Here is a 57,671-nt window from a genome sequence, read left to right on the forward strand (position 1 = left end):
AGACCACCATGAAGTTGATTTTTAAAGAATTTGTTTTAAGTGCTGCTTTCATTTCCTTATTTATAGGGAAATTGTTCTCTAGTACGGAAGCAATTCTTATTAATGAATACTGAATCATTTTTCTAGTATATGTTTATTGTGAGGTCGACTGCTATTTTGTAACGTCCTAGGTATTTAGTTGTTTTTGCCACATTCTTGATATATGTAATGAAGAATAAGAGAGACAAATTTTACATATTAAGAAAAGAAGAGACAGCTAGTATGTTGGGTTTGTGAAGAATTATAAGAAAGCACTAAGGGGTGTAGGTCATGTCATTAAGAGATGAAGCATTAAATATGCATAAGGTTCATAAAGGTAAATTAGAATCTAAATCAAAAGTAGCTGTTACAAATGCGAAAGAGTTAAGCTTAGCTTATTCTCCCGGCGTTGCAGAGCCATGTAAAGAAATTTATGATAAACCAGAAACAGTTTATGATTATACAATGAAAGGCAATATGGTAGCTGTGGTTTCTGATGGAACAGCCGTTCTTGGACTTGGCAATATCGGACCAGAAGCAGCATTACCAGTAATGGAAGGGAAAGCTGTGTTATTTAAAAGTTTTGCAGGTGTTGATGCTTTTCCTATTTGCTTGAATACCAATGATATTGATAAAATCGTTGATACGGTGAAGTTAATGGAGCCGACTTTTGGCGGTGTGAACTTAGAGGATATTGCAGCACCGAATTGCTTCTATATTGAAGAACGTTTGAAAAAAGAGACAAATATACCAGTGTTCCATGATGATCAACACGGCACGGCCATTGTAACTGTTGCTGGACTCGTCAATGCCCTTAAACTTGCTGGTAAAAAGATGAGCGAGATAAAAGTGGTTGCAAACGGTGCTGGTGCAGCAGGTATTGCTATTATTAAATTACTATACCGTTATGGTGTAAGAGATATTATTATGTGTGATACAAAGGGTGCTATCTATGAAGGGCGTCCAAACGGGATGAATGATATTAAGAGTGAAGTTGCCCGGTTCACAAATCGTAACCAAGTTAAAGGCAGTTTAACAGATGCAATTAAAGATGCAGATGTATTTATTGGTGTATCAGTGGCGGGTGCTCTGACAGCTGATATGGTACAATCAATGAACGACAAGGCAATCATTTTTGCTATGGCTAATCCAACACCAGAAATCATGCCAGAAGAAGCAAAAGCTGCTGGAGCGCTTGTTGTTGGTACAGGTCGTTCAGATTTCCCTAACCAAGTAAATAATGTTCTTGCCTTCCCAGGAATCTTTAGGGGTGCTTTAGATGTTCGTGCAACTCATATTAATGAGCATATGAAAATTGCTGCGGTTGAAGCAATTGCTGAATTGATTGCTGAAGAAGACTTACATTCTGATTATGTCATTCCAGCTCCATTTGACCCACGAGTGGCACCAGCAGTAGCATCTGCAGTAGCTAAATCAGCTATGGAAACTGGCGTAGCTAGAATTAAAGTTGACCCAGAAGAAGTGAAGCAAAGAACAGCACAGCTTGCAGCTATCGGAAAAGATAAATAACGATAGGCGGTGAGTTCGCTGGACAATTCAACGAAATTATATATAGAAATCGTGAAACAGCTGCGAAATATTATTCAAGAAGAAGGTTATCAAACAGGTGATAAACTACCTTCAGAACGTGAAATGTCAGAACGCCTAAATGTTGGGCGTTCTTCCGTTCGTGAAGCTTTTCGTGCGTTAGAGCTACTAGGTTTAATAGAGACGAGAAGAGGCGAAGGAACCTTTATTAAAGATTTTCGCGGTCATAATCTGGTACAATTACTGAGTACATTTATTCTGCAAGACAAACAAGCAAAAACTGATATTAAAGAAACGAAATATTTGGTAGAATGGGATTGTATATGGTTAGCGATGAGAAAAGCAACGCCAAAAGAACTTGAAGCTTTTAGAAATTGGGTCACTTCTGAGGTGTTTCAAGAGAATGAATTTTTTTATCGCATCGTTCTCATAGCAGATAACCATTTATTTAAGCGTCTCTGGACGATTTTAACCGATTATTATAATTCGTTAGACTTTGGTTCAGCGATTGTTGATCAAAAAACCTATCTGTCATTAATAGATGCGATGATAGAGAAAGATGAACAAACAGCAAAAATTCAATATTGTTTAATAAGAAATTTGTCGAGCATTTAACGACAATGTTTTCCATCTTTTTTAAGCCTATTATTGTATAGTGATGAGACAAGCTATATTCTCGCACTTACGTCGATAGGCAATTGTTTTTTTTCTAAGTGGTCTGGCCACCTAGGGAATTGGTAATGATTACTAAAGTAGGAAAGGTAAATTTCACTTTTGTTATTTACTTTGTAATTACAAGGAGGTTTCACCTTGCTAAAAGACATCTTTACAAAATCAAAGAAGAAAAAATATGCAACTATTCCTTCTGAGGCAGCGAAGCAAGATGTCCCAGAAGGAATCATGACTAAATGCCCTGAATGTAAGAAGATAATGTATACGAAAGAACTAATGAAAAACATGAAGGTATGTATTAATTGTGGTCATCATCACCCAATGAACGCAGCAGAACGTTTTGAGAGCTTTCTAGATAAGGGGACATTTCAAGAGCTAGATCGTGAAATGATATCAGAAAACCCGCTTGCTTTTCCAGATTACCTTGAAAAAGTTGAAAAAGACCGTAAGAAAACAGGCATGAATGAAGCGGTAATGACAGGGATTGGAGAATTGGATGGTTTTCAAATTGTTCTGGCCGTAATGGATTCGACTTTTAGAATGGGAAGCATGGGCTCTGTGGTCGGAGAGAAAATCACAAGGGCAATCGAAAAGGCGGATGAATTGAAAGTGCCATTCATTATCTTTACTGCTTCTGGTGGTGCAAGAATGCAAGAAGGTGTATTGAGTTTGATGCAGATGGCGAAGACGAGTGTGGCGCTTAAGCGATTCAGTGATAATGGTGGCTTAATTATCTCGATAATGACACACCCGACTACTGGTGGTGTTTCTGCTAGTTTCGCTTCATTAGGAGATTTTAATTTTGCTGAGCCAAAAGCGTTAATTGGTTTTGCCGGGCGTCGTATTATTGAACAGACAATTCGTGAAGAGTTGCCAGAGGACTTCCAAACAGCAGAATTCTTATTGAAGCATGGGCAGCTTGATGCCGTTATTCATCGTTCTAAGCTGCGAGAGGAGATTGCTAACATTCTTTCCATTCATCAGCCAGGAGGTGAGCTTAAATGGTAACTGAATTAACGTTTGAAAAACCGATTATTGAACTAAGAAAAAGAATAGCTGAATTAAAAGAATTTACGAAGACAGCAGATGTTGATTTAGGATCTGAAATTAATAAGCTCGAGACAAGATTAGCCAAGTTAGAAAAAGATATATATGAAAATCTAGGACCATGGGATCGAGTGCAAATTGCTCGTCATCCTAATCGTCCTACTACATTAGATTATATAGAGTATTTGTTTGATGACTTTTTTGAATGTCATGGCGATCGTGTATTCGGAGATGATGAAGCGATTGTTAGTGGGATTGCTAAGTTTAGAGGACATCCTGTTACAGTGATCGGCCATCAACGTGGAAAAGATACAAAAGAAAATATCCGTAGAAACTTCGGTATGCCGCATCCTGAAGGTTATCGAAAAGCGTTGCGTTTAATGAAGCAAGCGGAAAAGTTTCGCCGACCAATTGTTTGTTTTATAGATACGAAAGGTGCTTACCCAGGCAAGGCAGCTGAAGAAAGAGGGCAAAGTGAAGCGATAGCTAAAAACCTTTTTGAAATGGCTAGTTTGAAAGTACCGGTTGTGTGTATAGTAATTGGAGAAGGGGGAAGTGGCGGCGCTTTGGCGTTGGGCATTGGTAACTATATTCATATGCTAGAAAATGCTACTTACTCTGTTATTTCACCAGAGGGAGCAGCTTCTATTCTTTGGAAAGATGCGGCGAAAGCGCAAACAGCAGCTGAGTCGATGCGTATTACTGCTCCAGATTTAAAGGAGCTTGGAGTTATCGATGAAATCATACCTGAAGTAAAAGGTGGAGCTCATAAGGATGTTGAGCAGCAAGCACTAGCAATTGAAGATATTCTTTATCAATCATTAAAAGATTTATCTCAACTAGATGAAAAGCAATTAGTAGATCATCGTTATGAGAAATATAAATCAATTGGGAAATATTCGTTTTTAAGAGATTATATTGGGGTAAAATAAAAACGTGCGAACTGCACGTTTTTCCTATTATTCACGTTATTTAAAAAAGAATATAATAATTTGTACCAAACGAGAGCAACTATAAAGTAATTTATACTCTGATATGCTTCATAATAGAATGTATACCTTTGTTCATATTTGGCTTGAATATGCTTTTAGTAACAATTCTTTAACGAAACTTAATAAATTATAATTGTGATGTTTATTTTTTCGTGCTATTTTAACAGTAGAAGAAGCTTATTAACCTTTTGTAGGTCCTCTTTTCCCTTTCCCCTAGGTTCGTTCATATTAATAGAATACAAATTGTTTTCCCATAATAGAGGTGATAGAGAAGATGAAAAGAATTGGTGTATTAACGAGTGGAGGAGATTCACCTGGAATGAATGCGGCCGTTCGTGCAGTTGTTAGAAAAGCCATTCATGATGGGATCGAGGTATATGGTATTTATGGCGGTTATACTGGTCTAATTCATGGTAATATAGAAAAGCTAGAATTAGGATCTGTTGGTGATATTATTCATCGTGGCGGTACGATTCTTTATTCTGCAAGATGTGAAGAGTTTAAAACAGAAGAAGGAAGACAAAAGGGAATAGAGAACTTAAAGGCACATCAAATAGAAGGTCTAGTTGTGATTGGCGGAGACGGATCTTATCGAGGAGCGCTTGCCCTCACTGAAGCAGGTTTTCCATGTGTAGGTGTACCAGGAACGATTGATAATGACATTGCAGGTACACAATATACTATTGGATTTGATACAGCATTAAATACAGTCATTGATGCCATAGATAAAATCAGGGATACAGCGAGCTCACACGAAAGAACCTTTATTATAGAAGTAATGGGTAGAGATGCAGGAGATATTGCCTTATGGGCAGGCTTAGCTGGTGGAGCAGAAACCATTCTTATTCCTGAAGTAAATTACGATATAGATGAAATTGCAACAAAACTCAAAAGTGGACTTGATAGAGGAAAAAGGCATAGTATTATCATTGTGGCTGAAGGTGTTTGTAGTGGTATAGAATTCGCAAAACAAGTTGAGAGCGCAACCTCACTTGAAACGAGGGTGTCTGTTCTTGGTCATATCCAACGAGGCGGATCTCCAACGGCATTTGATCGTGTTTTAGCTAGTCGTTTAGGTGCTCATGCAGTGGAATTACTTGCCAAAGAAAAAGGTGGACAAGCAGTTGGTTTGAATAATAACCAAGTCGTAGCAAATAGCTTGCGTGATGTCTTAAGTCAACATAATAGGTTAGATTTAGACCTATACGAGTTATCAAGAGAGCTTTCAATTTAAGCGTACATAATTAGGAGGTATATATTAATATGCGTAAAACGAAAATTGTTTGTACAATTGGACCAGCTAGTGAAAGTATTGAAAAAATTATTGAATTAATAAATGCTGGCATGAATGTAGCAAGATTAAATTTTTCACACGGGAATTTTGCAGAACATGGTGAGCGAATTGCTAATATCCGCGAAGCATCCAAGCAAACTGGAAAGACAGTTGCAATTTTATTAGATACAAAAGGTCCGGAAATACGTACAAATGATATGAAAGACGGTGCGATTGAATTAGAAGCGGGTAACAATATCATTGTGAGTATGAATGAAGTGGAAGGGACAACAGACAAATTCTCTGTTACATATAGTGGCCTCATTGATGATGTTCACATTGGCTCTAGTATTCTTTTAGATGATGGGTTGATTGCTTTGGAAGTCGATGCTATCAATAAAGAGAAAGAAGAAATTCATGCGAAAATCTTAAATAGCGGTACGTTAAAGAATAAAAAAGGTGTGAATGTACCAGGTGTTTCAGTTAACCTCCCTGGCATCACAGAAAAGGATGCCAAGGATATTCTTTTTGGAATTGAGCAAGAAGTTGACTTTATTGCCGCTTCCTTTGTGAGACGACCATCAGACGTTTTAGAAATTCGTCAATTACTAGAAGAAAATAATGCAGAATATATTCATATTATCCCCAAAATCGAAAACCAAGAAGGCGTAGATAATATTGAAGGTATTCTAGAAGTGTCAGATGGTTTAATGGTAGCGCGTGGAGATTTAGGTGTTGAAATTCCAGCGGAGGAAGTACCGCTTGTACAAAAGCAATTAATTAAAAAATGCAACGAACTTGGAAAGCCGGTTATTACAGCAACACAAATGTTAGATTCCATGCAAAGAAACCCTCGCCCAACTCGTGCGGAAGCAAGTGATGTTGCTAATGCCATTTTTGATGGTACGGATGCAATCATGTTATCAGGTGAAACAGCAGCGGGTTCTTACCCTGTAGAAGCAGTTAAAACGATGCATAATATCGCTTCTCGTGCAGAAACAGCCTTAAATCATAGAGAAATTTTATCTCAAAGAAGTAAAAATAATAAACATAATGTGACCGATGCCATCGGCCAATCTGTTGCACATACAGCACTAAACTTAGGAGTCAGCGCCATTATCACACCTACAGAGAGTGGACATACAGCTAGAATGATTGCTAAATTCAGACCGGTGAATCCAATCGTAGCTGTCACTTCACATGAATACGTTTCTCGTCGCTTATCACTTGTATGGGGAGTATATTCGCAAGTTGGCCAAAAGGCTAAGACAACCGATGATATGCTAGATATAGCTGTAGAAGAAAGTCTACAAACAGGAATCGTTCATTCGGGGGATCTTGTTGTTATAACAGCTGGAGTTCCGGTTGGAGAAGCAGGAACAACAAACTTAATGAAAATTCATGTAGTTGGCGATATCATTGCAAAAGCTCAAGGAATTGGCAGAAAGTCAGCATTTGGTAAAGCAGTTATTGCCCGCAATGCGAAAGAAGCGATGGAAAAGGTTACAGAAGGCTCAATACTCGTAACAATTGGGTCTGATCGTGAAATGGTCCCAGCTATTGAAAAATGTAGTGCTTTAATTACTGAAGAAGGTGGTCTAACGAGCCATGGTGCTGTAATTGGTTTAAACCTTGGTATTCCGGTTATTGTCGGTTTAGATATGGCTACAAAATTAATTAAGGACGGTCAAGACATTACAGTAGACTCACAAAGAGGTGTCATTTATAACGGCCATGCGAGTGTCTTATAAACATAGAAGAACTGTCGGATACTATTAATCGGCAGTTCTTTTTTTTATATATGATTGAAAAATAAGGTTGAGGAGATATTTAGACAACCTAATTAAATTTTTAACTCAAAATAGAATATAATTGTTGCCAATATCGTTATATTAGTATAACATAATATTGAATATAATATATCACAATTATAATGATAACATATCTCTTAAATTATTTTGAATAGAAATATTGAAAAAAATAAATAAATACATAATTAAAGGGAGTGGTGAGGATATGCTGAATTATATGCAAGGATTTTGGATGGAAATGTGGAGGTTGCATGATCAAATAAAGGACTTATTACGGTTATTCTCTGTGAAGAACGAGTCTGATAAGAACCAATCAAATGAATTGAAGCAATCAGATGAAAATAATGGAGAGAATCCGAAACAGAGAAAAAGAACGAAAAAACAGAATATAGGTTTATTATTAGGGCCCATTCTTTTTGCTTTAACCCTCCTATTTGTTTCACCTGAAGGAATGTCAAGAGAAGCCCAAGCAGTGCTAGCAAGTACTCTTTGGGTTGCTGTCTGGTGGATTACTGAGGCCATACCAATACCAGTAACTTCACTATTGCCGATCATTCTCTTTCCCGTTACTGGTGCAGTGACTGAAGGAATTACGAGTTCATATGCGGATAATACAATATTCTTATTTTTAGGTGGCTTTATTATCGCCATTGCGATGGAAAAGTGGAATCTCCATTTAAGAATTGCACTTGGTATCATTACTGTGGTTGGTACTAGTACATCTAGGCTTGTTCTTGGGTTTATGGTGGCTACAGGTTTCCTTTCAATGTGGATATCGAATACTGCAACCGCCATGATGATGATGCCGATTGCCATTGCTGTTATTACACATGTAAACGATTCCATGAAGTCGGAAAGAGAATCTGCTAACCGGTTTGGTAAGTCACTAATGCTAGGGATTGCCTATGCAGCTTCAATAGGTGGTTTAGGTACTTTAATTGGGACACCTCCAAATATGATTTTTGCAGGTGTTGTAAAAGAAATTTATGGGATTGATATTTCTTTTGCTACATGGATGCTATTTGGGGTTCCTTTCGCAGCTATTTTATTACTTGTAGCCTGGTTTTACTTAATTAAAATTGCTTTCCCTATGAGAATCAAGGAGCTTCCAGGTGGAAAAGAAATCATTTCTTCTGAAAGAAAACGTTTAGGAAATATATCTTTTGAGGAAAAATTAGTATTAGTAGTGTTTCTTGCTACTGCGGTTGCGTGGATTACAAGATCGTTTATTCCTTTTGATTTTATGAGCCGAATCGACGACACGATTATAGCGATTGCTGCAGCGATTATTCTATTTCTTTTACCATCGAAAAGTAGTAAGGATTCTCAGCTCTTAAATTGGAAAGATGCATTGAATATTCCTTGGGGGATATTATTACTATTTGGTGGGGGATTAGCAATCGCCAAAGGATTTAAGGATTCAGGCTTAGCCACATGGATTGGAGAGCAGTTAACTGTTTTAGAGGGTGTGCATCTTGTTATTGTCATTCTATGCGTAACAGCACTTGTGACATTCTTAACTGAGATTACATCAAATACGGCAACAGCTACAATGATGTTCCCTATTATGGCATCTTTAGCATTAGCGTTAGACCTTCATCCGTATGCGCTTATGGTAGCTGCTGCAATTGCTGCTTCATGTGCGTTTATGCTCCCTGTGGCCACACCGCCTAATGCTATTGTCTTTGGATCTGGCTATTTAAAAATAGGAGATATGGCTAAATCCGGATTTTGGTTAAGTATTTTTACAATTATCTTTGTTGGTGTAATGATTTATTTCTATATGCCAATTGCATGGGGTATCGATATAGGTACTTTCCCGAATTCGTTTAAGTAGCATTTTGTTCTTAAATTTATAAAGTGGGAATTTCCAATGATGGAAATGTGTTATGTTTCTCGGGAGCCCATAATTTTGATATCATTATATATATAAAATATAATGAGGTGGCTAAATGCGCTATATATTATTACCGCTAATTTTAATCCCGGCGATTGAAATTGTTGTACTGCTTCTTGCCGGTAAGGCTTTAGGTGTGGCCGTGACATTTCTTCTAATTATATTGACTGGCGTTTTTGGCGTTTATATAGCAAAAAGGCAAGGGATGGAAGTAATGAAAAAGGTACAGATGGAAACGCGCCGAGGGGAAATGCCGGGTGATTCCATGCTAGATGGTCTTTGTATATTCATAGCAGGTGTTTTCCTTGTGTTACCAGGGTTTATTTCAGATTTCATAGGTGTTCTTTTATTAATTCCTTTTATAAGAAATAAATTAAAAATTATTTTGTATCACTTCCTTAGAAGACGTATTAATCATGGCAACATCAAAGTGATAAAATGGTGAGCATTTAGACAAAGGTGATCCCATATATTAAAAAAAGAATAGACAAAAAAAGATCCGAACATATCCAATTCATTTATGTTCGGATTTTTACATTGGCGAGAAGTTGGTTTATAGTCGAGGTTCAAAAAAGGAGTCCCTCAAATTTAGCATCTATTATAATGGCTGTCTTCTATTTCTCCTCTCTTCCATTTTTTATATAAAGCCAAATATCTGTGAATACTTTTGCTCTGTACAAAGTAGAAAGGATGACAAGAATAATTGGACCAATTATGAGTCCGAGGAATCCAAATAGTTTAAAGCCAATAAACAAAGCGATTAAAGTCGCCAATGGATCTAAACCAATATTGGAAGATAAAATCTTTGGTTCCATTACTTGTCTTTGGACAATAATAATAACGTACAGGATAGAGAGTCCAACTGCAATGGTCGTTTCACCAATAAAAAAGGAATAAATAATCCATGGAATAAAGATGATACCTGTTCCTAAATAAGGAAGAATATCAACCATACCGGCGATAATGGCGATTGTCATCGCATAATCTATGTTTAATATTAATAAGCCCAACAAGATGATAAGAGTAGTAATTGAAATTAAAGTTGCTTGTGCCTTTATAAAGCCAAAAAGGGCAGATTTCAGGTCAGTGAAGACGGTAATGCTACTGCGTCTTACATATTCAGGTGCCAGATTAAGAAAAAATAGTTTTATTTTTTCCCAGTCTTTACTAATGAAAAATGAAGCCAAAAGAGAAAAAATAATGACAGTTGCTGCATTAGGTATCCATGAGAATAATGCAGGAAGCTTTTCGAAAAAAGATTGCAGAAAAAGTCCTAATGATTGTCCAATATTCTTACCTATTTCTTCTATATTGGCCATAACGCTTGCTTGTTGTTCTGTTCCTAGATGGTTAAATAAACTGGTTAGTTTATTTAACACAGGCATAAATTGATTGGCGATCCAGTGTTCTATATGTGTAATAAACACTTGTACATGTGCTGGCACAACTTTTGATAGGTGAGCTGCCCCAGAGACCAATTCAGTGATCAAAATAACTGCGCCGCCCAGAATAACACCTATTAGTAATGTTAAAGAAATGAAAACAGAAAAAGATCGTGGTATTTTACATGTATATTGAAAAAAATTGACCGTCCTATTAATGATGTATGCGATACCCAACCCTATTAGAAAAGGATAAGCAATGGATGACAAGTAAAAACTAGCAGATAATAAAGTAAAGATGATGATTAAGACAAAAAAGAATCTCATGATTTGGTAATGTAGGGCACTTGTCATTGTTCGGCGCTCCTCCTTAATGGATTTTAAGTGAAAAAGGTTGAATAATCTGACATTGTTTTCTAGACGCTAATTTTAATCTTTTAACCTAAAATATGCTCTTTTGTCCTTATTATCTTTAGTGGCGTAATGAGCGAAATAGAAATTAATTTTATCTTTTTTCGAAATTATGTTAAAATAACATCATTAGCAGGAAGGTGAGATAGAATATGGAGTCATTCCTGTTTTTACTACTGCTTTTAGCTATCAGTATTGTGGCTAAAAATCAATCTCTTATATTTGCGATTGCTGTCCTCCTATTGTTAAAATTAGTCGGAACAGAGTTAAAAGTGTTTTCATTTATCCAAAGTAAGGGTATTAATTGGGGTGTAACGATTATTACGATTGCTGTTTTAGCCCCTATTGCAAGTGGAGCAATCGGGTTCAAAGATCTAGCAGATGCGTTTAAATCACCTTATGCTTGGGTTGCTTGTATATCAGGCATTATCGTTGCTTTATTAGCAAAGGGTGGGCTTACCCTCCTATCAGAAGATCCACATATTACGACTGCTCTTGTTCTAGGAACAATTCTAGCTATTACACTATTTAAAGGAGTAGCAGTCGGTCCGCTAATTGGAGCGGGTATCGCCTATTTATTCATGAAGATATTTGAGTATATTCAATAATTGGTAGAAAGCTATCAATCACTTGTATTTTTATGAATTTTTCGTTTCACAAAAGTCAGATAATTGTTTATAATATACATGTACAAATAGGTTTGATAGTTGAGTCTATGAAAATAGTAGATACTTTATACCAAAAAGAAAATGTAAGCATTTTCTTTCATTATTGTTTGTACATGTTTGTACTGAGCATACGTTCAGAGATTGTTCTGTCAGATGGAAATCTGACTAAGAATGTCATTTAGTCTGTCTCCCAGCTTAATACATATTGGCTGGATTAAATCGGCTACAATAGCCAATAGAGCTATCAGGTTTATCTGATAACAACTTAATGAATAAGTTTCATGCAGACAGAGGGTTTGGGGAAAATATTTCAAAGAAGGAGATGGTTTGTTATGACAGCGACACGCGGTCTGGAGGGTGTAGTAGCTACTACATCTGCTATCAGTTCAATCATTGATGATACTTTAACATATGTAGGCTATAACATTGATGATTTGGCAGAGAATGCTAGTTTTGAGGAAGTCATCTATTTATTATGGCATGGTAAATTACCTACACAATCACAACTAGATGAATTAAAAGCACAATTGGCAGAAAATATGAATTTGCCACAAGAGGTACTTGCTCATTTTAAGACTTATCCAATTGATCAAGTTCATCCAATGGCAGCTCTTCGCGCCGCTGTATCACTTCTTGGTCTTTATGATGAAGAAGCTGATGTAATGGAAGAGGATGCGAACTATAGAAAAGCCATCCGTTTACAAGCAAAAATGCCAGCTATTGTTGCTGCATTTGCGCGTGTGAGAAAAGGCTTAGAGCCAATTGCTCCTAAAAAGGAATTAAGTTTTGCTGCTAACTTCTTGTTTATGTTAAATGGGGAAGAACCAGAAGATGTAGCAGTTGAAGCAATGAATAAAGCACTTGTTCTACATGCTGATCATGAATTAAATGCTTCTACTTTTACAGCTCGCGTTTGTGTTGCGACATTATCTGATATGTACTCAGGTATTACAGCAGCTATTGGTGCATTAAAAGGACCTCTACACGGTGGTGCTAACGAAGCTGTAATGAAAATGCTTAAAGAAATCGGGACATTAGATAATGTTGAACCTGCTATTCGTGAAAAATTAACAAATAAAGATAAAATAATGGGCTTCGGTCATCGTGTATATAGAAAAGGCGACCCAAGAGCGAAACATTTAAGAGAAATGTCTAAGAGATTAACAGAATTGACAGGCGAACCACATTGGTATGAAATGTCTACGAAAATTGAAGGAATTGTGACTGGAGAGAAAGACCTTCCTCCTAATGTTGATTTTTATTCGGCATCTGTATACCACAGCTTAGGTATCGATCACGATCTCTTTACACCAATCTTCGCAGTTAGCCGTGTATCTGGTTGGTTAGCTCATATTTTAGAACAATACTCTAATAATCGTTTAATCCGTCCTCGTGCTGATTATACAGGTCCAGGAATGCAAGCTTACGTTCCTGTTGAACAAAGAGGGTAAACTTTTTTATTGAGTTTTTTCAAAACAGATGATAATAATAAATAAAGATAAACAAGCTACCAGTAAAAGGTTAGAGGGTTTGCCTTCTAGCCTTTGATTCTGATAAGTTTGTGATGTGTTACTTTTAACACAAGGAAATTGGAGGGAGAAATTATTATGGCAGCAGAAAAAATTACAGTAAATAATGGTGTTTTAAATGTACCAAACGAACCAATCGTTCCTTTTATCGAAGGTGACGGGACTGGGCCGGATATTTGGGCATCTGCTTCTCGTGTATTAGATGCAGCGGTTGAAAAAGCATATAAAGGTGAGCGTAAAATTGCTTGGAAAGAAGTTTTAGCTGGTGAAAAAGCATTTAACCAAACAGGCGAATGGTTACCAAAAGAAACTTTAGATGTAATTAATGAATACTTAATCGCCATTAAAGGACCACTTACAACACCAATTGGTGGAGGAATTCGTTCTTTAAATGTTGCATTGCGTCAAGAGTTAGATCTTTTCGTATGCTTGCGTCCAGTACGCTGGTTTGAAGGTGTTCCTTCACCAGTTAAGCGTCCACAAGATACTGACATGGTCATTTTCCGTGAAAATACTGAAGATATCTATGCAGGTATTGAATATGCTAAAGGTACAGATGAAGTAAACAAATTAATCTCTTTCTTAAAAGATGAAATGGGTGTCAATAAAATTCGTTTCCCAGAAACATCTGGAATCGGTATTAAACCTGTTTCTCAAGAGGGAACAACTCGTCTAGTTCGCTCTGCAATTGACTATGCAATCAACGAAGGTCGTAAATCAGTAACACTTGTACACAAAGGTAATATCATGAAATTTACTGAAGGTGCATTTAAAAACTGGGGTTACGAACTAGCTGAAAAAGAATACGGCGATAAAGTATTCACATGGGCTGAATATGACCGCATTAAAGATGAAAGTGGCGTAGATGCAGCAAACAAAGCACAAGCTGATGCTGAAGCTGCTGGTAAAATCATCGTTAAAGATGCAATTGCTGATATCTTCTTACAACAAATCTTAACTCGTCCAGCGGAATTTGATGTAGTAGCAACAATGAACCTTAACGGTGACTACATTTCTGATGCGTTAGCAGCACAAGTTGGTGGAATCGGTATTGCTCCAGGAGCAAATATCAACTACGAAACTGGACATGCGATTTTCGAAGCTACACACGGAACAGCTCCTAAATATGCAGGGTTAGACAAAGTAAACCCTTCATCTGTTATTCTTTCAGGTGTGCTTTTACTTAAACATTTAGGCTGGAATGAAGCGGCTGATTTAATTGAAAAATCTATGGAAAAATCTATTGCTTCTAAAGTTGTAACTTATGACTTTGCTCGTCTAATGGACGGAGCTACTGAAGTGAAATGTTCTGAATTCGGTGATGTCCTAATTAAAAACATGGACTAATTAACTTGATCTAGCAGGTTCAATTTAAAAATTGAGCCTGCTTTTCTTTTTATTCAAAAACCTCATCCTTATTGATTGCGATGCAAAATTCAGTAGAAGATAATTTCCATCATATCTGAAATTAAGTTGTTTCCTCATGTTTTAATCTCATAAGAAGCGGTTATAAATTGAATAGTTGTAAATGTATATATAAGGAGATGTTGCAAGTGTCTACACTCAAGCGTAAGAAAGTTTCTGTTATCGGAGCCGGTTTTACTGGAGCGACGACTGCATTTTTATTGGCACAAAAGGAATTAGCAGATGTTGTATTAGTTGATATTCCCCAAATGGAAAATCCGACAAAGGGAAAAGCTTTAGACATGTTAGAAGCAAGTCCAGTTCAAGGATTTGATGCAAATATCTTAGGTACAGCAAACTATGAAGATACGAAAGATTCAGATATTGTTGTGGTTACTGCTGGAATTGCACGAAAGCCAGGAATGAGTCGAGAAGATTTAGTTCAAACAAATGAAACGATTATGAAGAATGTAGCGAAGGAAATTGCAAAGTATTCTCCCGATTCACTTATTATTGTGTTATCAAATCCAGTGGATGCGATGACTTATACAATATTTAAAGAAACAGGCTTTCCTAAAAACCGAGTTATTGGCCAGTCGGGCGTGCTCGATAGTGCCAGGTTCCGTACGTTTGTGGCTCAAGAGTTACAGATCTCTATAAAAGATATAACAGGATTTGTGCTCGGCGGTCATGGAGATGATATGGTTCCACTTGTTAGGTATTCATATGCAGGCGGTGTCCCTTTAGAAAAATTAATCTCCAAAGATCGTTTAGAACAAATTGTCGATCGAACGCGAAAGGGTGGGGGAGAAATCGTTAGTTTATTAGGGAATGGTAGTGCCTACTATGCACCTGCAGCAGCCTTAGTAGAAATGGCAGAGGCTATGATTAAGAACCAAAAAAGAATACTTCCTGCAATCGCTTATTTAGAAGGAGAGTTTGGTTATCAGGGCATTTATTTAGGTGTGCCAACAATCCTTGGTGCAAATGGGATTGAAAAAGTCATCGAATTAGATTTAACAAAAGAAGAAAAGGATGCACTAGATCAGTCAGCTGAGTCGGTGCGTCAGGTGATATCGATATTGTCGTAAACCTAATATATAAAGAAAGTACTTGTTGGCGAAGTTCAGTCTTTTACCTGAGCTTCGCTTATTTTTTGTTAACTTTATAATAGAAAGAAAATTATTATTACTATTTTTCTTTTAGTTATTAAAATAAAATGTTAATATAATTATAAATAAACAGAAAAATTAGTTTATATTTTCATTTTTTGCAAGCGGTTACAAAAATCGGAGGTGCATCCATGTTAGGGAAGAAGAGAAAAATAGGTAGAAGACTTGAGGAAATTTCGGTTGGAGAGAAGCTGACCTTTACGGAAAAAATAGAAGATAGGGATTTATTATTATATCTAGGGTTAACAGATGATGCCAATCCCATATACTTACAGCATGACTATGCTTCGCAAACACCTTATAAAAAACCAATTGTACCCAATATTATGCTGAATGGTATGGTCTCATCTAGTGTTTCAAAATATCTCCCTGGACCGGGTAGCCACATACTTAAGCAAGAGTTAGAATATGTTAAACCTGTTTATCACTATTCTACAATTGAATTCTTGATGGAAGTAATTCATGTAGATGAAGAGAAGCATAGTATTGAAATGAAGGTACAAGCAACGAATGAAGAAAATGAAACGGTTTTATATGGCCGAATGAAAGTATGTCCACCCTATCCACTTGAGAGTCTCAACAGTAAAGTGCTAGAAAACTTCTAATCATGAATGGTAAGGCATAGATAACCAAAAAAACTAAGCAAAAGTAATTTATACTGCTTAGTTTTTTGTCGTGGGCACGCTTTTTTTTCTTTTTTATATTATAATACATTTATATAAGGGGTTTTACTAAAGTAATTGGTTTATACTAATGGGGAATCTATTTATCGGAGGCTTTTATGGATAAAAAAGTTCTAGTGGTTGATGATGAGCAGTCAATTGTAACGTTACTACAATATAATTTGCAACAAGCAGGTTATGAAGTACTAACAGCATCTGATGGAGAAGAAGGCAAAAATCTTGCTTTAAGTGAACAGCTAGATTTAATAGTGTTAGATCTGATGTTACCTAAGCTAGATGGAATTGAAGTGTGTAAACAAATTAGACAAAAGAAAGTGAATACACCAATACTCATGTTAACTGCAAAAGACGATGAGTTCGATAAAGTTCTTGGCTTAGAGCTAGGTGCAGATGATTATATGACAAAGCCATTTAGTCCGAGAGAAGTCGTTGCGCGGGTAAAGGCCATTTTAAGAAGGTCACAAGCTCAATTTGACGAACCTGTTTCAGAAGATGAGGATGATAGTATACGTATAGCTGGAGTGAAAATCTATCCAGATAGATATGAGGTCTATTATCAAGACGAATTACTTGAGCTGACACCAAAAGAGTTTGAACTACTATTATATCTTGCCAAAAATAAAGGTAGAGTATTAACACGCGATCAATTACTGAGTGCTGTGTGGAATTATGATTTTGCGGGTGATACGAGGATTGTAGATGTTCATATTAGTCACTTAAGAGATAAAATCGAGCAAAATTCAAAAAAACCAACATATATTAAAACGATTCGTGGGCTTGGTTATAAGCTAGAGGAGCCTAAGCCTGAATGAAAACTTTTCGTTCAAAACTATTTTTTGCTATCATTACGTTGATTATCGCTGTTTTACTTTGTTTAGGCTTGTTATTAGGTCAGTTATTTAAATCCTATTATATAAATGTTATAGATGAACGCTTATCTAAAGAGATTCAGCTAGTAGCAGGCCAGATTGAGGAAATAGGTGGAATTGAACAACTCACTCAAGAGAAGGTCGACCAGTTTGCTAACTGGTTAGGTGTTAATGTTACTATTGCCAATGCAAATGATCGAGTGATATTTGATAGCGTGAATAAAGAAATTCAAATGAAAAACCGTAAGACAATAAATGAAATATTAGGTGCAGCTGACTCTGATGAGCAGGCTGGTAAAGTGGTAGGCGACGATTATCATTACTTTTGGAAGGAATTAAATGAAGGTACGAATTCCTATTATTTATTTTTAAGTGCCGAAATAGATGAAGTAAAAAGTGGTTACTCGCAAATCTGGTGGATCCTAATTATCTGTCTTAGCCTAGCATTAATTTTAATTATATTCTTAGGAGCTGCTATTACGAATAGATATACAAGACCGATTGATTCTGCAACGAGAGTGGCTATTGAATTAGCGAAAGGAAATTATCGGGCAAGAACCTATGATAATGATGTCGGTGAAGCAGGTAAGTTAAATAGCTCAATTAATATTCTTGCACGTAATTTGCAAGATATGGAGAAATCGAGAGAGATGCATCAAGATAGACTCAGTACACTCATTGAAAACATGGGTAGTGGGCTAATTTTAATAGATAGTAAAGGTTATATTAACCTTGTGAATCGTACATATAGAGAAGTTTTTCATGCTGATGTGACAGAATACATGGACGAACTGTATTATAATGTCATTGAATATAAAGAAATCACTGAGCTTATTGAAGAATTATTTATGACAGAGCAAAAGGTAAGAAAGCAAATACAAATCCTTATTGGCATTCATCGAAAACATTTTGAAGTCTACGGTGTTCCGATTATCGGCACGAATGATGTATGGAAAGGTGTACTTTTGGTTTTCCATGATATTACTGAGATAAAGAAATTAGAGCAGGTGCGAAGAGATTTCGTTGCGAATGTTTCACATGAATTAAAAACACCTATAACTTCTATTAAAGGGTTCTCAGAAACGCTTTTAGATGGTGCAATGGATGATCAAGATGCCCTTAATCAATTCTTAACGATTATTCTCCAAGAAAGTGAACGATTACAAACACTCATTCAAGATTTGCTTGATTTATCAAAAATTGAGCAACAAGGATTTCACCTTTCTATACAAGAAGTGAATATTATTGGTGTCTTAAATGAAGTAGTAATGATGGTTAAAAGACGTGCGGAGGAAAAAGAAATTACCATAGATTATAAATGTGAAGATGAAATAATCGAAATGGAAGCTGATGTTAACAGAATCAAGCAAATATTCCTTAATATTGTTTCCAATGCTATTTCTTACACGCCAAATGAAGGTAAAGTGTCTATTCGTGTAACAGAAGATCAACAAAAAGTGTATATAAAAATAATTGATACGGGGATAGGCATTAAAGAAAGTGAGATTCCGCGGATCTTTGAAAGGTTTTATCGAGTAGATAAAGCAAGGAGTAGAAATTCAGGTGGTACAGGTCTGGGTCTGGCAATTGTGAAGCATCTACTAGAAGCACATAAGGGATTGATTTCTGTTGAAAGCAAGAGTGGAAAGGGCACGGCCTTTTTACTTACGTTTTATAAGAAGTTACCTGATAGCGAATAAAGAGTTTTACAAAAAGTTTACATTGTTTTTTTATGTCATTAACAATAGGGGGTTACAATTAGTATTGTAAAACCCCTTCATCACATGATGTGAAGAAGAGAGAGCTACCCCGCTCTCTCTTTTTTTAAAAAGAAGTTCTCGTCTGTGATAAACATGAAATAAAAGGATGGATATTAAACATCTGCTATTTATAATATTGTAATTTGTGCTGTTATGCGCTAAAAAAGTGACCATCACCTAAAAATTTCTACAGTTTCCACCTCCACAAATACTCTATACTTCCTCGAAATTTGTAAATCTCTTACGTTAAAGAACAATAGCCCCATGAATTTCTATTCCTAATTTTTCTTTATTCTTTTAGACATGATAAAATATAGAATAGATAATGGCTTTTTTCGAAGTATATTCAATGAAATGACTTTGTGAGAAGCGAAGGAGGTTGGTGGCGAGATGACAAAGAAAAAACTCGTTTTAATAGATGGAAATAGTATTGCTTATCGAGCTTTTTTTGCTCTTCCATTATTAAATAACGATAAAGGCATACATACGAATGCAGTCTATGGATTTACGATGATGCTTATGCGCATTTTGGAAGATGAAAAACCTACTCATATTCTTGTTGCATTTGATGCCGGTAAAACTACGTTTAGACATAAAACGTTTACTGAATATAAAGGTGGAAGGCAAAAAACGCCGCCAGAACTTTCAGAACAGTTCCCGGTGATTAGAGAGTTACTAGATGCTTATCAAATTGCTCGTTATGAGCTAGAGAATTATGAAGCGGATGATATTATTGGTACGCTATCTTTAAAAGCTGAACAAGATGATTTTGAAGTAAAGGTCATTTCAGGGGACAAAGACTTAACACAGCTAAGTTCGGAAAAGACAACAGTAGGAATTACGAAAAAGGGGATTACTGATATAGAAGAGTACACCCCTCAGCATATCGAGGAAAAGTATGGTATCTCACCTGAACGTATCATTGATATGAAAGGGCTAATGGGAGATAGCTCCGATAATATCCCGGGTGTGCCAGGTGTCGGGGAGAAAACCGCACTAAAATTATTAAAGGAGTTTGGGACATTAGAACAATTAGTTCAATCGATAGATCAAGTGAGTGGCAACAAATTAAAAGAGAAGTTAGAGGAATTTCAAGACCAAGCTTTAATGAGTAAAGAATTAGCAACAATTTTAAGAGAAGCGCCGATTGAAGTAGAGCTAGATAAAATAGCCTATGAAGGATGGAATGAAGATAAGCTATATCATTTATTTAAAGACCTCGGTTTTAATTCTCTATTAGAAAAAATAAGCTTTGATTTAGCAGAAGACGAAACGGCCGAGCTTGAAGAAATTAATTTTGAGATTGTTACTGATTTTACAGAGGAACAGTTGGATGGAGATAGTGCATTATATATCGAGGTGTTAGAGGATAATTATCATTACGCAGATATTCTTGGAATAGCAGTCACAAACAAAAATGGACACTTCTTTATTTCAACAAAAAACGCTTGTCAATCGAATGTGTTTAAAAAATGGGCAGAAGATGACGCCTCTCCAAAGGTCGTATATGATGCGAAAAGGTCTGAAGTCTCACTAAGACATCATGGTATTCATTTAAAAGGTATCCACTTTGATATCCTTTTAGCAGCTTATATTATCAACCCTTCTGAAACAATTGAAGATTTAGCTTCTATTGCGCGTAATCACGGATACTCTGCAGTTCAATCTGACCAAGCTTTTTATGGGAAAGGAGCAAAAAGGAGTATTCCAAAGGAAGAAGAGCTTGCTCCTCATATTATAAGGAAAGCAGTGGCAATGGATTCGCTTTATGAAAAATTGGATACGTCGCTGCAAACGAACCAGCAGTCTGCTCTTTTTTACGAATTAGAATTACCCTTATCATTGATCCTTGCTGATATGGAATCGGCAGGTATTAAAGTGGATTTGAAACGCCTGCGTTCAATGGGAACAGAGCTATTAGAGAAACTTGCGGCCGTTGAGAATCGAATTCACGCCTATGCTGGAGAAGCATTTAATATTAATTCTCCGAAACAATTAGGGGTAATCTTATTTGATAAGCTGCGTTTGCCAGTTATGAAGAAAACAAAAACGGGCTATTCTACCTCAGCAGATGTATTAGAAAAATTAGAATCCAAACATGAGATTATCAAAGAAATCCTTGAATATCGACAATTAGCGAAACTACAATCCACCTATATTGAAGGTTTACTAAAGGTGGTCAATAAAGAAACAGATAAAGTGCATACCCGTTTTAATCAAGCGTTAACGCAAACGGGTAGATTAAGTTCTACAGACCCTAACTTACAAAATATCCCGATTCGCTTAGAAGAAGGTAGAAAGATTAGACAAGCATTTATTCCTTCAAAGAAAGATTGGGTTATTTTTGCAGCAGATTATTCACAGATTGAATTAAGGGTTCTCGCTCATATTGCAGGTGACGAAAAGCTAATCTCTGCATTCAAGGAAGATTTAGATATCCATACGAAGACAGCTATGGAAGTTTTTCATGTTTCTAAGGAAGAAGTGACGGCAAATATGCGGCGTCATGCAAAGGCAGTTAACTTTGGGATTGTTTACGGGATAAGTGATTACGGCCTTTCACAAAGTCTATCTATTACAAGAAAAGAAGCTGGAGAATTTATTGATCGTTATTTAACAAGCTACCCTGCAGTTAAACAATATATGGAAGATATTGTGCAAGAAGCAAAACAAAAAGGGTTTGTAGAAACTTTACTTCACCGTCGTAGATATTTACCGGAAATCACAAGTCGAAATTTTAATCTTCGCAGCTTTGCGGAAAGAACGGCTATGAATACACCTATTCAAGGAAGTGCCGCAGATATTATTAAAAAAGCGATGATTGACATGGCTGATCGCTTAGAGAATGAACAATTACAATCCAAGCTTTTATTACAAGTGCATGATGAACTGATATTTGAAGCACCGGTTGAAGAAATAGAAAAGCTGAAAGAAATTGTTCCAGATGTAATGGAGCATGCCGTAGAGTTAAAAGTACCGTTAAAAGTAGATTATTCATACGGTCCAACATGGTTTGATGCGAAGTAAGTGAGTTCACAATCGGATTGAAAAAAGGAGTCATTATGAATGCCTGAATTACCTGAGGTAGAAACAGTAAGAAGAACTTTAGAAGAGTTGATTATCGGAAAGACGATTGACCAAGTATTGGTACACTGGCCGAAAATGGTGAAAGAACCAGACGATGTCGTTCGATTTACAAAGGCGTTAGAAGGGGAGACATTTAAAGCGGTTGCCCGTCGCGGAAAATTTTTGATTCTTTATACGGATGATCTAGCCCTTGTTTCTCATTTACGAATGGAAGGGAGATATGGGGTTTATCCGAAATCAGAAACGATTGATAAACATACACATGTGATTTTCTCCTTTACGGATGGAACAGAGTTAAGGTATAAAGATGTGCGCAAATTTGGCACCATGCATTTATTTAAGCGCGGAGATGAGCTTGGTCAACTACCACTTTCACAATTAGGTGTAGAACCTTTATCAGATGCCTTTTCGCCAAATATATTACAAAATGTATTGAATAAGACAGCACGGCCCATTAAGGCGGCTCTCTTGGATCAAAAACTAATTGTAGGCTTGGGCAATATATATGTCGATGAATCTTTGTTTAAAGCAGGTATTCACCCAGAGCGCTCTGCTAAAACATTAACAAAACAGGAAGTAGAAAAGCTTTATACGGAAATTAAAGCAACACTGTCCGAAGCGGTGGAACGAGGCGGCAGTACGATACGTTCTTATGTGAACTCCCAAGGCCAAATAGGATTATTTCAGTTAGAGCTATTTGTGTATGGGCGGCGTGGAGAGGAATGTAAAGTTTGTGCTACACCGCTTGAGAGAATCATTGCTGGAGGACGTGGGACTGTTTATTGTCCACAATGTCAGCCGAAAATAAAATAACCACATTTTTCTTTTGTCATCTTAGCCTAGATTATAGATAACATTGGATGGGCTTCTTCCATATAATATGTTAGCCATTTCATGGAAGGAGCTCTTTTAAATGACGCAGATGATGACACTTATCATACTAGCTATAGCTGTTAGCTTAGATAGTTTTAGTGTAGGTTTAACGTATGGATTAAGAAAAATGAAGATTCCAATTAAATCGATTTTAATTATTGCTTGTTGTTCAGCTTTTACTCTTCTCATTTCAATGGGGATTGGTCATACAATAGCAAAGTTTATCTCACCTGCTTTTGCAAACAGTATTGGAGGTATCATCCTTATTGTATTAGGTGCTTGGGTACTGTATCAGTTTTTCCGCCCTGAAAAGGAAAAGGATAAGGATGCTCTTCCACATGAGAAAATTCTTTTGAATTTTGAAATCAAGTCTTTGGGTGTAGTTATTAACATTTTAAGAAAACCGATGGTAGCCGATATTGATAAGTCAGGTACAATTACTGGTATTGAAGCCTTTTTATTAGGATTTGCTTTGTCACTGGATGCGTTTGGTGCAGGCATTGGAGCGGCTATGCTGGGGTATTCACCATATTATTTAGCTATATGTGTTGCGGTTATGAGTTCCTTGTTTGTTTTTGGTGGGATGAGTATTGGCTCGATATTTTCTAAATCTCAATGGATGCAACGATGTTCGTTTATACCAGGATTAATTTTAATTATACTTGGAATCTGGAAAATTTAATTTGAGAAAAAGGTGTGAAAGTAAGAATGACAGTTATTATCGGACTCACTGGTGGAATTGCAAGTGGTAAAAGCACGGTTTCCACCATGTTTAAAGAAAGAGCGATTACAGTAATAGATGCAGATGTTGAAGCGAAACGAGCAGTTGAAAAAGGTGCGACTGCTTATGATGAAATTGTCTCTCATTTTGGCCAAGAGATTCTTCTTGAAAATGGGGAGATTAACCGTCAAAAATTGGGTTCCATTGTTTTTTATAGTGAAGAGGAAAGAATGAAGCTCAACAGTATTGTCCACCCGGCTGTAAGGAGGAGAATGAACGAGCAAAAGGACGAAGCAGTTGCTAATGGTGAAAAAATGGTCGTTCTAGATATTCCGCTCTTATTTGAAAGTAAACTCACATATATGGTGGATTACACCGTTTTAGTGTATGTTAATAAAGAAAATCAGCTTCAGCGGTTGATGGAGAGAAATGGTTTTGATGCAGAAGAAGCGAATGCACGTATTCGATCACAAATGCTATTGGAAGAAAAAGTACAGCTAGCGGATTTTTTAATTGATAATAATGGCGATCTCGCAAGTACAGAGAAGCAACTAGATGATTTACTGTTACAATTAAAAGATAAACAGTAAAACACAATTACTACTTAGACTTCTACGTTTCATTAGTAATATTTCCACCCTTTTCGTCCACAATAATAAGTGGATTATTTTTTTCCGCTAAAGAAATAGGGCGTAACGATGCATTTTTCACGTAATGTCACGCGTTTTATGGTTTCTTTACATGCACAATATTTCTGAATAGTGGAACTTTAAAATATCCGCAATTTGCTCATCACATTTTGTGGTTAATATGTTATACTATTAGCATGAAAATGGTTAAAAAAGTATAACATTTATACGGAAGGGGCCGTAAGATGAAGGCGAAAATAGCGATTAATGGGTTTGGGAGAATAGGACGAATGGTGTTTAGAAAGGCCATTCTTGATGATACATTGGAAGTAGTAGCAATAAATGCTAGTTATCCACCAGAAACGTTAGCACATTTAATTAAATATGATTCTACTCATGGTGCATTCCAAGGTGAAGTGATTCCCGAAGATGATGCGCTTGTAGTGAACGGAAAAAGAGTTCAATTACTAAGCAATCGTAACCCTGAGGAACTTCCTTGGAAACAAATGGAGATTGATATCGTTGTTGAAGCTACAGGTAAGTTCAACTCGAAAGATAAAGCGATGCTTCATTTAAATGCAGGTGCCAAGAAAGTGGTTTTAACGGCTCCAGGGAAAAATGAAGATGTAACCATTGTGATGGGCGTAAATGATGAAGCGCTTAACATTGCTGAACATGATGTCATTTCTAATGCTTCTTGTACAACAAACTGCTTAGCGCCAGTTGCAAAAGTATTAGAAGATAAGTTCGGCATTGAAAACGGTTTAATGACGACTGTACATGCGTATACAAATGACCAAAAGAACCTTGATAATCCACATAAGGATCTTCGCCGTGCTAGAGCTTGCGCGCAGTCAATTATTCCTACTTCAACAGGAGCAGCGAAAGCATTGTCTCTTGTGTTACCACAATTAAAAGGCAAGTTACATGGTATGGCTCTTCGTGTGCCGACGCCAGATGTATCACTTGTTGATTTAGTTGTTGATTTAAAGAGGGATGTAACAATTGATGAGGTAAATGCTGCGTTTGAAGATGCGGCACAAAATGAATTAAAAGGTATATTAGATATAACAGAAGAACCACTTGTTTCAATTGATTTCACAACAAATCCACACTCTGCTATTATTGATGGGCTTTCCACAATGATGATTGGTGAGAATAAAGTAAAAGTTTTAGCTTGGTATGATAACGAGTGGGGTTATTCTTGTCGTGTAGTTGACTTGGTGAAATACGTAGCTGAAGAACTAAATAAATCTGCAGTGAACGCATAATTTTATGTAGGCAATCCTTTAATGGGATTGCCTATTTTTTGCATTTTTACTATGTAGATAAAATGAAATGTTAAACTGATTACTACATAGATGATCACAGGTTGGGGCAATCTTTTAAATAAAAAAGCTTTTTGATTGTCTTTTCGTTACGTATTACTGAATGATGTCTATGAAAAATTTGAATAAATTGTGACATTTCCCTTGCTTAATGGAGGGGATGAACACTGATGATAACAATGTTTAGTCACCTTTCTTTATGTGAAAATGTAATTATTATTGAAATTCACTTAAATAAATTTTCTAGGATTTATTGCAAAAGAACATTAAACAAAGTATACTAAAAATCGTGAACTTCTCAACGAGTAAGGCGCTAAATGGCTACTTAAAGGGTTAGGACCTCTTTGGACTAACTTTCCCCCGTGGTAGTTATATGCTTTGCCCAGTAGAAATTCATGTCAATTAGTAAAGGGGGAAATTTGAATATGGAAACAATGGGTCGTCACGTCATCTCAGAGCTTTGGGGATGCGATTTTGAAAAATTGAATGATATGTCATTTATTGAGCAAACATTTGTAGCAGCTGCACTAAAATCAGGGGCAGAAGTGCGAGAGGTGGCATTCCATAAATTTGCACCACAAGGTGTAAGTGGGGTTGTCATTATTTCAGAGTCGCATTTAACTATACACAGTTTTCCGGAGCATGGCTATGCAAGCATCGATGTTTATACTTGCGGTGATCTTAATCCTCATATCGCGGCTGACTATATAGCAGAAGCTTTAGGTGCTGATACACGTGAGAATATAGAAATTCCTCGTGGAATGGGTCCTGTTCAAGTTAAGAACGCAACAAAAGCCAATGTGTTATAATAAAGAAGAAGTCTTCAAGAGTGCAAGCGAATAATTGCACTCTTTTTATTATGAAAAAAACATATCTACTTGTACTAACAACTCCTTTTTTATATGATAGTAAGTAAAGATACATTTTAGGAATGTAAAGATGAGACGGAGTTGATTGTATGAAATGTCCTTCATGCCAACATAATAATACTCGTGTGCTAGACTCTCGTCCTGTTGATGAAGGTAAATCGATACGAAGACGAAGAGAGTGTGAAAAATGTGGTTATCGGTTTACAACTTTTGAAAAGGTAGAGGAAATTCCTTTGATTGTTGTGAAAAAAGAAGGAACAAGAGAAGAGTTTAGCAGAGAGAAAATATTGCGTGGACTAATAAAAGCTTGTGAAAAACGACCGGTTGCATTAAAAGAACTAGAAGATATCACTTTTCAAGTTGAAAAGGAATTAAGAAGCAACGGAGTATCAGAAGTGAAAAGTGATGATGTTGGCGAAATGGTTATGGACAGGCTAGTGAAAGTTGACGATGTCGCCTATGTTCGCTTTGCTTCTGTTTATCGTCAATTCAAAGATATTAATGTATTTATAGAAGAGCTAAAAGAGTTAATGAAGAAGGAACAAGCGTAAAGGTGAGCAAATAGGCTAAAGTGAATTTAGCTTCTTTGCTCATTTTTTTCAAGATATGAAAGAAAGAAGGTATTTTTCATGGCCCAGCATTGGACTGAAGTCATCCCTAGTGATCATTATACAGTGGCTTTAAATGGGCTGTTACATGACTATGATCGAAAAATCTTAGTATTTCTTTATCAGCCACTTATTGGGACCATTGCGTACAGTTTATATATGACCTTATGGATGGAAGTGGAGGAAAACCGTATTTGGTCTTCATCTTCGCGTAACCATCATGGTCTGATGAGTATGATGGACTTAAGTTTAAAAGAAATTTATGAAGCAAGAAAAAAACTTGAAGGAATTGGCTTGCTAAAAGTTTATGTGAAAGAAGGGGAAAATCGTGAATTTATTTATCAATTACAGCCCCCCCTTTCTCCAAGTACATTTTTCTTAGATGGTATGCTCAATATCTTTCTTTATAAAAAAATCGGTAAAACTCAATATACAAGACTAAAGCGTTTTTTTAGTGATGAGGAGTATTCAAACCTTCCTCTTGATTATAAGGATGTAACAACAGCCTTTCATGAGGTTTATACATCTGGACACCAGCTTGCTAAAGAGTATAATGATGACTTATCTGTTTCTCCAAAAGGTGAATGGGTAGATAGAATGGAAGCGAATAAAATTCAAATCCCATGGCAAACATTTAATTTCTCGTTATTGGAAGCGGGCCTTAGTGAATCACTTGTTCCCCGAAAAGCACTTACGCAAACAGTAAAGGATGCCATTAGTAATTTGGCATTTTTATATGATATTGATGTTATGGAAATGAAGAATATTATGATAAGCGCGATGAACGAAGATGATGAAGTTGAGATGGATGAATTGCGGAAATCGGCAAGGGATTGGTATCAAATGAATCATCGTGACGAATTGCCATCACTAATTACGCAAACTCAGCCTGTTCATAGTCTCTCAATAACTGAAAAGCCCAAAAGTAAAGAAGAAGAGCTTATTCAATACTTTGATACAACTTCCCCTATTCAATTTTTGAAAGATTTATCTGGGGGGGCGGAACCTTCAAAAGCGGAATTGAAAATACTTGAAGATGTGATGTTTCACCAAAAGTTGCCTCCCGGTGTGATGAATGTTTTGATTGATTATGTGATGCGTAAAACAGATAAAAAGCTGACAAAGGCATATGTGGAAACGATCGCTAGTCATTGGGCGAGAAAGAGCATTCAAACTACGGCTAATGCCATGGCTCTGGCGAAGAAAGAGCACCAACAATATTTGAAATGGGCAGAGAATAAAAAAGTAGGGAAACGTTCATCCAAATCTAATACGAAAAAAGCTGTCACGAGGACAGAGCTTTTACCTGATTGGTTTGACGAGGAAACAAGTAAAAATGAGACTGTCGACCAACAGAAGCAGGATAAGAAAGATGATCATGTAGATCTTAATATGAAGGAATTTCAAGAACTAATGAAAAGAAGAAACGGGGGTGGACAATAGATGGAAAGAATCAATGATACGCTTAAAAAGCTTGCAGGAAATCAAGATTTTAAAACGAGATATGAAAAGCAACGAGCAGAGACTTTAAATGATCCAGATGTCCGTGCCTTTTTGACGGCACATAAGGATGAATTGTCAGCAGATATGGTTGAAAGAAGCTTAATTAAATTGTATGAATATAGCAAGCTAAGTAAAGAATGTAATCGCTGTCCGAGCCTAGATAGTTGTATCAATTTTATGCAAGGCTACCACCCAGAGCTCGTCATTGAACGTGGCCTGATTGATATTAAATATGATAAATGCCCACGAAAGCAAATCCATGATGAAAAAAGAAAAAATGAGAAGTTGATTCAAAGTTTATATGTCCCTAAAGACATACTAAATGCAACTTTTGATACGGTGTACAACGATGATGGAAAAAGAATGGAAGCGGTCAATAAAGCTCTTAGCTATTGTATGAATTTTAAAAAGGGCGATGGTCAGAAGGCGTTATATTTATACGGCCAATTTGGTGTCGGTAAATCTTATTTATTAGGTGCGATTGCCAATGAACTTGCCTTGAAGCAAGTTTCATCAATGATTGTCTATGTGCCTGAATTATTTAGGGAACTGAAAAGCTCAATTAGTGATTCGACTTTAAATGATAAACTTGAAGCTATTCGATCATCTTCTGTACTTATGTTTGATGATATGGGTGCAGAAACGATGTCAAGTTGGACAAGAGATGAAATTTTGTCGCCGATTCTACAATATCGTATGCTTGAAAAGTTACCGACTTTTTTTACCTCAAACTTTGATTATAAAGGACTTGAACATCACCTGACCTATAGTCAGCGAGGGGAAGAGGAGCGGATGAAGGCAAGAAGAGTAATGGAAAGAATTAAATATTTAACCGATCCTGTGCTTGTCGAAGGACCGAATCGAAGGGTTTAGGCAAGATAATTTTCAATAGTTTTTCTTCATGACTTCTATTTTGGCCAAGTCTCCCATATATATGAATCAGATAGATGTTAAGGGGGGATTTGGTTGATAGAGATCATTTTCCGGAATAAGCATGAAGCTGAGGAGCTGTTTCAGCACGCAATCCGGATTCAGAACTATACGGAAGGCGAAACGACAATTCTTCATAATGAAGGTCAATATATAGTAAGAATGTATCCTGAACAATGCAGTGGACGATCTATTGAAGAAGTAAAACGAACATTTTCTGCTTTTTTAATGGAGAGTAAATGCGATAGTTGGTTTAGAAAGATAATGGCCGAGAAGTTTTATTATCAAGATTCGGAAGAACAACAACAAATTCTTGAAATCATTCATTCCATATTAGAAGGGCAAAGAGAAGATTTATCTACTTTTTTACAGAGAGTGGATATACACGAGCAATTACGAGCGGCTATAGATCGCCTAGTGCATGATGATATCTCTTTTTCTTATGATGCTTTTATAAAGTTTCGTCTTAAACCGCTTTTAGATGATATGACAAAGTATGTTGAGTTGTCTATTGATGAATATAAAATGGAACAGGAATATCAAATGTTTATTCAAACCTTAAGAGACTTTATTAAGGATAGAGAAAGTAAGTTACCCACGATTCATTTATATTTAGGTGAAGAAGTCCGCTTTTTTAATCAGCATTTCGAGGAGCTTTCTCGAATGGATCTAACGGCAATGATAGATCGAAGGCTATTAATTAATCACCCTGTCTATGTAGATTCAGTTACAATCGCACCATTACTCTCAATCGCTCCTCAGGAAATATGTTTATATAGTGAAAGTGAAGAACAACCTTTAGTTCGTACAATTAAAAATATTTTTGAAGAGAGATTGAAAACCCTTCATATAAGTGAATTTAATATGCGTAAACAGCATGCGTGTAAAAATATAAGTGAACCCTCTTGATTTTCCGTAAATTAAAAACTATAATACTTACATATTGAAATTATCAATGAACAGTAATGATAAGGATATGGGTATTCTTTTACGGTTTATAGAGAGGGAAGACAAGGCTGCAATCTTCCTAACACGAATGGAATGCTTACCACCTTTGAACTCCAATACATAAAGATGTCTATGGCGTCGATTAAGTATTGGCGGCAACAAGACCGTTAACTTGCTACGAGTCACTTTTTAAAAGTGAGAAGTAGGGTGGAACCACGTGTATATGATACTCGTCCCTTTTTTTAGGGACGAGTTTTTTATTTTTCAAAAACAAGGAGGAAGTTATGATGTCAGAAATGATTAAAGTTTCGTTTCCAGATGGAGCAGTAAAGGAGTTCTCCAAAGGAACAACAACGGAAGAAATCGCATCATCAATCAGCCCTGGCTTAAAAAAGAAAGCCATAGCCGGTAAAGTGAATAATGAATTATTCGACCTTCGTCGTCCAATTGAAGAGGATGCGGCTGTGGAGATCATTACCCAAGGCAGTGATGAGGCGCTTGAAATTATGCGTCACAGTTCAGCTCATTTAATGGCGCAAGCGATTAAACGTTTATATAAAAACGTTAAATTAGGTGTAGGTCCTGTTATTGAGAGTGGCTTCTACTACGATATCGATATGGAGGAGTCATTAACACCTGAAGATCTACCGAAAATCGAGAAAGAAATGAAGAAAATCATCAATGAAAATATTGAGATTGTGCGTAAAGAAGTGAGTAGAGACGAAGCTTTAAAAATCTATGAAGAGATTGGCGACGAATATAAGGTTGAACTGATTGGCGCCATTCCAGAAGGTGAAACAGTTACCCTTTATGAACAAGGCGAATTCTTTGATCTTTGTCGAGGGGTTCATGTTCCTTCTACAGGGAAAATTAAAGAATTTAAGCTTTTAAGTATTGCTGGCGCATATTGGCGTGGAGATAGCGACAATAAGATGCTACAACGTATATATGGTACTGCTTTCTTTACAAAAGATGACTTAAAAGAACACTTGCGTTTGCTTGAAGAAGCAAAAGAGCGTGATCACCGTAAAATTGGTAAGGAATTAAGCCTCTTTACGAACTCCCAAAAGGTTGGACAAGGGTTACCGCTATGGTTACCAAAAGGTGCAACAATTCGCCGTAATATTGAACGTTATATCGTGGATAAAGAAGTGCGTTTAGGCTATGACCATGTATATACACCAATTATGGCAAATGTGGAACTTTACAAAACTTCAGGACACTGGGATCACTATCAAGAAGATATGTTCCCTGTAATGAAAATGGATAATGAGGAGCTTGTTCTTCGTCCAATGAACTGTCCTCATCATATGATGATTTATAAACAAGGAATCCATAGTTATAGAGAATTACCAATCCGTATCGCTGAATTAGGTACAATGCATCGCTATGAGATGTCTGGAGCATTATCAGGATTGCAACGTGTGCGTGGTATGACATTAAATGATGCCCATCTATTCGTTCGTCCAGATCAAATTAAAGAAGAATTTATACGCGTTGTTAATTTAATTCTCGAAGTATACAAAGACTTTGACATTAATGATTATTCGTTCCGCTTATCTTATCGCGATCCTGAGGATACTGAAAAGTATTTTGATGATAATCAAATGTGGGAAAAGGCACAATCGATGTTAAAAGAAGCAATGGATGAGATTGGCTTGCCTTACTATGAAGCAGAAGGGGAGGCCGCATTCTACGGTCCTAAGCTTGATGTACAAGTAAAAACAGCTCTAGGTAAAGAAGAAACGTTATCAACTGTTCAGTTAGACTTCTTGCTTCCTGAACGTTTTGACTTATCTTATGTTGGGGAAGATGGCAAGCCGCATCGCCCTGTTGTTATTCACCGTGGTGTTGTTTCAACGATGGAACGTTTTGTTGCTTTCCTTATCGAAGAATACAAAGGTGCATTCCCAACATGGCTAGCTCCTGTTCAAGTTCAGGTTATTCCAGTTTCAAATGATATCCATTTTGATTATGCGAAAAAAGTAAAAGAAGATTTACAGCTTGCAGGAATGCGCGTTGAAATCGATGATCGTAATGAAAAAATGGGTTATAAAATTCGTGAAGCACAAATGCAGAAAATCCCATATATGCTCGTTGTCGGCGATAATGAAGTAAGTGAACAGGCGGTTAATGTACGTAAATATGGAGAACAAAAATCAGAAACTATCTCCTTTAATGAATTTAAACAATTGATTGAGAAGGAAGTTCAAAGAGGATAAAAATATTACAGACCAAGTATTTGATTGTTCAAAGGATCTTCATCCATGTCTTAACTCAAACATCATTTTATGCATGTTGTTAAGCTGGATAAAGGTGGGTACAAAAAAATTTCAAAAGTTGTTGCCAAACACCGCAACTTTTGATATCATTTTCTATGTTGTGAAAAAACAATACCATTTGACAAATATTATGCTTTGTGATATATTTTCTAAGGTAATTTGAATACAGTTTGAGTAAAGAAGAAGCGCCCGCTTCTCACCTGATTGACGCTTTTAGGCAGTTAGCAGGTTTACGTGAATTTTAACATTGTACGTAATGTGTGGGTGTCTTCACCCGCACTTTTTTATTTGCCTCGATTGTATCACTCGGTGCAGCTGGAAGCTTCTTTTAGAAAAGTGACCCAAACATTGTGTTCATATAAAACCATGGAGGTGTCTAACTATTAGCAAAGATATGTTGTTAAACGAGGGTATCCGTGCCCGTGAAGTTCGTCTTATTGACCAGAATGGCGAGCAACTAGGAATCAAATCTAAAAATGAAGCGCTAGAAATAGCCGCACGTGTAAATCTTGATCTTGTTCTTGTAGCACCGAATGCAAAGCCTCCTGTAGGCCGTATCATGGACTACGGTAAGTTTAAGTTCGAGCAACAGAAGAAAGACAAAGAAGCACGTAAAAATCAAAAAATTATCAGTGTTAAAGAAGTTCGCCTTAGTCCAACGATAGAGGAACATGACTTTAATACAAAGCTTCGTAACGCAATCAAATTCCTTGAAAAAGGCGATAAAGTAAAAGCTTCCATTCGTTTTAAAGGTCGTGCGATTACGCATAAGGAAATTGGACAGCGTGTTCTTGTTCGATTTGCAGAGGCTTGCTCTGAAGTCGCAACAGTTGAATCTCATCCAAAAATGGATGGCCGAAGCATGTTTATGATACTTGCACCTAAAAACGAAAAGTAAGAGGAGGAATTCCACATGCCAAAAATGAAAACTCACCGTGGTTCTGCTAAGCGTTTTAAAAGAACAGGATCTGGAAAATTAAAACGTTCTCACGCTTACAGAAGCCATATGTTCGCGAATAAATCTCAAAAACAAAAACGTAAGCTTCGTAAAGGTACTCTTGTATCTACAGGTGATTTCAAGCGTATCCGCAATATGTTAGTAGGACTTAAGTAAACTTGCAAAATAGGAGGGAAATATTATGCCACGTGTAAAAGGCGGTACAGTTACTCGCAAACGTCGTAAAAAGGTATTAAAATTAGCTAAAGGTTATTATGGTTCTAAACATACTTTATATAAAGTTGCTAACCAACAAGTAATGAAATCTTACAACTATGCTTATCGTGATCGTCGTCAGAAAAAACGCGACTTCCGTAAGTTATGGGTTACTCGTATTAACGCAGCTGCTCGTATGAACGGTCTTTCTTATAGCCGTTTAATGCACGGTTTAAAACTAGCTGGTATCGAAGTAAACCGCAAAATGCTTGCAGAATTAGCTGTTTCTGATGCAAATGCATTTGCAGAATTAGCAACTGTTGCAAAACAAAACCTTTCTAAATAAGAAAGTTTAAGAGTCGCTCTTTCGGGGGTGGCTTTTTTTGTTATATTTTTAGTCTATTGAAATTAAAGGAGACGAAATAAACACCTGCAAAGTTCAAGTATATACGTTAGTGAGCATCTCACGCGTATGAAACTAAAAGACCTTTGGCACCGAGTTTGAACTTATAAATACGATTAATCTACTTTATCAGCTATAATTTCGATAACGACATGAGAATAGGGGTGTAAGGAATGATTTTTGCTATCATAATCGTCTTTTTTATACTGAATGGCATTGCGGCAATTATGATGAAAATAGATAAAAGAAAAGCGCAAAGGGGAGAATACCGCATTAGTGAGCAAAATCTATGGCTGGTGGCTCTTTTGTTTGGAGCTATAGGAATGACTTGGGGAATGAGGCGTTATAGACATAAGACGAAGCATTTTTCTTTTAAACTTGGTCTTCCTATCTTATCCGTGTTACAGTTGATATTCCTCGTTTATCTCATCATGGAGTGGGCATAATTTTAGGGCCGTTGCCATATGATGTACTAACATCCAAGAATCTTATAGTTCATGGAAGGTGGGCGTTTATCAGGTGAATGAACATCTTGCTCTTGCAAAGGGGATTATTGAGACAGCAGGTATTCTCGCTCCATTCGCATTTATTTTATTTCATATTTTGCGGCAGTTCCTTTTTATCCCTGTGCCACTTGTTTGTATTGCTGGTGGTGTATTGTTTGGCAGTTTATTTGGTAGTATTTTATCTCTAGTAGGGTTAATGTTATCTTGTTTATTTTTTTATATATTAATTTATCAGCTTCCTACCTTTCATGAAAAACTATCTCATTTAAAAAAGAAATGGTTTGGAGAATATCGTAATTTAACCATTGGTCAAATTTCCATTCTTCGTTTGATTCCATTTATTCATTTTCATTTACTTAACTTTTGCTTGCTAGAAAAAAACCCGAAATTTCGTGATTTCTGCAAAGGTGCTTTGTTAACAAATATACCATTAGCAATCTTTTATACTGTTTTTGGTGAATTTATCAGTAGATTTACACCAACAATGATTGTTATGATTCTACTGTCTTTGTCCATTCTTCTCTATCTAATTAGAGAGAAAGTGACTGTGATAAAATGGCAAGAATTTTTTAAAACAACAAAGGTGAAAAAAGTTTCATAAATGAAAGGTTAGGGTCGTGTATCCTGGCTTTTTTTGTTTATTGGCTTTGAGAGGGGAATTATTTGATTGCAGAAAAGAGGAATATACCGACTGTAGTAAAAATCTAGCAAATGCTACTGAGAGATATAAATATAGCCCTAACAAAATTTATAAAATTTTGTTAGGGCTTAAAGTTTGGGCTCATCTTTCACTGGTTACGCTTTTTATCCATTAGCTCTTTCACAGGGCTCTTCCAGTCGATTTTTGCATTCGTATAATGACTTTTTAATTTGCTTTCGATAAACATAAAGTCCTCACCAACAAGTCCTTGTAACTCTGATGGCTGATGAGGCCAAATAAAAATTGAAACCACATCAAAGGAGTTATCTGTTGTACCTAGATATTTTTCACCTTCAAACATAACCCCTTTATAAGTAATGAAGAAATTTTTCTGAGCGTTATTTGCGTCGTCATAAAAAAAGTATTTTTTTTGTTTATGGGCTTTTTCTAATTTACGCATCGGATTTGTAACATACTTAATGGCGCTATATATGAGCAAAATAATCAAAATGATTAGTAATAGGCGAATGATCAATAACATAAAGAATACCCCTTTGTACATTTTTTAAGTGTTTACGAATAAAAACGAAAAAGGTTTCAACTTTGTTTAAATTTGTTATAATTTTTTTGTTATGTAAAAAATAATTGGCTCTTCAATCGAAAAAAACTGAGGGACATTTACGGTTTATATACCCATTAGTAAGTAATTTTATGCAACAAGATAATAACATCATTCTATAATAAGATGAGGGATAAACAATGACGAATATATTAAACATTAAATTGATTCACAATGATGCTAAAATGCCTTACCGTGCAAATGAGGGGGACGCTGGGCTAGATTTATTTTCAGTTGAAGATGTAATCATACCATCAGGACAGTCAGCTTTAATTAGCACCGGTATTCAGATGGAGTTACCAAAAGGAACGGAAGCGCAAGTAAGGCCAAGAAGTGGTTTAGCTCTTAAACATAGTGTAACGGTTTTAAATAGTCCAGGGACGATTGATGAGGGCTATAGAGGCGAAGTGAAGATCATCTTGATTAATCATGGAAAAGAAGAATTCCGCGTAGAAAAACAGATGAGGATTGCCCAAATGGTAATAGCACCAGTTTTTCAAGTTGAACTTGCGCAAGTAAGTGATTTAACACAATCAGAAAGAAACAGCGGAGGGTTTGGTTCATCCGGAAAATAAGTGAGCGTCTAAACCTCAAAGGTACCTTCAAGTCATCCCGCTTGTTAACACATATGTATAAGTTCTATAGAAATGAAGTACAGTAAGAAGTAGTTTAAGTTTTTACAAAAGAAGGACTAACCATGTATAATAGGCTTAAATAATATTAAGGGAGTCGAAATATGTCTAAGCTTGATGAAACATTAACGATGCTAAAAGAACTAACTGATGCAAGAGGGGTTCCAGGTAACGAACGAGAAGTGCGTGAAGTGATGAAAAAATACATAGAACCCTTAGCAGATGAATTATCCACTGATGGACTTGGTAGTTTAATCGCTAAAAAAATTGGTCAAGCAGATGGGCCAAAGATTATGGTTGCTGGTCATTTAGATGAAGTAGGTTTTATGGTGACAAGTATTGATAATAAAGGTTTTTTGCGGTTTCAAACAGTTGGAGGCTGGTGGTCACAAGTGATGTTAGCCCAACGTGTGTCGATTGTAACATCTAAAGGAGATGTAACTGGGGTAATTGGTTCGAAGCCGCCACATATTTTGCCAGCAGAAGCGCGTAAGAAAACAATTGAAATCAAGGATATGTTCATTGATATCGGTGCTTCTAGCCGTGAAGAGGCGTTAGGTTGGGGTGTAAAACCAGGAGATATGGTTGTTCCATATTTTGAATTCACTGTGATGAACAATGAGAAAATGTTACTTGCGAAGGCTTGGGACAACAGAATCGGGTTGGCGATTGCAATTAAAGTGCTAGAAGGGTTGAAAAATGAGAACCATCCAAATACAGTATATGCGGTTGGAACGGTACAAGAAGAAGTTGGCTTGCGTGGGGCAAAAACAGCTGCACAAATGATTGAGCCTGATATCGGTATCGCTGTTGATGTTGGTATACCAGGAGATACACCAGGTGTAACAGAAAAGGATGCGTTAAGTAAATTAGGTGACGGTCCTCAAATTATTCTCTATGACGCTTCTATGGTGTCACATAAGGGCTTAAGAGATTTTGTAACAGATACAGCAGATGAGCTCAATATTCCATATCAGTTTGATTCTGTACCAGGTGGTGGAACGGATGCAGGATCCATACATTTAACCTATAAAGGTGTGCCAGCGCTTTCAATTACAATTGCAACAAGATATATTCATTCACATGCGGGTATTCTTCATCGTGATGATTTTGAAAACGCAGTAAAACTGATTACAGCTGTTATTAAAAGACTAGATAACGATACCGTTGCAAAAATAACTTTTGAATAGAAAAAAACAGCCTGATGAAAGGCTGTTTTTTTCTTATTGTAAGCCGTTTTCTAACGTCTCTAGCATTTCTTTTTTTTCAGTTTCAGATGAATTTTGCCAAATGACTTCAAATAATACGCCAAGGCCAGGGAGCATTTTCTCTTCGCCTGTTTGTATAGCATCAACAATAGTATCTTTTAATTCATCTTGTGAATTACCTGAAACATTGTGTAAGATGGCATTACGTAAATTTAAGTTCATAAAAGTAAACACATCCTTCGTTAGAATTCGTTACGATTATAGGGTTTCTCATTTAAGATTTATTATGTATGCGTTTTTCGGTATAATGAAATATTAATGGCACGTGTTTTATTGAAGGAGCGAAAAAATGAAGTACTTACAATCCGCAAAAAATCCACAGGTGAAGCAGTGGAAAAAGCTTCTCAAAAGGAAAGAAAGAGATGTAACAGGTACTTTTCTTGTTGAAGGATTTCACCTTGTTGAAGAAGCATTAAAAGAAAATCGTGTAAAAGAGTTAATGATTAGTGAGGAAAAGGATATACCAAAAAGCTGGAATGTAGGAGACTGTTCGATTTATATCCTACCGCCACATGTGATTGGAGACTTAACTGATACACAATCACCGCAAGGAATTGTGGCCGTATGTTATCAAGAAGAAGAGAGATCTTTCGATTCGCTTGGTACGAAGAAATTATTACTATTAGATGAAGTGCAAGATCCCGGAAACTTAGGAACAATGATTCGTACAGCTGATGCGGCTGGCATGGATGCGGTTATCATCGGTCAGGGCACAGTGGACCCTTATAATCCAAAGGTTTTACGTTCCGCTCAAGGTAGTCACTTCCATTTACCAATTATCCATGGCAAGTTGGATGTATGGATGAAGGAGTTAAAGGAAAATAATATTCCTGTATACGGTACAGCATTAGAAGGAGGCAAAGAATATCAAAGCTTTGCTCCACTGGATGAATTTGCATTGCTCGTTGGTAATGAAGGGAACGGTGTAAATAAAGATTTACTTACACAAACAACAGCCAATCTGTATATTCCTTTATACGGTAAGAGTGAGTCCTTAAATGTAGCTGTAGCAGCAGGTATATTGCTATATTATTTGCGAAACGAATAATGAGTAAAAAAATCGTGAGAACAATTTGAATGTCGACTCATAATGTAATATAATAAATAGCAAAATGAAATAATTAAAAGCTATGATAGAGACAAAGTAAAGTATGTTTTGTTCATAATAGGGAGAAAATGCCTGAGACTGAAAGCATTTTTATGAGCGACTTACTCGAAATTTCAGCTCTTGAGCAGACATCGGGACCATCGAATATTTTCGATGTAAAGATGCACCGGCTTTTTGCCGTTATCGAAATGAAGCGAATATAACATGTTTTTTATTGTTGTATTAAAAAGGGTGGTACCGCGATTCCAAACCTCGTCCCTTTCATGGGATAAGGTTTTTTATTTTGTCAAAAAAGTATTAAAAGGAGGAGTTTCAAGATGCAAGAGCGTTTAAAAGAATTGCAAGCAGAAGCGTTAGAGAAGGTTTCTGCGGCAATAGATTTAAAAGAATTAAATGATATCCGCGTTGCTTATTTAGGTAAGAAAGGCCCGATCACAGAAGTACTAAAAGGAATGGGGAAACTTTCTGCAGAAGAACGTCCAAAAATGGGTGCATTAGCAAATGAAGTACGTGATCAAATTACGCAAGGAATAACGGCAAAACAAGTGCAGTTAGAAGAAGCGCAAATTCAAGCTAAGCTTGCTGCAGAAACGATTGATGTGACATTACCAGGTCGTCCTGTACATACCGGTAATCATCATTCATTAACAAGGGTTGTTGAAGAAATTGAGGACTTATTCATTGGAATGGGCTATACCGTAGCGGAAGGACCTGAAGTGGAGAAGGATTATTATAATTTTGAAGCATTAAACTTACCAAAAGGTCACCCTGCACGTGATATGCAAGATTCATTCTATATTACAGAGGATATTTTATTACGCACACATACTTCGCCTGTGCAAGCTAGAACGATGGAAAAGCATGAGGGGAAAGGTCCAGTGAAAATCATTTGTCCAGGAAAAGTATTCCGTCGTGATAATGATGATGCGACTCATTCTCATCAATTTATGCAAATTGAAGGACTTGTGATAGATGAAAATATTCGCATGACAGACTTAAAGGGTACCCTAGAAGTATTTGCGAAAAAAATGTTTGGTGAAGAGAGAGAAATTCGCCTTCGTCCAAGTTTCTTCCCATTTACTGAGCCATCTGTAGAAATGGATATTTCTTGTATGATTTGCTCTGGAAAAGGCTGTAATGTATGTAAAACAACCGGTTGGATTGAGATTTTAGGTGCAGGAATGGTACACCCAAATGTACTTGAAATGGCAGGTTTTGATTCTAAAAAATATACAGGTTTTGCCTTTGGAATGGGCGCTGAGCGTATTGCAATGTTGAAATACGGTGTCGATGATATTCGTCATTTCTATACAAATGATAGTAGATTCTTAAAGCAATTCTCAATTCATGAATAAAGGGGGAGGACAACGATATGTATGTTTCATATAAATGGTTACAAGAATATGTTGACTTATCTGGGATTACACCAGAAGAATTAGCAGAGAAAATTACAAAGAGCGGGATTGAAGTTGAAGGTGTAGAGACACTTGATGAAGGAATTAAGGGTGTTGTCGTCGGCTATGTAGCTGAAAAAGAGAAACATCCAAGTGCTGATAAATTAAATATTTGTCAAGTAGACCTTGGCGATGGCGAACTTGTGCAAATCATTTGTGGGGCTCCTAATGTTGATAAAGGACAAAAGGTGGCAGTTGCAACTGTAGGTGCAGTATTACCGGGGAATTTTAAAATTAAAAAAGCAAAATTACGTGGCGAAGCTTCGAATGGTATGATTTGTTCTCTTCAAGAACTAGGCTTTGAAAGTAAGCTAGTCGCTAAAGATTATAGTGAAGGTATCTATGTGTTTCCAGCAGATACAGAGCTTGGAACCAATGCATTAGAGCAATTGCACAGAGATGATCAAGTATTAGAATTAGGGTTAACACCGAACCGTGCAGATTGCCAAAGTATGCTAGGTGTTGCCTATGAAGTCGCTGCTATTTTAGGGAAAGATGTGAAATTACCGCAGCCAAGGGTAGAGACTGTTTCTGAGAGGGCCGCTGATTACATCACTGTAAATGTAGAAGCAGCAGATGATAATCCATTATATGTCGCTAAAGTAATCAAAAATGTAAAAATCGCTCCGTCACCACTATGGTTACAAGCTCGTTTAACAGCAGCTGGTATTCGTCCACATAATAATGTTGTTGATATTACGAACTATATTTTGCTTGAATACGGTCAGCCTTTACACGCGTTTGATTATGATCGCCTAGGTTCGAAAGAGATTCTTGTTCGCCGTGCCAACCAAGGTGAAAAAATCACTACGCTTGATGATGCTGAAAGAGAATTAACAACTGATCACCTAGTTATCACAAATGGGGAAGTACCAGTTGCTTTAGCTGGTGTAATGGGTGGAGCGAATTCAGAAGTTGGTAATGAAACAACGACCGTACTACTTGAATCAGCTTACTTCACTGGCGGTGCGATTAGAAAGTCCTCGAAAGATCACGGATTAAGAAGTGAAGCGAGTGCGCGTTATGAAAAAGGTGTTGATCCACAGCGTGTTCGTCCAGCAGCAGAAAGAGCAGCGCAGTTACTCACGCAATACGCAGGCGGAGAAGTATTAGAGGGATCAGTGGAGGTTGACACGTTAAAAGTAGAACCCGCGGTTATCACCATTACCATTGATAAAATCAATCGTGTCCTTGGAACATCGTTACTAGTGAGTGAAGCAAAAGATATTTTAGAAAGACTGCAATTCACGACAGTGGTTGAAGAGAATGAAATGACAGTAACAGTGCCAACAAGACGTGGGGATATTACAATAGAAGAGGATCTTGTAGAAGAAGTGGGTCGCCTATACGGATACGATAATCTTGCTTCAACATTGCCTGGTGGAACGGCTTCAGCAGGTAGTTTAACGCCTTATCAAAAGAAACGACGTATCGTTCGTCAATATTTGGAAGGCGCGGGATTATATCAAGCCATCACTTATTCTTTAACGAGTGAAGATAAAGCGCAAAACTATTCCTTAGAAGCTAGAGACCCAATCAAGCTTGCGATGCCGATGAGTGAAGAGCGGAGTGTGTTACGTCTAAGCTTAACTCCGCATTTACTAGAAGTCCTTAAATATAATAGTGCAAGACAAATTGACGCTACTGCTATTTACGAAACAGGCTCTATTTTCTTACGTACAGCTGAGAATGAGTTGCCTGAGGAAAAAGAACATTTAGCTGCGGCCATTACAGGTTTATGGGAGTTACATCAATGGCAAGGGGAGAAAAAGCCAGTTGATTTCTTTGTTCTGAAAGGAATTCTAGAAGGGTTATTTAGTAAACTTGGCTTGTTAGAACAAATCACGTTTACCAAATTTGAGAAAGATGGGCTACATCCAGGTCGCTCAGCAGAAGTATTTCTAAATGAAACGAGTATAGGGTTTATTGGTCAAGTTCATCCAAATGTTGAAAAAGAATTAGACTTAAAAGAAACGTATGTTTTTGAATTGTCATTAGAGAAATTATTACATGCTGAAATTAAACCTTTACGCTATGAAGCTATTCCTCGTTATCCATCTATTACGAGAGATATTGCTTTAGTGGTCGATCAAACAACGACGGCTCAAGCATTAAGCACTGTCATTCGTGAAGCAGGCGGCAAATTACTAAAAGACGTTCATGTATTTGATTTATATGAAGGCGATCGAATGGAAGAAGGTAAAAAATCAATTGCCTATTCACTGAAATATTTTGATCCAGAACGGACTCTTACAGATGAAGATGTTGTAAAAGCCCATGACAAAGTGTTAAAAGCATTAGAAGAAAAAACTGGTGCTGTCCTTCGTGGATAAATAATCATCAAAGTGATACTCACCGTTATTTTTCGGTAGTATCACTTTTTTTGTACAGTGTAGTTGAAAAGAACAATTAGCTACTTAAGAGACTATAGATATAGGAAGAAATAAGAGCAAGAAAGTGGTAATACGAAGAAACACTGGTCCCAGAAGAAGCGTCATGCTGAGAACGCAGTATAAGGGAAAAATATTGTATCAGAAGCAGCACACAAGCTGAGAGATTGAGAGCCGCCAGCAAAAGAAAAAATCCGCTCTTCATAAAAGAGCGGCGCCCGATTGCCTTATGCTTTATACTTCTTTCTATAAAGAGCTTTTGCTTTATCGGTGTTAGCAAAATGGAGTTTCACAAAGTGCGTTAGAGAATCTTCACCATGGATATGTATTAATTTCGCACCGCATTCGTCAACCTTAGGACCGGCACCTTTTGTTAGTGGAAAGCCAGCCTTTTTACTTAATTCCTCGAACCGAAGGAGAAACGCATAGCGTGCAAGGATTGATGCGGCTGCCACAGCGATATGTACAGATTCACCTTTCGTACTGAAATATACATTTTCTCTTTGTATATTGGCTTGAGATTTTAAATAATTATAATATACTCCTTCTTGAGCAAATTGATCGATTAAGACGGCGTCTGGCTTCTCTGGAGACATTTTTTCAAGCACACTATTAATAGCTTGGTTATGAAGGAGAGCTTTTAGTTTTCCTTGAGACATTCCTTTTTGTTGCATGTTGTTATATTTATCATTATGTAGTGTAAGTAAACTAAAGGGAATGACATCTTTAATTTGTTTAGCGATTTGGATAATTCTCTGATCATTTAAATTCTTAGAGTCTTGCACGCCAAGCTCTTTTAATAGCGGAATCTTTGTTGCACTTACATAAGCTGCTACTACTGTCATTGGTCCAAAGTAATCTCCTGTCCCAACTTCATCTGAGCCAACAACGGATAAAGATGCAAAATGATCCGGTAATTTGGATCCTTTTGGCAAGCTGGCTTTCTTTTTCGGTGCGACTTCGCTATTGGAGCCCCCCCATTTATCTGCTTCTGATTGACAGCCTGCTCCTTGAAATAATACTTTACCTGATTTGTAGGCAGTAATTGTACAGTTGTTTGTTTTGGCCGTGAAAATACTACCGGGAGGCTGTTTCGGTGATAGTAGAGCTTGGTAATGTGTTTTCATTTGTTGCAGTTCTGCTGTAGACTTTTTTAATACTATTTGACTCATAATTGATTCCTCCTATTTTGACAATTCCTCTGTCTTTTTGACAAGCTTTGACTTCCCTCAAAAAATGGTTCGTGTTATGATAATGTTTAGGATTCTTCAGAATGGGGGCTTGTATGTTGTCAAATACTGATAAAAACCGAACAAGGGTTGATATATATGGTATCCCGTATACAATTGTCGGCACGGAGAGCTCCAGCCACATCCGTTTAGTTGCATCCATGGTGGATGAAACAATGAGAGATATTAGTGCAAAGAATCCTTCGCTCGATATTAGTAAACTTGCTGTTTTAACAGCTGTGAACACAATGAACGATTATTTGAAACTTAAAGACGAAGTAGAACGTCTTAAAGAAGAATTAAATAGAGTAAAGGACTGACACGAATTATGCTTGATCTTGCCATTATTATCATGTTAATCTTCGGGTTTTTCATAGGTCTACGAAGAGGATTAATTCTTCAAGCTATCCATCTATTAGGCTTTATTGTCGCCTTCGTTGTGGCAAGACTATACTATGAGCCTTTAGCTCCTAAATTAACCTTATGGATTCCATATCCGAACTTCGGGAATTCACAGCTTGAAACGATTTTAGGTAACACAGACTTAGAGACAGCTTATTATCGCGCAATTGCGTTTGCAATCATTTTCTTTGCAGTTAAGATTGTATTACAAATTATCGGCAGTATGCTAGATTTTCTCGCAAGTTTTCCGATATTAAAACAATTAAACAGTTGGGCTGGAAGTATTTTAGGATTTATAGAAGTTTATCTTATCATGTTTATCTTATTATACATAGCAGCATTATTGCCAATAGATAGTGTGCAGTCAACTCTAGACGGCTCGTTTATGGCAAACTTTATTATTGAGCATACACCAGTGTTTTCCCAGCAGATAAAAGAGTTATGGATTGATTATGTAGCTTCTTAACTTCTCTACCTTAGGAAGAGAAGTTTTCTTTATTTAAAGCCAATCTTTTTTTGATAGGTCTACCATTAAGGGGCGAGACTGTCTGGAACGGTGGAAATATTGTATGATTTTATAGGTAGTAAGAAAACGGGAAAGACTAAGAAAATATGAAGGTAAATGAGGCGATACACTTATGACAATTAATAAAAAGGATGTTGTTCATTTATTAGAAACGATTGCTATTTATATGGAGTTAAAGGGCGAGAACCCTTTTAAAACAGCTGCCTTTCGTAAAGCAGCAACGGCGTTAGAGACAAGTGATTTAACGTTGGATGAAATAGAGGATTATACGAAGTTACCTGGTATCGGTAAGGGTACTTCTGCTGTTATCACAGAGTTTGTAGAAGAAGGCACAACGAGTGCACTTGATGAATTAAAGAAAGAGGTACCAGCAGGTTTGATTCCACTTTTGCAATTGCCGGGTTTAGGTGGTAAAAAAATTGCTAAATTGTATAAAGAGCTTGGGGTTAAGAATGCTGAAGATTTAAGAACGGCTTGTAATGATCATCAAGTACAAGCTTTAGCCGGATTTGGGAAGAAAACAGAAGAAAAAATTCTCGAAGCATTAGCTAATGTGGGAACTAGACCGGAACGCTTGCCTCTTGCTTTTATGCTACCGATTGCTGAGAAAATTGAAGGATTTTTATCTTCATTTATAGATATCGACCGTTTTTCTCGAGCAGGTAGTATTAGAAGAATGAGAGAGACGATTAAAGATTTGGACTTTATTATATCAACGACGGTTCCTGCTTCAGTGAAAGAACAGCTTTTACAAATAGGTGAGATTAAAGAAGTGATTGCGGCAGGAGAAACAAAAGTTTCTGTAGTGCTTGCAGAAAAATATGATGTCTCTGTTGATTTTAGAATTGTAACTCCTGAAGAGTTTGCTTCTACACTTCACCATTTTACCGGTTCTAAAGACCATAATGTTCGTATGCGTCAATTGGCGAAGGAACGGGGAGAAAAAATCAGTGAGTATGGTGTAGAAGATATAGAAAAAGGAACGATTAAAACGTTCCAAACAGAAGAAGATTTTTATGCTCATTTTAATTTACCTTTGTTTCCTCCTGAAATTCGTGAAGACGGTCAGGAAGTTGAGACATATACTGCAAACACGCCACTTATAGAAAACGAAGATATCAAGGGCGATCTTCATATGCATACAACATGGAGTGATGGTGCTAATTCCATTGAAGAGATGATTGCTGCCTGTCGCACAAAGGGTTATCGTTATATGGCAATTACGGACCATTCGCAATATTTAAAAGTAGCGAATGGATTAACAAAGGAACGGTTATTAAAACAAAAAGAAATCATTCACGAAATCAATGAAAAATATGATGATTTTCAAGTTTTGTCGGGGATAGAAATGGATATTTTACCGGATGGTTCCCTAGATTATGAAGATGATGTGCTGAAAGAGATGGATATTGTTATTGCTTCTATTCATTCAGCTTTTTCACAATCAGAAGAGCAAATCATGCACCGATTAGAAAATGCGATGAGAAACCCACATGTTGATATTATTGCTCATCCCACAGGCCGGTTGATTGGGAGACGGGATGGTTATGCTGTCAACATTGAGAAATTAATTGCATTAGCAAAAGAAACGAATACGGTACTTGAATTAAATGCTAACCCGAATCGGTTAGACCTCGCAACAGAAGCATTAAAATTAGCACAAGAATCTGATGTGAAGATTGTCATTAATACTGATGCTCATAAAATAGAAACACTCGATCATATGGAAGTGGGTGTATCAGCTGCAAAAAAAGCATGGTTATTAAAAGATACGGTCCTTAATACATTTGAAGCCGATGATTTATTACAGTTTTTAAAGAGTCGTAAGTAAAGAGAGCGGATTGATAAGGAAAAATGAAGGGGGATTACTTCATGCAAGATAGAATTTTGAAAATGCTCGAATTTCATAAAGTGAAAGAACAGCTTTTAACCTATGTGTCCTCAAGCCTCGGGAAGAAAAAAGCGGAAGATTTAGTACCGTCAACAGATTTTTCCGAAGTGATTAAGTTGCAAAACGAAACGGATGAAGCAGCTCAAGTGTTACGTATGAGAGGTAGTGTACCTTTAGGGGGGATTTTTGACATTACTCCTCACTTAAAACGAACAAAGATTGGTGCAATGTTGAGTCCGCATGAACTGATGCAAATAGCCAGTACGATTCATGTAAGTCGACAAATGAAGCGTTTCATTGAAGAATTTGCTGATGAAGAAGAAAATGAAATACCAATCTTGTTCAGCTATAGTGAAAAAATCATTGTTCTAGTTGAGCTAGAAACGGCGATTAGAAATAGTATTGACGAAAATGGAGATGTACTTGATAGTGCGAGTGAAAACTTACGCCAATTAAGGACACAATTAAGAACGAGAGAGAGTCGGGTACGAGATAAATTAGAATCAATGATTCGTTCGTCCAGCGCACAGAAAATGCTTTCTGATGCGATTATTACTATTCGTAATGATCGTTTCGTTATTCCTGTTAAACAAGAATATCGTGGTCATTATGGTGGTATTATTCATGATCAAAGTTCTTCTGGGCAGACATTATTTATAGAACCACAGTCTATTGTCCAACTAAATAATGAATTACAAAATATCAGGGTAAAAGAGCAGCAAGAAATTGAGAAAATCCTGATTCAGCTATCATTATTAACGAATGAGTATAATAATGAACTGCAAACCATTGTTTATGTTTTAGGTGAAATGGATTTTATGTTCACAAAAGCAAGATATGGAAAGAGCATAAAGGCAAGTAAACCATCTGTAAACGACAAAGGTCATATTAGGCTTTTCAAAGCTCGTCATCCATTGATTCCAGCCAATGAAGTCGTAGCGAACGACATAACGATGGGAGAAGCTTATTCTTCCATCGTTATTACGGGACCGAATACAGGTGGTAAGACAGTCACATTAAAAACAGTTGGTCTTTCTACATTGATGGCACAGGCAGGATTACAAATTCCTGCTTTAGACGGGTCAGAAGTAGCGGTATTTGGCGCTGTTTATGCTGATATCGGTGATGAACAGTCAATTGAACAGAGTTTAAGTACTTTCTCGTCACATATGGTCAATATAGTTGATATTTTAGAAAAAGTGGACGGTAATAGTTTAGTCCTTTTTGATGAATTAGGTGCAGGAACAGACCCGCAAGAAGGGGCAGCTTTAGCCATTTCTATTTTGGATGAAGTGTATAACAGAGGAGCTAAAGTCATTGCAACAACCCATTATCCCGAGTTAAAAGCCTATGGTTACAATCGTGAGGGGGTTGTAAATGCCAGTGTTGAATTTAATGTAGAAACGTTAAGTCCTACTTATAAATTATTGATTGGCGTTCCTGGTCGTAGTAATGCTTTTGAAATTTCAGGACGACTTGGTTTAAATGAACGTGTAATTACCAATGCCAAGGAATATATAAGTGCTGATAGTAACAAAGTAGAAAATATGATTGCCTCATTGGAAAGTAGTAAAAAGCAAGCGGAGGCAGAGCGTGAAGAAGCATATGCATTATTAAAAAACGCTGAGAAGCTTCATAAAGATTTGCAAAAACAAATGGTTTCCTACTATGAAGAAAAAGATGAGCTAGAACAAAAAGCAAAGGAAGAAGCCGCATCTATTGTAGAGAAAGCGAAAGAAGAAGCAGAAAGCATTATTAGCGAACTTAGACAAATGCGCATAGAAAAGCATGCAGAAGTTAAAGAGCATGAACTGATTGAAGCAAGAAAACGTCTATCTGACGCCGCACCTGAAATAGTGAAGAAACAAAAGAAAAAAAGTGCAAATCAAACCCATCAATTCCAGCCTGGAGATGAAGTAAAGGTATTAAGTTTCGGTCAAAAAGGCCAGCTATTAGAAAAACTAGCTGAAAAAGAATGGAGTGTCCAAATCGGCATTTTAAAAATGAAGGTGGAAGAAAAAGATTTAGAGTTTATTAAAACACCTAAGCCGGTGGAAACAAAACCAATGGCCACTGTAAAAGGAAAAGATTATCATGTTAGTTTGGAGCTGGACCTCAGAGGCGAAAGATATGAAAACGCTCTTTTGAGAGTCGAGAAATATATTGATGATGCTCTTCTAGCTGGTTATCCGCGCGTGTCTATCATTCACGGAAAAGGAACGGGTGCTCTAAGGCAAGGTGTGCAAGAGTATTTACGAAATCACCGTTCGGTCAAATCTATTCGGTTTGGGGAAGCTGGTGAAGGTGGAACGGGTGTGACTGTGGTAGAATTTAAATAGCGATTATCTTACACATGCATGAAAAAACATGTAAGTACAAAAAGAATTCATTAAAAATTTTTGGGGAGAACATAAAATGAATCAGTTTTGGGAAAATGAATTTGTTCATACCGCTGCCTACTTTAGTGTGGTTATTCTATGTATGATTGTCTTTTTAGCAGTATTTGAGCTTGTAACGAAATATAAGAATTGGGAAGAGATTAAAAAAGGAAATGTTGCTGTGGCAATGGCTACAGGTGGTAAGATATTTGGGATAGCAAATGTGTTTCGTCATTCGATTATGCATAATGATCATTTACTTGTCATGATCGGTTGGGGTGTGTTCGGTTTTATTTTATTGTTAGTCGCTTATTTTGTTTTTGAATTCATGAGTCCGAAAATAAAAGTAGATGATGAAATACAAAATAATAATATTGCTGTTGGACTGATATCTATGATATTATCTATCGGAATTTCTTATATTATTGGTGCGAGCATATCTTAGGGAGCGTAATTGAATGGAGAGATTAGCAAAAATATTACTTGTATTATGCGTATTATTTATCTTAGCGGGCGTCATCTTTATGATATAAAGGAATTGATTCATTAGTTAGATCTAGACAATTATTCGTATGCGGAATACAACGAATGGTTGTCTAGTTTTTTTTAGTAAAAGAGCACCGTACTTTATTTGCTCATACAACTTTTCTCCTTCCCTCATGGTGGCATGGTTTGTGCTATTTAGCATAAGATAAAGAGGTACCTTTAGGAAATAAGGCACAGATTTATATAATTTCATTTGTCTTGCTTACAAGTGTATATTATAATAATAGGTGAACAATTTTAAATGTTCTAAAAATATAATATTTGGGGAGGGTCGTAAATGTCTGAAGAAAAACCGTGGCTGAAGCTGTACCCTAATGAAATCCCATCAACACTTGCCTATCCAGAACAGCCTGTTCAGGAGTTTTTAGTTGCTGCCGCAAATGAGTTCCCTGAAAAAAAAGCCATTCACTTTATGGGGAAAGAATTTACGTATCGTTATGTCTATGAATCCGCTCTAAAAGTTGCAGGCTACCTGCAAAGTATCGGAATAACGAAAGGCGATCGAGTCGCTATCATGTTACCTAATACCCCGCAGTCAGTCATAAGTTATTATGGTGTTCTATTCGCAGGAGGGGTGGTCGTCCAAACAAATCCACTTTATATGGAAAGAGAACTTGAATTCCAAATGAAGGATTCAGGAGCGATTGCGATTATCACAATGGATATACTTTTTCCGAGAGTGACTAAAATACTACCTCAAACAGAATTGAAACATGTAATTGTAACCGCTATCAAGGACTTTTTACCATTTCCAAAAAATATTGTGTATCCATTTATTCAGAAAAAGCAATATGGCTTATCAGTCAATGTCAGACATGAAGGCAATTATCATTTATTAACAGAAATATTAAAAGGTGAAGCAAGACCAGTTCAAACATATGAGATAGAATTCAATGAAGATTTAGCACTATTACAATATACAGGTGGGACGACTGGATTTCCGAAAGGAGTTATGCTTACCCACAAAAATTTAGTATCCAATGCTGCGATGTGTAAAGCATGGTTATATCAAACGAAAAAAGGCGAAGAGGTTATTCTAGGGATACTGCCATTTTTCCATGTATATGGTATGACAACTGTTATGATCTTGACAATTATGGAAGCTAACAAAATGGTTTTACTACCCAAGTTTGATGTTGAAACAACCTTAAAGACGATTCAGAAGCAAAGGCCAACACTTTTCCCAGGTGCTCCGACCATTTATATCGGATTATTGAATCACCCTAAAATTAAAGAATTTGACCTTTCTTCCATCGATTCCTGTATCAGTGGATCAGCGGCACTACCTATTGAGGTCCAACAAAAATTTGAAGAAATCACTGGCGGTAAATTAGTAGAAGGATATGGGCTAACAGAGTCTTCACCTGTGACACATGCTAATTTCCTTTGGGATGAACCGAGAGTAAAGGGGAGTATTGGGATTCCTTGGCCAGACACTGATGCAAAAATTATGTCTACTGAAAATGGCGAATTTTTACCTGTTGGTGAAATTGGAGAGATTTGTGTAAAAGGTCCACAAGTCATGAAAGGCTATTGGAACCGTCCAGATGATACGGAACAAACATTAAAAGACGGCTGGTTATTAACAGGGGATTTAGGGTATATGGATGAAAAAGGCTATTTTTATGTGGTTGACCGCAAGAAAGATATGATTATCGCCGGTGGATTTAATATTTATCCAAGAGAGATAGAAGAAGTGTTATATGAGCATGAAGCAGTCCAGGAAGTAGTAGCAGCTGGCGTGCCCCACCCTTACCGAGGAGAAACAGTTAAAGCTTATATTGTTAAAAAAGAGGGTGCCCATATTACAGAAGATGAATTAAATGAGTTTGCTAGAAAACACTTAGCTGCTTATAAGGTACCGAGAATTTATGAATTTCGTGAGGAACTACCTAAAACAGCAGTAGGAAAAATACTGAGAAGAACTTTAATTGAGGAAGATAAAAAGAAATTTGCTGAAGAGCAAAATGAGGCGATAAAATAATCGGGCCATGTGGCTCATTCTTTTTGAAACCTAGAGCTTGTCCAATTTAAAAACATAATAATTATGCAAAGTTTCTTGACAGAACAATCATTAGATAATAATATAATTTTATGAATGACTATTCATTCATTTTTATCATTCGGAATGGTTGTTCTGTTGATTAGGTGGAAACGAGTATCTCCATTCCGGTATACTCTTTGTTAGGAGCAAGAGTAATATAGGGGGAGAATGATTTTGAAGAAGAACAAACCAAAATACAGACAGATTATTGATGCGGCAGTGATAGTCATTGCTGAGAATGGCTACCATCAATCACAAGTTTCAAAGATTGCCAAACAGGCAGGCGTGGCTGATGGGACGATTTATTTATATTTTAAGAACAAAGAAGATATCTTAATTTCCCTCTTTGAAAACAAAATGGGTCACTTTGTTGAAATGATTGAGGAGAAAATAGCAGGAAAAGTAAGAGCAGCAGAGAAGTTATTAATGATGGTCGAAACCCACTTTCATATTTTATCTCAAGACAAACATTTAGCTATCGTGACACAATTAGAACTAAGGCAATCGAATATCGATTTACGGCAAAAAATTAATGCCATCTTAAAAGGTTATTTAGGCTTAATCGATTCAATCTTACTCGAAGGAAAAAAAACGGGTGAGTTTGCTAGTAATCTCGATGTCCGATTAGCTAGACAGATGATCTTTGGGACAATGGATGAAACTGCCACAACATGGGTGATGAATGATCAAAAATATGATTTAACTGCGTTAGCGCCCGAAGTTCATCGCCTTTTAATCAGTGGGTGCAAAAGCCAGTAATTAAAAATAATGGAGGTAAGCAAAAGTGGAATACTTAAATTGGAAGATTGATAATGAAGTTGCAACAATTACCATTAATCGCCCTCCTGCCAATGCACTATCATCTGGGTTGATTGAGGAATTAGGTGAAGTACTGGATCAGATTGAGCCAAACCAAGATATTAGGGTGATCCTCATTCATGGAGAAGGCCGCTTCTTCTCTGCTGGAGCAGATATTAAGGAGTTTACTTCTATCGAAAGTGGTGAAGGTTTCTCACATCTAGCAGAAAATGGACAAGGGCTCTTTGAGAGAATAGAAACCTTCAAGAAGCCTATTATTGCAGCCATTCATGGTGCAGCTTTAGGTGGAGGTCTGGAACTTGCAATGAGTTGTCATATTCGCTTAGTTGCTGAGAATACAAAAATGGGACTACCAGAATTGCAGCTTGGATTAATTCCTGGATTTGCTGGTACACAACGATTACCTCGTTTTGTTGGAACGGCAAAAGCAGCTGAAATGATTTTAACGAGTGATCCAATTACAGGGCTAGAAGCTGTACAACTCGGTTTAGCCAATCATGCTTACCCTGAAGAAAAGCTGTTAGAAAATGCCTATTCAATGGCACAAAAAATCGCCAAAAAGAGCCCAGTATCTGTCGGTGCAACATTAGAATTACTGAATTATAGTAAATCCAACCGTTATTATGATGGGGTGAAAAAGGAAGCAGAACTTTTTGGTCAAGTTTTCGTAAGTGAGGATGCAAAGGAAGGTATTTCTGCATTTGTTGAAAAGCGAAATCCAGTTTTCTCAGGAAAATAATTTTTTAAATATAAACGTTTTCATTACCAATTTTGTTCATAATCTATTATAATAGATTTAATAATTTAAATTGTTAAATAATAATCGATTTGAAAAGTATTTTTAGGAATAGGTTATTGTAAGACTGAGCATACGCTCAGTCAACAATTTAGTTTTATTTGTCAAAATCTTATGAAGCAATGGAATGTTTGTAAAATTAGGAGGCGAAACCATGAACATCTATGTACTAATGAAAAGAACATTTGATACAGAAGAAAAGATCACGATTTCAGGCGGTAAAATTAATGAAGATGGAGCAGAATTCATCATCAACCCTTACGATGAATATGCAATCGAGGAAGCAATCCAAGTTCGTGATGAACATGGTGGTGAAGTAACGGTTGTTTCGGTAGGGACAGAAGAAGCTGAGAAGCAACTTCGTACAGCATTAGCGATGGGTGCTGATAAAGCAGTACTGATTAATACAGAAGATGACGTTGAAGAAGGAGATCAGTTTACGACTTCTAAAATTTTAGCTGAATTCCTTAAAGATAAAGAGGTTGATTTGATTATTGGTGGGAATGTAGCGATCGATGGTGGATCAGGTCAAGTTGGCCCACGCGTAGCGGAGCTATTAGCTATTCCTTATATCACAACCATCACTAAGTTAGATATTGAAGGTACAACAGCTACAGTTGTTCGTGATGTAGAAGGTGATTCTGAAGTAATCGAGACTTCTCTACCATTACTTGTCACTGCACAACAAGGTTTAAATGAACCGCGCTACCCTTCTTTACCAGGGATTATGAAAGCAAAGAAAAAACCTTTAGACGAAATTGAATTAGACGATCTTGATTTAGACGAAGATGATGTAGAAGCGAAAACAAAGACAATCGAAATCTCCCTACCACCGAAAAAAGAAGCTGGAAAAGTGCTTGAAGGTGAATTAGAGGGTCAAGTAAAAGAATTAGTCAGTCTACTTCATAACGAAGCAAAAGTTGTCTAATAGTGAGCATAAAAGAATAAAAACGTTGGGGGTATAATAATGGCTAGAAAAGTTTTAGTATTAGGTGAAGTAAGAGAAGGTTCATTGCGAAATGTTTCTTTTGAAGCAGTTGCTGCAGCAAAAACATCTGCTGAAGGTGGAGAAGTTGTAGGTGTTTTGTTTGGTGATTCTGTAAGCGCTTTAGGAGCTGAATTCATTCAGTATGGAGCTGACCGAGTGGTAACAGTTGAGGATGAACTGTTAAAACAATATACATCTGACGGTTATTCCCAAGCCTTACTTGCCGTTATTGATCAAGAAGATCCTGAAGGAATTATTTTCGGACATACTGCCCAAGGTAAAGATCTTGCACCGAAGATTGCGGCAAAGTTAGAATCCGGTCTTATCTCTGATGTAACAGATCTAGAAGTTGAGGGTGGTAACTTAGTCTTTACTCGTCCGATTTACTCAGGAAAAGCATTTGAAAAGAAAATTGTAACAGATGGACTTCTTTTCGCTACTATTCGCCCTAATAACATTGCACCACTTGAAAAAGATGAAAGTAGAAATGGAGATGTTTCATCTTTATCTGTAGAAATTAAAAACTTGCGTCAAGTCATCAAGGAAGTTGTACGAAAAGCAACAGAAGGTGTAGACCTTTCTGAAGCAAAAGTTATTGTTGCTGGTGGACGCGGTGTGAAAAGTGAAGAAGGTTTTGAGCCGTTAAAAGAATTGGCAGATGTCCTTGGTGGTGCTGTTGGAGCTTCACGTGGCGCATGCGATGCAGACTACTGTGATTACTCACTTCAAATCGGTCAAACAGGTAAAGTAGTTACACCGGACCTTTATATCGCTTGCGGTATATCTGGTGCGATTCAACATTTAGCTGGGATGTCCAATTCAAAGATTATTGTTGCCATCAACAAAGATCCTGAAGCGAATATCTTTAAAGTAGCGGATTATGGTATTGTGGGCGACTTATTCGAAGTCCTTCCATTACTAACGAAAGAGTTTAAAGAATTACTTGTAAATGCATAATTTTCGTTTACATCTGATATGAGCGGGTAGAATTATACTATCCGCTTCTTTACTATGTTGGCAAAAAGATTAATGTTGAATAAAATAGACATTGAATCCTTTTTAAAGGTTCAGTATGATACAATAAAAAAATGGGTAATCTATACGAGCAAAATAATAGCATCCATTATTAATCGATGATATACTTTCGATAAGATTTTTTAGTTATTTATTAGGAGGATATAAATATTATGGCTATCACACATGCAACAGATCAAAACTTTACTGCTGAAACTGGTTCAGGTCTTGTACTTGCAGACTTCTGGGCACCATGGTGCGGACCTTGTAAAATGATTGGACCAGTTCTTGAGGAAATTGATGGAGAAATGGGAGATAAAGTAAAAATCGTTAAACTTGATGTTGACGATAACCAAGAAACTGCTGGTAAATTTGGTGTTATGAGCATCCCGACTCTCATCGTATTTAAAGATGGTGCAGAAGTAGATAAAGTGGTTGGTTTCCAACCGAAAGAAGCATTAGTTGAATTGCTTCAAAAACATGGTGCATAAGAAGTACCATAAAAACAAACCCCGGCTTCTACTTTTAGAAGATCGGGGTTTTTTTACAGTACAAGTATGGCAAAATCAGTAAGAAGGGTATGGTTTCCTCCTGCAATGATATTCTTTTTAGGTATGGATGTGACAGCTAATTATGAATGATAATATAAAAAATAAATTACCTTTATTACCTGCTCAACCTGGTTGTTATTTAATGAAAGATCGCCAAGGGACAATTATTTATGTCGGTAAGGCGAAAGTGCTTCGTAATCGGGTTAAGTCCTATTTTACCGGTTCGCATGATGGAAAGACATTAAGGCTGGTAAATGAAATTGAAGATTTTGAATACATCGTGACCTCTTCCGATATGGAAGCATTATTATTAGAGTTAAATTTAATTAAAAAGCATGACCCCAAATATAATGTCATGTTAAAGGATGATAAGAGTTATCCTTTTATTAAATTAACAAATGAAAGACATCCGAGATTAATTACCACGAGAAAAGTAAAAAAAGACAAAGGTAAATATTTTGGTCCATATCCAAATGTGCAGGCGGCCAATGAAACAAAGAGATTATTAGATCGCCTTTATCCTTTAAGAAAATGTAACACCTTACCAGATAGAGTTTGTCTCTACTACCATATCGGACAATGTCTAGCTCCTTGTGTAAATGAAGTAAAATCTGACACATACAAACAAATGACAGATGAGATTACTCGCTTCTTAAATGGTGGTTATAAAGAGATCAAAAAAGAACTCTCAACGAAAATGGAAGAAGCGTCCGCAGCGCTAGAGTTTGAGAAAGCAAAAGATTTCAGAGATAAAATTATCCATATAGAAACGACGATGGAAAAACAAAAGATTACGATGACGGATTTTACAGACCGAGATGTGTTTGCTTATGCGGTTGATAAGGGTTGGATGTGTGTACAAGTATTCTTTATTAGGCAAGGGAAACTCATTGAAAGAGATGTGTCTATGTTTCCAATCTATAATGAGCCTGAAGAAGAGATGCTCACCTATCTCGGCCGTTTTTATGAACAAGCTAACCATTTTAAACCAAAGGAAATCTACTTGCCAGACTCTGTTGATGTGACGATGGCTGAGCAGCTTTTGGATGTGAAAATATTTATTCCTCAAAGAGGGAGAAAAAAAGAACTAGTGAAACTTGCCTATAAAAATGCAAAGATTGCTTTAAAAGAAAAATTCTCGCTTATTGAACGTGATGAGAAAAGAACGGTGAATGCAATAGAAAGCTTAGGTGAGGAGCTAGGAATTTACATACCCTATCGCATTGAAGCTTTTGATAACTCCAATATCCAGGGTACCGATGCTGTCTCAGCAATGATTGTCTTTATCGATGGTAAGCCTGCAAAAAGGGAGTATCGGAAATATAAGATTAAGTCAGTTAAAGGACCAGATGATTATGAATCTATGAGGGAAGTGACGAGACGGAGATATAGCCGGGTTT

52 protein-coding genes and 3 other annotated features (1 of these 55 only partly in view) are annotated in these 57,671 nt (G+C 36.7%); of the genes, 48 read left to right on the top strand and 4 right to left on the bottom strand.

Features of this window, described 5'->3' with window-relative positions:
* The first annotated feature begins 309 nt into the window (after window positions 1–309).
* From LCM23_RS03780 to LCM23_RS03815, 8 genes are all read left to right on the top strand, one after another.
* Window positions 310–1,548: an NAD(P)-dependent malic enzyme gene (locus LCM23_RS03780; protein WP_224935775.1), complete on the top strand. Its 1,239-nt coding sequence runs from the start codon at window positions 310–312 to the stop codon at window positions 1,546–1,548.
* A gap of 9 nt (window positions 1,549–1,557) precedes the next feature.
* On the top strand, window positions 1,558–2,181 hold the full coding sequence (locus LCM23_RS03785) for a FadR/GntR family transcriptional regulator (RefSeq protein ID WP_224935776.1): 624 nt from the start codon (window positions 1,558–1,560) through the stop codon (window positions 2,179–2,181).
* Window positions 2,182–2,376: 195 nt separating this feature from the next.
* A complete protein-coding gene (gene accD, locus LCM23_RS03790; protein ID WP_095372302.1) occupies window positions 2,377–3,246 on the top strand; it encodes an acetyl-CoA carboxylase, carboxyltransferase subunit beta in 870 nt (289 codons plus the stop codon).
* Window positions 3,240–4,217, top strand: coding sequence for an acetyl-CoA carboxylase carboxyl transferase subunit alpha (gene accA, locus LCM23_RS03795; protein ID WP_224935777.1), 978 nt, complete (start codon window positions 3,240–3,242; stop codon window positions 4,215–4,217). Before accD ends, accA begins: the two co-directional genes overlap by 7 nt.
* Window positions 4,218–4,551: 334 nt before the next feature.
* Entirely contained in the window at window positions 4,552–5,511 is a 960-nt protein-coding gene (pfkA, locus tag LCM23_RS03800) for a 6-phosphofructokinase (RefSeq protein ID WP_095372304.1), read from the top strand.
* Between the two features lie 29 nt (window positions 5,512–5,540).
* The gene (gene pyk / locus LCM23_RS03805; protein ID WP_224935778.1) at window positions 5,541–7,301 is read left to right on the top strand and encodes a pyruvate kinase; all 1,761 of its coding nucleotides are present in this window, start codon (window positions 5,541–5,543) and stop codon (window positions 7,299–7,301) included.
* Between the two features lie 265 nt (window positions 7,302–7,566).
* A complete protein-coding gene (locus LCM23_RS03810) occupies window positions 7,567–9,198 on the top strand; it encodes an SLC13 family permease (protein WP_224935779.1) in 1,632 nt (543 codons plus the stop codon).
* A gap of 115 nt (window positions 9,199–9,313) precedes the next feature.
* Window positions 9,314–9,703 (top strand): FxsA family protein, encoded by a 390-nt coding sequence (locus tag LCM23_RS03815; protein WP_224935780.1) that lies wholly within the window; start codon window positions 9,314–9,316, stop codon window positions 9,701–9,703.
* Between the two features lie 169 nt (window positions 9,704–9,872).
* Here LCM23_RS03815 and ytvI read toward each other — a convergent pair whose 3' ends face one another.
* Window positions 9,873–10,994: a sporulation integral membrane protein YtvI gene (ytvI, locus tag LCM23_RS03820; RefSeq protein ID WP_224935781.1), complete on the bottom strand. Its 1,122-nt coding sequence runs from the start codon at window positions 10,992–10,994 to the stop codon at window positions 9,873–9,875.
* A 209-nt stretch (window positions 10,995–11,203) separates the two neighbouring features.
* Here ytvI and LCM23_RS03825 point away from each other — a divergent pair, with 209 nt between their 5' ends.
* The 23 genes from LCM23_RS03825 to LCM23_RS03935 all read left to right on the top strand — a co-directional run bounded on the left by LCM23_RS03825 (window position 11,204) and on the right by LCM23_RS03935 (window position 35,577).
* Window positions 11,204–11,659: a DUF441 domain-containing protein gene (locus LCM23_RS03825; RefSeq protein ID WP_095372309.1), complete on the top strand. Its 456-nt coding sequence runs from the start codon at window positions 11,204–11,206 to the stop codon at window positions 11,657–11,659.
* Window positions 11,660–12,051: 392 nt separating this feature from the next.
* Window positions 12,052–13,170, top strand: a complete 1,119-nt coding sequence (gene citZ / locus LCM23_RS03830) for a citrate synthase (RefSeq protein ID WP_224935782.1) — start codon at window positions 12,052–12,054, stop codon at window positions 13,168–13,170.
* 153 nt (window positions 13,171–13,323) lie between these two features.
* Window positions 13,324–14,595 carry an NADP-dependent isocitrate dehydrogenase gene (gene icd, locus LCM23_RS03835; protein WP_180317068.1) on the top strand — a complete coding sequence of 424 codons (1,272 nt, stop codon included), beginning with the start codon at window positions 13,324–13,326 and terminating at the stop codon, window positions 14,593–14,595.
* A gap of 197 nt (window positions 14,596–14,792) precedes the next feature.
* Window positions 14,793–15,743, top strand: a complete 951-nt coding sequence (mdh, locus tag LCM23_RS03840; protein ID WP_224936190.1) for a malate dehydrogenase — start codon at window positions 14,793–14,795, stop codon at window positions 15,741–15,743.
* Between the two features lie 212 nt (window positions 15,744–15,955).
* Window positions 15,956–16,429: a MaoC/PaaZ C-terminal domain-containing protein gene (locus LCM23_RS03845; protein ID WP_095372313.1), complete on the top strand. Its 474-nt coding sequence runs from the start codon at window positions 15,956–15,958 to the stop codon at window positions 16,427–16,429.
* 176 nt (window positions 16,430–16,605) lie between these two features.
* Window positions 16,606–17,319, top strand: coding sequence for a response regulator transcription factor (locus LCM23_RS03850; RefSeq protein ID WP_224935783.1), 714 nt, complete (start codon window positions 16,606–16,608; stop codon window positions 17,317–17,319).
* The gene (gene pnpS / locus LCM23_RS03855) at window positions 17,316–19,076 is read left to right on the top strand and encodes a two-component system histidine kinase PnpS (RefSeq protein ID WP_224935784.1); all 1,761 of its coding nucleotides are present in this window, start codon (window positions 17,316–17,318) and stop codon (window positions 19,074–19,076) included. The genes LCM23_RS03850 and pnpS overlap by 4 nt, the downstream gene beginning before the upstream one ends.
* A gap of 450 nt (window positions 19,077–19,526) precedes the next feature.
* On the top strand, window positions 19,527–22,163 hold the full coding sequence (polA, locus tag LCM23_RS03860) for a DNA polymerase I (protein WP_224935785.1): 2,637 nt from the start codon (window positions 19,527–19,529) through the stop codon (window positions 22,161–22,163).
* 39 nt (window positions 22,164–22,202) lie between these two features.
* The gene (gene mutM, locus LCM23_RS03865; protein ID WP_224935786.1) at window positions 22,203–23,036 is read left to right on the top strand and encodes a DNA-formamidopyrimidine glycosylase; all 834 of its coding nucleotides are present in this window, start codon (window positions 22,203–22,205) and stop codon (window positions 23,034–23,036) included.
* A gap of 100 nt (window positions 23,037–23,136) precedes the next feature.
* Window positions 23,137–23,778 carry a sporulation membrane protein YtaF gene (gene ytaF, locus LCM23_RS03870; RefSeq protein ID WP_224935787.1) on the top strand — a complete coding sequence of 214 codons (642 nt, stop codon included), beginning with the start codon at window positions 23,137–23,139 and terminating at the stop codon, window positions 23,776–23,778.
* Window positions 23,779–23,804: 26 nt separating this feature from the next.
* Window positions 23,805–24,407, top strand: a complete 603-nt coding sequence (gene coaE / locus LCM23_RS03875; protein ID WP_224935788.1) for a dephospho-CoA kinase — start codon at window positions 23,805–23,807, stop codon at window positions 24,405–24,407.
* Between the two features lie 284 nt (window positions 24,408–24,691).
* Window positions 24,692–25,717 carry a glyceraldehyde-3-phosphate dehydrogenase gene (locus LCM23_RS03880; protein WP_095372319.1) on the top strand — a complete coding sequence of 342 codons (1,026 nt, stop codon included), beginning with the start codon at window positions 24,692–24,694 and terminating at the stop codon, window positions 25,715–25,717.
* Window positions 25,718–26,199: 482 nt separating this feature from the next.
* The gene (speD, locus tag LCM23_RS03885) at window positions 26,200–26,583 is read left to right on the top strand and encodes an adenosylmethionine decarboxylase (protein WP_095372320.1); all 384 of its coding nucleotides are present in this window, start codon (window positions 26,200–26,202) and stop codon (window positions 26,581–26,583) included.
* A 149-nt stretch (window positions 26,584–26,732) separates the two neighbouring features.
* Window positions 26,733–27,194, top strand: a complete 462-nt coding sequence (gene nrdR, locus LCM23_RS03890) for a transcriptional regulator NrdR (RefSeq protein ID WP_095372321.1) — start codon at window positions 26,733–26,735, stop codon at window positions 27,192–27,194.
* Window positions 27,195–27,272: 78 nt separating this feature from the next.
* A complete protein-coding gene (locus LCM23_RS03895) occupies window positions 27,273–28,694 on the top strand; it encodes a replication initiation and membrane attachment family protein (protein WP_224935789.1) in 1,422 nt (473 codons plus the stop codon).
* Window positions 28,695–29,627, top strand: a complete 933-nt coding sequence (dnaI, locus tag LCM23_RS03900; protein ID WP_224935790.1) for a primosomal protein DnaI — start codon at window positions 28,695–28,697, stop codon at window positions 29,625–29,627. It begins immediately after the preceding gene.
* Window positions 29,628–29,720: 93 nt separating this feature from the next.
* A complete protein-coding gene (gene ytxC, locus LCM23_RS03905) occupies window positions 29,721–30,593 on the top strand; it encodes a putative sporulation protein YtxC (RefSeq protein ID WP_224935791.1) in 873 nt (290 codons plus the stop codon).
* A gap of 47 nt (window positions 30,594–30,640) precedes the next feature.
* Window positions 30,641–30,873, top strand: a binding site (T-box leader).
* A 46-nt stretch (window positions 30,874–30,919) separates the two neighbouring features.
* Window positions 30,920–32,854 (top strand): threonine--tRNA ligase, encoded by a 1,935-nt coding sequence (thrS, locus tag LCM23_RS03910; RefSeq protein WP_224935792.1) that lies wholly within the window; start codon window positions 30,920–30,922, stop codon window positions 32,852–32,854.
* A gap of 231 nt (window positions 32,855–33,085) precedes the next feature.
* Window positions 33,086–33,206: a sequence feature (ribosomal protein L20 leader region), on the top strand.
* Window positions 33,207–33,308: 102 nt separating this feature from the next.
* Window positions 33,309–33,812 carry a translation initiation factor IF-3 gene (gene infC, locus LCM23_RS03915; protein ID WP_095372325.1) on the top strand — a complete coding sequence of 168 codons (504 nt, stop codon included), beginning with the start codon at window positions 33,309–33,311 and terminating at the stop codon, window positions 33,810–33,812.
* A 15-nt stretch (window positions 33,813–33,827) separates the two neighbouring features.
* Window positions 33,828–34,028: a 50S ribosomal protein L35 gene (gene rpmI / locus LCM23_RS03920; RefSeq protein WP_095372326.1), complete on the top strand. Its 201-nt coding sequence runs from the start codon at window positions 33,828–33,830 to the stop codon at window positions 34,026–34,028.
* A gap of 25 nt (window positions 34,029–34,053) precedes the next feature.
* The gene (rplT, locus tag LCM23_RS03925; protein WP_224935793.1) at window positions 34,054–34,413 is read left to right on the top strand and encodes a 50S ribosomal protein L20; all 360 of its coding nucleotides are present in this window, start codon (window positions 34,054–34,056) and stop codon (window positions 34,411–34,413) included.
* 230 nt (window positions 34,414–34,643) lie between these two features.
* Entirely contained in the window at window positions 34,644–34,916 is a 273-nt protein-coding gene (locus LCM23_RS03930; RefSeq protein ID WP_224935794.1) for a DUF1294 domain-containing protein, read from the top strand.
* A gap of 73 nt (window positions 34,917–34,989) precedes the next feature.
* Window positions 34,990–35,577 (top strand): TVP38/TMEM64 family protein, encoded by a 588-nt coding sequence (locus LCM23_RS03935; protein ID WP_224935795.1) that lies wholly within the window; start codon window positions 34,990–34,992, stop codon window positions 35,575–35,577.
* Between the two features lie 187 nt (window positions 35,578–35,764).
* On the opposite strand, the gene LCM23_RS03940 is transcribed toward LCM23_RS03935, so the two are convergent.
* Complete coding sequence (locus tag LCM23_RS03940; protein ID WP_224935796.1) at window positions 35,765–36,157, bottom strand: sigma-w pathway protein ysdB; 393 nt, start codon at window positions 36,155–36,157, stop codon at window positions 35,765–35,767.
* Between the two features lie 218 nt (window positions 36,158–36,375).
* Between LCM23_RS03940 and dut the strand changes: the two genes are divergently transcribed.
* Together dut and LCM23_RS03950 are read left to right on the top strand one after the other, a co-directional pair.
* Entirely contained in the window at window positions 36,376–36,810 is a 435-nt protein-coding gene (gene dut, locus LCM23_RS03945; protein ID WP_224935797.1) for a dUTP diphosphatase, read from the top strand.
* Between the two features lie 161 nt (window positions 36,811–36,971).
* Window positions 36,972–38,057, top strand: coding sequence for a M42 family metallopeptidase (locus LCM23_RS03950; protein WP_224935798.1), 1,086 nt, complete (start codon window positions 36,972–36,974; stop codon window positions 38,055–38,057).
* Between the two features lie 33 nt (window positions 38,058–38,090).
* Here LCM23_RS03950 and sspI read toward each other — a convergent pair whose 3' ends face one another.
* A complete protein-coding gene (gene sspI, locus LCM23_RS03955) occupies window positions 38,091–38,297 on the bottom strand; it encodes a small acid-soluble spore protein SspI (RefSeq protein WP_095372333.1) in 207 nt (68 codons plus the stop codon).
* 127 nt (window positions 38,298–38,424) lie between these two features.
* Here sspI and LCM23_RS03960 point away from each other — a divergent pair, with 127 nt between their 5' ends.
* From LCM23_RS03960 to pheT, 3 genes are all read left to right on the top strand, one after another.
* Complete coding sequence (locus LCM23_RS03960) at window positions 38,425–39,183, top strand: TrmH family RNA methyltransferase (protein WP_224935799.1); 759 nt, start codon at window positions 38,425–38,427, stop codon at window positions 39,181–39,183.
* Between the two features lie 73 nt (window positions 39,184–39,256).
* Window positions 39,257–39,506, top strand: a binding site (T-box leader).
* Window positions 39,507–39,560: 54 nt separating this feature from the next.
* Window positions 39,561–40,598 (top strand): phenylalanine--tRNA ligase subunit alpha, encoded by a 1,038-nt coding sequence (gene pheS, locus LCM23_RS03965; protein WP_224935800.1) that lies wholly within the window; start codon window positions 39,561–39,563, stop codon window positions 40,596–40,598.
* 17 nt (window positions 40,599–40,615) lie between these two features.
* Window positions 40,616–43,030, top strand: coding sequence for a phenylalanine--tRNA ligase subunit beta (gene pheT, locus LCM23_RS03970; protein ID WP_224935801.1), 2,415 nt, complete (start codon window positions 40,616–40,618; stop codon window positions 43,028–43,030).
* A gap of 284 nt (window positions 43,031–43,314) precedes the next feature.
* Here the strand turns inward: pheT and rnhC are convergent, their stop codons facing one another.
* Window positions 43,315–44,259, bottom strand: coding sequence for a ribonuclease HIII (gene rnhC / locus LCM23_RS03975; protein ID WP_263624126.1), 945 nt, complete (start codon window positions 44,257–44,259; stop codon window positions 43,315–43,317).
* Window positions 44,260–44,375: 116 nt separating this feature from the next.
* Here rnhC and zapA point away from each other — a divergent pair, with 116 nt between their 5' ends.
* The 12 genes from zapA to uvrC all read left to right on the top strand — a co-directional run.
* A complete protein-coding gene (gene zapA / locus LCM23_RS03980) occupies window positions 44,376–44,636 on the top strand; it encodes a cell division protein ZapA (RefSeq protein ID WP_095373635.1) in 261 nt (86 codons plus the stop codon).
* An 8-nt stretch (window positions 44,637–44,644) separates the two neighbouring features.
* A complete protein-coding gene (locus LCM23_RS03985) occupies window positions 44,645–45,184 on the top strand; it encodes a CvpA family protein (protein WP_095372338.1) in 540 nt (179 codons plus the stop codon).
* A gap of 172 nt (window positions 45,185–45,356) precedes the next feature.
* Window positions 45,357–47,075 (top strand): DNA polymerase/3'-5' exonuclease PolX, encoded by a 1,719-nt coding sequence (polX, locus tag LCM23_RS03990; protein WP_224935802.1) that lies wholly within the window; start codon window positions 45,357–45,359, stop codon window positions 47,073–47,075.
* Between the two features lie 41 nt (window positions 47,076–47,116).
* Window positions 47,117–49,474, top strand: a complete 2,358-nt coding sequence (locus LCM23_RS03995) for an endonuclease MutS2 (RefSeq protein WP_224935803.1) — start codon at window positions 47,117–47,119, stop codon at window positions 49,472–49,474.
* Window positions 49,475–49,550: 76 nt separating this feature from the next.
* Window positions 49,551–49,958 carry a DUF350 domain-containing protein gene (locus LCM23_RS04000; protein ID WP_095372340.1) on the top strand — a complete coding sequence of 136 codons (408 nt, stop codon included), beginning with the start codon at window positions 49,551–49,553 and terminating at the stop codon, window positions 49,956–49,958.
* Between the two features lie 378 nt (window positions 49,959–50,336).
* A complete protein-coding gene (locus tag LCM23_RS04005; protein ID WP_224935804.1) occupies window positions 50,337–52,043 on the top strand; it encodes an AMP-binding protein in 1,707 nt (568 codons plus the stop codon).
* 234 nt (window positions 52,044–52,277) lie between these two features.
* Complete coding sequence (locus LCM23_RS04010) at window positions 52,278–52,862, top strand: TetR/AcrR family transcriptional regulator (protein ID WP_095372342.1); 585 nt, start codon at window positions 52,278–52,280, stop codon at window positions 52,860–52,862.
* Window positions 52,863–52,887: 25 nt separating this feature from the next.
* The gene (locus LCM23_RS04015) at window positions 52,888–53,661 is read left to right on the top strand and encodes an enoyl-CoA hydratase (RefSeq protein WP_095372343.1); all 774 of its coding nucleotides are present in this window, start codon (window positions 52,888–52,890) and stop codon (window positions 53,659–53,661) included.
* Window positions 53,662–53,872: 211 nt separating this feature from the next.
* Window positions 53,873–54,646 (top strand): electron transfer flavoprotein subunit beta/FixA family protein, encoded by a 774-nt coding sequence (locus tag LCM23_RS04020; protein ID WP_224935805.1) that lies wholly within the window; start codon window positions 53,873–53,875, stop codon window positions 54,644–54,646.
* A gap of 39 nt (window positions 54,647–54,685) precedes the next feature.
* A complete protein-coding gene (locus LCM23_RS04025; protein ID WP_095372345.1) occupies window positions 54,686–55,663 on the top strand; it encodes an electron transfer flavoprotein subunit alpha/FixB family protein in 978 nt (325 codons plus the stop codon).
* Window positions 55,664–55,893: 230 nt separating this feature from the next.
* Entirely contained in the window at window positions 55,894–56,211 is a 318-nt protein-coding gene (gene trxA / locus LCM23_RS04030) for a thioredoxin (protein ID WP_095372346.1), read from the top strand.
* A gap of 142 nt (window positions 56,212–56,353) precedes the next feature.
* On the top strand, window positions 56,354–57,671 hold the 5' portion of the coding sequence (gene uvrC / locus LCM23_RS04035; RefSeq protein WP_224935806.1) for an excinuclease ABC subunit UvrC. Its footprint extends 455 nt past the window's final position; the window shows 1,318 of its 1,773 coding nt (coding positions 1–1,318); the start codon lies at window positions 56,354–56,356; its stop codon lies off the right edge, out of view.

This window comes from Cytobacillus kochii (genome assembly GCF_020171845.1).
Taxonomy (GTDB): domain Bacteria; phylum Bacillota; class Bacilli; order Bacillales; family Cytobacillaceae; genus Cytobacillus; species Cytobacillus kochii.

Coding starts and splice junctions, on each gene's coding strand:
- LCM23_RS03780 (WP_224935775.1), top strand. CDS start 310: ATGTCATTAAGAGATGAAGCATTAAATATGCATAAGGTTCATAAAGGT.
- accA (WP_224935777.1), top strand. CDS start 3,240: ATGGTAACTGAATTAACGTTTGAAAAACCGATTATTGAACTAAGAAAA.
- pfkA (WP_095372304.1), top strand. CDS start 4,552: ATGAAAAGAATTGGTGTATTAACGAGTGGAGGAGATTCACCTGGAATG.
- pyk (WP_224935778.1), top strand. CDS start 5,541: ATGCGTAAAACGAAAATTGTTTGTACAATTGGACCAGCTAGTGAAAGT.
- LCM23_RS03810 (WP_224935779.1), top strand. CDS start 7,567: ATGCTGAATTATATGCAAGGATTTTGGATGGAAATGTGGAGGTTGCAT.
- LCM23_RS03815 (WP_224935780.1), top strand. CDS start 9,314: ATGCGCTATATATTATTACCGCTAATTTTAATCCCGGCGATTGAAATT.
- ytvI (WP_224935781.1), bottom strand. CDS start 10,994: ATGACAAGTGCCCTACATTACCAAATCATGAGATTCTTTTTTGTCTTA.
- LCM23_RS03825 (WP_095372309.1), top strand. CDS start 11,204: ATGGAGTCATTCCTGTTTTTACTACTGCTTTTAGCTATCAGTATTGTG.
- citZ (WP_224935782.1), top strand. CDS start 12,052: ATGACAGCGACACGCGGTCTGGAGGGTGTAGTAGCTACTACATCTGCT.
- mdh (WP_224936190.1), top strand. CDS start 14,793: ATGTTGCAAGTGTCTACACTCAAGCGTAAGAAAGTTTCTGTTATCGGA.
- LCM23_RS03845 (WP_095372313.1), top strand. CDS start 15,956: ATGTTAGGGAAGAAGAGAAAAATAGGTAGAAGACTTGAGGAAATTTCG.
- LCM23_RS03850 (WP_224935783.1), top strand. CDS start 16,606: ATGGATAAAAAAGTTCTAGTGGTTGATGATGAGCAGTCAATTGTAACG.
- pnpS (WP_224935784.1), top strand. CDS start 17,316: ATGAAAACTTTTCGTTCAAAACTATTTTTTGCTATCATTACGTTGATT.
- polA (WP_224935785.1), top strand. CDS start 19,527: ATGACAAAGAAAAAACTCGTTTTAATAGATGGAAATAGTATTGCTTAT.
- mutM (WP_224935786.1), top strand. CDS start 22,203: ATGCCTGAATTACCTGAGGTAGAAACAGTAAGAAGAACTTTAGAAGAG.
- ytaF (WP_224935787.1), top strand. CDS start 23,137: ATGACGCAGATGATGACACTTATCATACTAGCTATAGCTGTTAGCTTA.
- coaE (WP_224935788.1), top strand. CDS start 23,805: ATGACAGTTATTATCGGACTCACTGGTGGAATTGCAAGTGGTAAAAGC.
- LCM23_RS03880 (WP_095372319.1), top strand. CDS start 24,692: ATGAAGGCGAAAATAGCGATTAATGGGTTTGGGAGAATAGGACGAATG.
- speD (WP_095372320.1), top strand. CDS start 26,200: ATGGAAACAATGGGTCGTCACGTCATCTCAGAGCTTTGGGGATGCGAT.
- nrdR (WP_095372321.1), top strand. CDS start 26,733: ATGAAATGTCCTTCATGCCAACATAATAATACTCGTGTGCTAGACTCT.
- LCM23_RS03895 (WP_224935789.1), top strand. CDS start 27,273: ATGGCCCAGCATTGGACTGAAGTCATCCCTAGTGATCATTATACAGTG.
- dnaI (WP_224935790.1), top strand. CDS start 28,695: ATGGAAAGAATCAATGATACGCTTAAAAAGCTTGCAGGAAATCAAGAT.
- thrS (WP_224935792.1), top strand. CDS start 30,920: ATGTCAGAAATGATTAAAGTTTCGTTTCCAGATGGAGCAGTAAAGGAG.
- infC (WP_095372325.1), top strand. CDS start 33,309: ATGTTGTTAAACGAGGGTATCCGTGCCCGTGAAGTTCGTCTTATTGAC.
- rpmI (WP_095372326.1), top strand. CDS start 33,828: ATGCCAAAAATGAAAACTCACCGTGGTTCTGCTAAGCGTTTTAAAAGA.
- rplT (WP_224935793.1), top strand. CDS start 34,054: ATGCCACGTGTAAAAGGCGGTACAGTTACTCGCAAACGTCGTAAAAAG.
- LCM23_RS03930 (WP_224935794.1), top strand. CDS start 34,644: ATGATTTTTGCTATCATAATCGTCTTTTTTATACTGAATGGCATTGCG.
- LCM23_RS03940 (WP_224935796.1), bottom strand. CDS start 36,157: ATGTTATTGATCATTCGCCTATTACTAATCATTTTGATTATTTTGCTC.
- dut (WP_224935797.1), top strand. CDS start 36,376: ATGACGAATATATTAAACATTAAATTGATTCACAATGATGCTAAAATG.
- LCM23_RS03950 (WP_224935798.1), top strand. CDS start 36,972: ATGTCTAAGCTTGATGAAACATTAACGATGCTAAAAGAACTAACTGAT.
- sspI (WP_095372333.1), bottom strand. CDS start 38,297: ATGAACTTAAATTTACGTAATGCCATCTTACACAATGTTTCAGGTAAT.
- LCM23_RS03960 (WP_224935799.1), top strand. CDS start 38,425: ATGAAGTACTTACAATCCGCAAAAAATCCACAGGTGAAGCAGTGGAAA.
- pheS (WP_224935800.1), top strand. CDS start 39,561: ATGCAAGAGCGTTTAAAAGAATTGCAAGCAGAAGCGTTAGAGAAGGTT.
- pheT (WP_224935801.1), top strand. CDS start 40,616: ATGTATGTTTCATATAAATGGTTACAAGAATATGTTGACTTATCTGGG.
- rnhC (WP_263624126.1), bottom strand. CDS start 44,259: ATGAGTCAAATAGTATTAAAAAAGTCTACAGCAGAACTGCAACAAATG.
- LCM23_RS03985 (WP_095372338.1), top strand. CDS start 44,645: ATGCTTGATCTTGCCATTATTATCATGTTAATCTTCGGGTTTTTCATA.
- polX (WP_224935802.1), top strand. CDS start 45,357: ATGACAATTAATAAAAAGGATGTTGTTCATTTATTAGAAACGATTGCT.
- LCM23_RS03995 (WP_224935803.1), top strand. CDS start 47,117: ATGCAAGATAGAATTTTGAAAATGCTCGAATTTCATAAAGTGAAAGAA.
- LCM23_RS04000 (WP_095372340.1), top strand. CDS start 49,551: ATGAATCAGTTTTGGGAAAATGAATTTGTTCATACCGCTGCCTACTTT.
- LCM23_RS04005 (WP_224935804.1), top strand. CDS start 50,337: ATGTCTGAAGAAAAACCGTGGCTGAAGCTGTACCCTAATGAAATCCCA.
- LCM23_RS04020 (WP_224935805.1), top strand. CDS start 53,873: ATGAACATCTATGTACTAATGAAAAGAACATTTGATACAGAAGAAAAG.
- LCM23_RS04025 (WP_095372345.1), top strand. CDS start 54,686: ATGGCTAGAAAAGTTTTAGTATTAGGTGAAGTAAGAGAAGGTTCATTG.
- trxA (WP_095372346.1), top strand. CDS start 55,894: ATGGCTATCACACATGCAACAGATCAAAACTTTACTGCTGAAACTGGT.